This window comes from Neobacillus niacini (assembly GCF_031456445.1).
Lineage (GTDB): Bacteria > Bacillota > Bacilli > Bacillales > Cytobacillaceae > Neobacillus > Neobacillus niacini_I.
Map to the genome: position 1 here is coordinate 1 of NZ_JAVDUQ010000038.1, position 53,476 is coordinate 53,476.

Below are 53,476 nucleotides of genomic sequence, written 5' to 3' on the forward strand. Positions count from 1 at the left end.
ACTCTTGCTTTCCCCAATCCCATTTTTCTTAATTATACAAAAAAGTACCCTATAGAGGACTTTTTTTAAGTGTCTACTCTATAGGGTACATTTTAGCTCGACTGAGGTTCTTTTTTCAATTATTTCAAGATAAAATAAGCAAGGAAGATGACGAAGAAAAGATACATAATTGGATTAATTTCTTTTACACGTCCTTTTACAATCATCGTAATTGGGTAGAAAATAAATCCAATTGCAATACCTGTTGCAATGCTATAAGAAAGCGGCATTGTGATCATTGTTAAGAATGCTGGCACAGCAATCTCGAATTTTTTCCATTCAATATCGCCTAACGAAGAAACCATCAGTACCCCGACAATAATGAGTGCCGGTGCAGTAACAGCAGTGGTTACTACTGATAATAACGGAAAGAAGAATAGCGCCAAAATAAAGAATGTTGCTGTTACTAATGATGCGAATCCTGTTCTAGCACCTGTTGCTACCCCTGCAGTAGATTCAATATAAGAAGTTGTAGTAGACGTCCCTAATACTGCACCAACCATTGTTGCAATCGAATCAGATAATAATGCTCTTCCTGCATTCGGAAGCTTATTGTCTTTCATTAATCCCGCCTGGTTCGCAACCGCTACTAATGTTCCCGCATTATCAAAGAAATCAACAAACAAGAACGTTAAGATAATTCCAACCATACTTGTTGACCAGAAGGAACTATCACTAAAAGATGAAAATACAGCACCGAATGTCGGATCTAAACTTGGTACGTTACCAACAACTTGATGAGGAACATCAATTAAGTTAAAAATCATTCCCACAATAGCCGTGATGATCATTCCAAAGAATACGGCTCCTTTTATTCCTCTAGTCATCATAACAACAGTGATTAAAATCCCAAAAATCGTAAGTAAGGTATTTCCATTGGATAAATCGCCTAATCCAACAAGAGTTGCATCGTTTTTCACAATAATTCCTGATTCCTGAAGTCCAATAAAGGTGATAAACAAACCAATACCGGCTCCAACGGCATGTTTTAAATCTATTGGAATAGCATTAATGATTTTTTCACGAAGACCGGTAAGTGTTAATACGAAGAAAAACACACCTGAAATTAATACCGCACCCAATGCATGCTGCCAAGGAATTTTATCCCCCAATACTACCGTATAGGCAAAAAATGCATTTAATCCCATACCAGGCGCAAGGGCAAGCGGATATTTTCCAAGAAGTCCCATGACGATCGAACCGACGGCAGAAGCAATAGCAGTTGCCACAAAAACGGCTCCATGGTCCATTCTTAAAGCATCCGGAAATCCCTTAATACTTGCTAATGATAATGTTAGTGGATTCACCACTAAAATATAAGCCATCGCTAAAAAGGTAGTCATTCCACCCATAAATTCCTGGCGGTAACTCGTCCCAAACTTTTCAAACTGAAAGTAGTTTTTCAATTTACTTCCCCCTAAAAATAATTCTATATCGTTTAAACTTACCAAAAAACGCTCCGGTATCCACCGAAGCGTTGACATAAGGCTATGTAAATAATAAAAGGACAAAAATCCCCTATTAAAAACTTGCCTCGTAGTCAAGCTATTTACGGTAGCTCGGTAGAAACTTTTGGGCCATATCCCCAAGATTATACGACACAATATGGTAAACCATTTAGTACGTTAGTATCATATCAAGGAGGGGGGGGGCTGTCAATAAAAAATACGAACGTTTTTTATTTAATAAATAAAAACATTCGTATTTTCTACATTTATTTTATTTTATTTTATTTTTTTATTCCCACTCAATCGTAGCCGGCGGCTTGCTGGTAATATCATAGACCACCCGGTTTATATGAGCAACTTCATTGACAATTCGTGTTGAGATTTTTTCAAGTACATCCCAAGGAATCCGTGCCCAGTCGGATGTCATCCCATCGATAGAGGTGACGGCACGAATACCAATCGTGTAATCATATGTTCTGGTATCGCCCATAACCCCAACGCTGCGAATATCAGGAAGAACAGTGAAGTATTGCCAAATATCACGGTCTAAGCCCGCCTTCTTAATTTCCTCACGTAAAATCCAATCAGATTCACGAACAATCTCTAATTTATCCTCAGAAATGGCCCCTAATACACGAATACCTAGGCCCGGACCTGGGAATGGCTGGCGCCAGACAATATCCTCCGGAATTCCAAGCTCGGTTCCAAGGGCACGAACTTCATCCTTAAATAAGGTATTTAATGGTTCAATTAATTTAAACTGCATATCTTCCGGAAGACCGCCGACATTATGATGCGACTTAATCGTTTGAGCCGTTGCTGTACCACTTTCAATAATATCGGTATAAAGCGTACCTTGTGCTAAAAACTCAATTCCTTCAAGCTTCGTTGCTTCATCGTCAAATACATAGATAAATTCGTTACCGATAATTTTGCGTTTTTTCTCAGGATCTGAAACACCTTCCAATTTGGATAAGAAACGCTCTTTTGCATCCACTTTGATGACATTCATATGGAAACCTTCAGAGAAAGTTTTCATGACACTTTCTGCTTCGTTTTTACGGAGCAAACCGTGATCAACAAAAATACATGTCAGCTGATCGCCGATTGCTTTGTGAATTAGGACTGCCACAACTGATGAGTCTACACCGCCGCTAAGGGCACAAAGAACTTTTTTATTACCAACAGTCTGACGGATTTTCTCCATTTCCATTTCGATAAAGTTTTCCATTGACCAATCGCCGCTGCAATCGCAAACGTTGAAAACAAAATTCTTAAGAAGGTCATTCCCATAAACGGAATGACGAACTTCCGGATGGAATTGTACAGCGTAAAGTTTTCTTTCCTCATCACTCATTGCTGCAATCGGACAGTGCGGATTCGTTCCGTCTACCGTGAAGCCTGCAGGTGCTTCCACCACCAAATCACCATGGCTCATCCAAACCACTTGCTCATTCGGAAGGTCCTTAAATAAGGCAGTTGGATTTTGAATCGTCATCGTTGCTTTTCCATATTCACGCTGCTTTGCTTTTTCCACTTTGCCGCCAAAATGAACGGTCATTAATTGCATCCCATAACAGATCCCCATAATTGGCAGACCCATTTCAAAAATCCCTTCATCACAGCGGAAAGAGTTTTCATCATAAACACTATTCGGACCACCGGAGAAAATAATCCCCTTCGGATTCAATTTTTTGATTTCTTCTACAGTAATCGTGTGGGGATGAAGCTCACTGTATACACCAAATTCACGAATTCGGCGAGTGATAAGTTGGTTATACTGGCTTCCAAAATCTAAAACAACAATCATATCTTGTTTACCTGACAACGTGGCCACCTCTTTTTTAATTTCATGCAATTTTAATTAGTTTTTACTACAATTGAAAAAAATAAATAAAAAAAAGAAAACTAGCTTTCTCCAACCAAAAAAATAGGAAGGCAGAATTCTAGTTTTCTCGCAAAATCGCTTGAAAAAACTTTCTGCCTTCATAGTCGGACCATTTACGGCAGCCCGGTAGAGACTCTCGAACCTTATCATCGAGGATATATGAAGGTAACGTAAAACGAACCTTATTGAATTAAAACTTATTGTAACAATAGGTCGTTTTTTTGGTCAAGCAATTGTCTTTTTAATTAAATTTTCCCACAATTCACGCGCCTCTTTCCAGCTTCCCTGTTGCAGATGATTATGATAGAGAAACTGCTCATATTGGGAGGTAAAGCGTGTCATTTCACTTGTTGAAAAGAATGAATCAACATAGCGGGCATAATTCCTTAATGTTTGGTATTCCTTCCGGGTTATTCCGTACCTCTCAAGTTGTTTTAATAAAATTAAATACGCATAACCAATATTTTCATCCTTTTTCCTAAAACGGAATTTTATAAGCAGCAAATATGGATACCATTTCCCGCGAATTCGATAAAGAATCCCCGCAATTCCTAAGGCAACCAACAGAATAAGCACCAGTGGCTTCCAGTGGTTTTTAAAAAACACTTGTATGTTGTTTAGAAAACTCTTTTGGTCTGCGGATTTTCCGGAGTCCTTCACATGGTCCTCTTCCTTAACCGGTTTCTTCACAGGCTTCATGACAGGTGCTGCCGTTGTTGTACTGCTCGAGGTGGTCGAGCTATCCAAATAGCTGATCGAAACATCATTTGAAAAACCCTTCGTCGGTTCAAATGGAACCCAGCCTTGATTCGGAAAATACACCTCTACCCATGAATGAGCATTATTATTGGTAATTTCATAAATTTCTTTGGAAGGGTCCTGCTTGCTATATTGCGAAAATTCTCCTCCCGTATACCCTTTTACCCAGCGTGTTGGAATCCCAATTGTCCGCAGCATAACTGCCATCGAGGTGGAGAAGTTATTACAATACCCTTTTTTTGTCTCAAACAAAAATTGGTCAACATAATCATCATCCATCCCTGGGAAGGCGACATCCTTTTGTTCATAGATGTATTCCATCCGGCTAAAATATTTCTCCACCGCTTTTGCTTTGTCAAACCAATTTGTTTCTTTCGAGGTTATTTTCTTCGCTAATTTTGCAACCCTTTGCGGCAGCTCTTCAGGCAGCTGTGTATACTTTTTATATAAAACAGGATTCATTCCTTTAGCGTCATATTTCTTTGTCTGCCTTAATTCCTTTGCCTGATATTTTGGAAGGTCGAACTCAATTGTGTAAAGATTAGGTACGATCGGTTGGTCATAGATAGTAACCGCAACAATTCGCTCCATTGTTGTATCCACGTTAAACGTAGCCTTTCCTCCAAAATTAGGATAGAAGTCGAAGATTTTCCTAATCCCGGCTGGATAGATAACATGAGGATATCCGTAATCCTGAACTGGAAATACTTTAGCAATTTCCTTATCCGTTTGTACAGTTTTTGAAAAAGGAAAAACAGGCACTAAATCCCCTTCCTTAAATTGAAGGGTTTTAGATTCCGGCGATAACACCCAGCCTTTTCCTGTATAAGTGTCCTTAGTCTCCACTTTCCAATAAATCTTCTCATTCGCTTCAATACGAAAAACAGTTTTATTATCACCCAGAAACGGACCCCCTAATTGGGCATCATTCGTTCCATAGCCAATCCTTTGTATTCCCCCGCTTTTGTCAACACTGTGGTATTTCTTATCTCCTTTTAAATAGGGAACCGGGTCAGGCCAGATCGGAGCTGCCTTTGGTACGGCAATCCCAACGAGGACGCTAAAGGCAACCATCCCGGCAAGTGGGATCATCCATTTTTTCGGCGCAGCATATTGTTTATTGACCTTTTCTTTTGCAATCATCCGGTAAAAGGTCAGCATTCCCATAACAGTAAATCCGGCAACAACGGTTCGGACAATCGCCTCTTTTGCACTGTAGGGTGTAAAAGTATCCAAAACGGTAATGTAGATCAAGGTCATAAAGAAAAAGAGAAAGATTCTTTGGCGTCTTAACAACCAATAATGAAGTAAATACACCATTAACCATAAGAAAATAAAAAACAAAAAGGAACGGAATTCGTTTGATAAATCGATCCAATTTCTTGTCAGAAGCAAGAGAGTATTATTTTTTATATTGGAGAAAAACGCAGCAATCCAACCAAAGTAAAAAAGCCCTTCCTGGTAATAAAGACGATTAATGAAAAATAGGATATAAAATATTTTTATCAAAAAAGTAAAGACCCATTTTATTCGATAAAATGACATCGCTAACGATAATAGTAAAAACGCAATGAAGACCCAAATATGACTCGTATCCGTTAATTGTTCAATCGGCCGAAGCCATTCCCACAAAAGGAGAAACCCCAAGGCATATAACAGAAACGTTGAAATATCCCGATTTTTCAACGGAAATTCACCTCCGAGAATGTCTGGGAAAAGTCCCCTTCATGGACCATGACAATATGCACTCCCCGAGACTTCGCAATCGCGATGAGCGAACGTTCATCTTTAGTTGGCGATTCTTTTTCTGCTTTGATGAGGAAAAGGGTGATTGAGCCCTTTCTTTGACCGAGAAAGCTTGCTTTTTCAATGAGCGGTTTGGTCAGCTGTGCGGTTACCAGCATTGTCGATCGTGTTTGCAGCATAAATAACCCATCGGCTTCCAACACCTTTTCCAAGGAAGAAAAGCTTTTGGCTTCAATTTTAGCGAGGTGATAAAAAAGCTGCTGGAGATGCTGCTCTCCCCCTCGCACTGGAAATGAGGCCCTTTCATGACTGAATGTTAATAAACCCGTTTGTGCTCCTTTTTTCAATACTGCTCTTAAAAGGGAGGCAGTAAAGGAAACTATTGATTCAAAATGTTGATGAGGTACACAGTCCATAACAACAAACACATCATGCGATTGGCGCTGCTCAAATTCCTTTGTCATCATTTCATTCCGCTTGGCAGACGCCTTCCAGTTAATCCAGGAAAACCGATCCCCCGGCTGGTAATCCCTTACCCCAATCGCCAAAGAGGTATCGCGCTGCACTCTCTCCCTCGAAGCCGTCATCCCTTGATCATAGTGGTTTTCAAACGGTCGGTATAGAATTTCTGTATAGGCAGGGTAGACAATAATTCTATTTTCAACCACAAAGGACTTCTCCTTTTCGATTAAACCAAGCGGGTCACCGATTTTTACAGTAATCGATTGAAAAAGATGTTCACCTCTCGGCAATTCATCGATGCTGTATTCATAGGAAAGCTCTTTTTTCATACCTGCAATGAGGAGTGCCTTTTGGTTTGTCTCTAGTGGAAGTGAAGGATCTCTGAGATGGTCGGCTGCCATTAGGTAGAACACCGGAAAAGAAGATCTCCTTCGGACCGTGATTTTTACTTTCATTGGTTCCCCGGCATTGTAATCAGTTTTTGCTATTTCCCTTGTCACTGTAATGTCATTTAAGGAATAAAAGGTCAGGGCCATGCAATAGAGCGCAAATGGTAAAAAACTGTAAAACAAAAACCAACTGACAAATCCTCCTTGAAACATCGCGTAAGAAAAGGTTAAAAGAATCAATAAAAGTAAGACTGTAATCTTCCAAACCTTTTTTAAAAGCTTTGCTGTTTTTTTCATTTATTTCACAAGCCTTTGAACTGGAACTGGGACTCTTCCTACTACCCCGCTAATAACTTCTTCTGCGGAAATCCCTTCGAATTTGGCTTCTGATTTTAAAATAATCCGATGGGATAAGACGAACGGGGCTAGATATTGAATATCATCAGGAAGAACATAATCTCGACCGTACATAAAAGCATACGCCTGGGCTGCTTTCATTAAAGCAATCGATCCCCTTGGACTTGCTCCAAGATAGACATGGCCATGACTTCTTGTTCGGCTGACAATATCGACAATATAGCGCTTAATCGTATTATCGACGAACACCTCTTTGATTTCCTTTTGAAGCAGAAGCAGCCCATCGAGGTCAATCACCGGCTCTAGTTCATGAATGGGCGGAATTTTTTGTGCCCGGTTTAATACCTCTATTTCCTCTCCTAAATCGGGATAACCCATTTTCATTTTTAATAAAAAGCGGTCAAGCTGTGCCTCTGGGAGCGGATAGGTCCCTTCATATTCAATCGGATTTTGGGTGGCCATAACAAAAAACGGCTGCTCGAGTTTATGGGTCACACCATCAATCGTTACGCTTGCTTCCTCCATCCCTTCCAAAAGGGCAGATTGAGTTTTCGGTGAAGTCCGGTTGATTTCATCTGCAAGGATAATGTTTCCCATCAAGGGACCCGGGCGGAACTGAAATTCCATCTCTTTTGGATTGTAAATCGAAATTCCCGTAACATCCGAAGGTAATAAGTCAGGAGTAAATTGTATTCTCCGAAATTTAGCATTTACGGATTTGGCAAGCGCCCGTACCATCATCGTTTTACCGACACCTGGTACATCTTCTAAAAGAACATGTCCCCCCGCCATTAGGGCGACAAGACTAAGTTCAGCGACATTCCGCTTTCCAATCATTACTTTTTCAATATTCACTAGTATTCTTTCCATTGTTGGGTTCATATTTTCAAGGGACACATTACATCCTCCTCTGTTGTTACACCAAATGTTTGCATCATTCTAATTAATTCTATAAATAAAAAATAAATCCTGTAAGAACTTACAAAAAATGCAAAAAACCTACTTCTTCAAAAAGAAGCAGGCTTTTTCTCTTTTCCAGTTTTTATTCCTTGATTAATCCCTCTTTTGTCAGCCACTCTCTTGCTACTTTAGAGACATCCTCATGTTTTACATCAACACGGTAATTGAGTTCTTTCATGGTATCACCATTTAACTTGTCAGCCATTTGATTTAAAAGCTTACCTACCTCTGGATACTGTTTTAATGTTTTTTCACGGATGACTGGCGCACCATTGTATGGCGGGAAGAATTGTTTATTATCTGTTAATTCAACTAGATTAAATCCTTTGATACGTCCATCAGTAGCAAATCCCATAGTGACATCTACTTGTTTCTCATTTAATGCGTTGTATACCAGACCTGAGTCCATCTTTACAATGTTTTTTGCCGGAAAATCAAAGCCATATTTTTTTTCTAGACCTTTGAGTCCATCTGCACGTGCAAAGAATTCTGCATTTGAGGCAAATTTTAGTTTGTTAGGATTATTGTTTATATAGTTAGCAAGATCATCTAGTGAACTAATCCCTAACTCCTTTGCCCTGTCTTCACGCATTAGGATGGCATATGTGTTGTTGAAATCAGATTTATTTAACCAGGCGAGTCCATTTTTCTTGTCTAGTTCTTTTACTTTTTCATATGCTTTATCAGGGTCTGTTACAAGAGGCTGCTTTAAATAAACTAAAAGGGCAGTTCCTGTATATTCCCAATATAAATCAAGCTGGCCGTTTTCAAGCGCGGAGCGTGCAACCGTGCTTCCCATACTGCTTGCTTCATCGACTTTATATCCTTTTTCTTTTAATAGAATAGATGTCATCTTTGTTAATATATGTTGTTCTGTGAAATCCTTCCCGCCCACTGTAATCTTCCCTTTATCCCCAGAGCCTGATGCAGAATCGGAGCTGCATGCTGCAAGAGTTGTTGCAAGAATCATAGACAAAATTAAAAACATAATTTTTTTCATCCTAGTTCCCCCTTTTATTATTAAATAATTTCTAGGTTTCGTTGTAATCCTTTTGGAATAATGACTTTTTCTAATATTCCCAACAAAAAATCGATTAAAATCGCTAGTAAAATTACGGGCAGCGCTCCAGCGAGCATAATACCCGTGTCATAAAGGGAAATGCCCGTAAAGATAAGATCACCTAATCCACCTCCGCCGATTAAGAAGGCAAGAGCTGCTGTACCAACATTGATTACGGTTGAGGTTCGAATTCCAGCTAGAATTGCATAGGATGCATTGGGAAGTTCAAGCTTCCAAAGAATCAACTTTTGTGTCATTCCTATCCCTCTACCTGCATCAATAATAGCTGGGTGAACAGAATTAATACCAGCCATGGTGTTACGTAAGATTGGGAGCAAGGAACTAAACCATAAGGCAAATACTGCTGTTTGCCAGCCTAATCCTAAGTAGGACATGACAAGAGCTAAAATCGCAATACTTGGGACGGTTTGGCCAATATTGGCAAAGTTCATAACAATAAATTCGAATTTTTTAAATTGAGGTCTTGTAATAAATATCCCTAGTGGAATTGCACAACCAATTGCGGCTAACGATGAAATGGCTACGAGTTTTAAATGCTGCCCAATTAGGTAAACTACTTCACTAGTATTCTCAAAAATATACGTAAAGGCTCCTATTTTTAAGGCATACATAAACAATGCCGCTAGGAGTATATACAGCCCGATGCGAATGATTTTTTCAGTTTTGTTTTTCCCTTTCATATATTCACCACCACCTTAATGAACCACAGTTTTTAATTTCGAAGGATGGATACCTGTTAATATTTCAAAATCTGAGAAGGTTAATATTCCAAGTGGATGATTCCCTAAATCAATAATCACAGCTTCTCCTGTTGGAGACGATAATAGTACGCCCATCGCAGTACGCAGGTCCATATCAGGTGTTACAACAGTTTCGTTTATTTCTAATTTGATATTTGTTTTCCTATTGGTCTTTTTCCCTTTACTGAACAGGTCTTTCACTGTTAAGAGGGTCAGCCGCTTAATTTCACGGTCGATACCAATGAAGTCTCTGACAAACTCATTTCTCGGGTTTGATAATATGTCATCTGGTGTGCCAAACTGCATCAATTGCCCTTTATTAAAAATAGCGATCTTATCACCTAAGCGAATGGCTTCATCAATATCATGGCTGACAAAAAGAATGGTTTTCTTTACATCCTTTTGAATCCGTAAAAATTCATTTTGCAGATGTTCCCGAATAATCGGATCCAAAGCGCCAAACGGCTCATCCATTAACATAACTGGAGGGTCTGCAGCCATGGCGCGTGCGACACCAATTCGCTGCTGCTGTCCGCCGGATAACTCCCAAGGAAAGCGCTTACGATATTCATCAGGGCTAAGTCCCATCATTTCCATTAATTCATTATAGCGTTTTTTCATTTTCTCCGCGTCCCAGCCTAGCATTTTGGGAACGACATTAATGTTCTCTTCTATTGTCATATTAGGAAACAATCCGTTTTGTTGAATGACATATCCGATTGAGCGCCGTAACTCAATGGAATCTAAGGAATAAATGTCCTTACCTCCAATTTCAATTTGCCCCTCGGTAATTGGAACAAGCCGGTTAACCATTCGTAAAAGGGTCGTTTTTCCACAGCCTGACGGGCCAAGAAATACACAAATTTCGCCGCTTTCGACTGTCATATTTACATCATCTACAGCTTTTACTTGTTTGTCGCTGCTTTTATAAACCTTCGATACATTTTTGAAAGTGATCATTTGGTTAGCATCCCCTTTCCTATTTTGTATGTGCTGTCTTTGGTGAAACCCGCTTTTGGACTAGACCTAGTAAGTAATCGGCAGCAATGGCTAATACAGAGACTGAAACCGCCCCCACCTGTACCATTGTCGTGTAGCTTGTTGAAATCCCTCTTGCAATGTAATCTCCAAGTCCGCCAGCTCCGATATAAGCAGCGATAGCGCCAATGCCGATGGTTAACACGACAGCAGTCCGGATTCCTGCCATGATAACCGGAAGTGCGATCGGGATTTCCACTTTACGAAGACGCTGCCAGGTAGTCATTCCCATTCCAATCGCCGCATCACGCATATTTGGATCAACATTTTTAACGGCAATAAAGGTATTTCGGATGATCGGCAACTGTGAATACAAAACAAGGGCAATAAAGGCAGGTAAAAATCCAATCCCTTGATTAATAATCGACAAAATTGGAATCATAATTCCAAATAGGGCGATACTTGGAATCGTCATCATCACACCTGCAACGGCTAACACTAAATTAGCCAGTGTTTCATGCTGCGTAATATAGATGCCAAACGGAACGCCTATGAGGATGGCTACGATGACAGCAGAACCAACAAGCTCAATATGCTGCCATGTCATCATAAGGATCTCATCCCAGTTAGATGCGATTAAGTTAAAAAAATCTGCCACCACAGTTCCCTCCTTTTGCTTTAATAAGTTTTCAATAATCTAATAATACTTAATGCAAGTATTGTGCCAAGAAAGAGAATCCCTATTTTGATGTTTTTTACGATTATTCTGAATAGTTGTTAAAATATTTTGAAAACGTGTCAAAATTTTTTGCTCTTTTGCTTTCTACTTGATTCCGCACGCTTCTGCCAGTACCTCTACAATATGCAGCGCTTGGACTTGATTTCCGATTCCGCTTCTTTCGACACCTAGTCTCATTTGTAATAAACAGCCTGGATTCGTCGTCACAATGGTGGTTGCTTTTGTTTTTACCGCGTTCTTCATCTTTTTGTCTAAAATCTCCATCGATTCGTCAAAATGGAGTAAGTTATAAATACCGCCTGATGCACAGCAACGGTCATGACCTTCCATTTCAATAAAACTTGCTCCTGGGATCGATCGGAGAAGTTTTCGCGGTTGGTCAATTACTCCCTGCACATTGCGTAAATGGCAGGAATCTTGATACGTAATAATTCCATTCCATTCCTTCGTAAATGGAAGCGGACCAAGTTCAACAAGCAATTCTGTAACGTCTTTTGATTTTTTGACAAACCATTTTGCGCGATTCTTCCAATCCGGTTCGTCCTTTAGAAGGTGATCATATTCACGCAGCGCGGCGCCGCAACCTCCGGCATTATTAATATAATAATCCGCACCCGAAGCCTCAAAGGCTACGATATTTTCTTTTGCTAGTTTCCTAGCCTCCTCAGTTAAGCCCTGATGTGCATGAAGTGCTCCACAACAGCTCTGCTGTTCAGGAATCACTACTTCACAACCAACAGACCGAAGCAGTTCTATCGTTTGTCGATTCGTTTTATACATGATGGCATCCATAATACAACCAGGGAAAAAGGCTACCCGTGCTTTTTTCTCCCCTATAGGAGCATATTTATCGCCAAACTTATAGCGTTTAAGCGGTGATTCAAGTGGGGGCAGGACTTTTTCAAATTGCCCCATCGGCTTAGAAATCTTGTTGATGATTTTGGTCTTACGAACAAGCTTGTTCAAACCTGTTTTTTGATAGAGCCAAACCATATTCCCCGTTGCCCGAAGCCGTTTATGATACGGAAATAACTGATTCAATGTGAGATCCCGAAAGTTCATTTTTCGTTTCGTAGTTGTTTTTCTCTGCTCATCCCTTTGTTGTTCTGCAATCACTTCTTTTGCTGCTTCGTAAATTTTCCCGTACGGTACGTTAACAGGACATGCCACTTCGCAGGCACGACATCCAAGGCACAGATCGATTGGTTCGGCGAGGTCTTTAAGTATATCCACTTTTCCCTCAGCAGCCATTTTGACAAGATTGATTCTTCCGCGCGGTGACTGTGATTCCCGTCCCATTGATTCGTACGTAGGACATGCCGGCAAACAGTACCCGCACTGGACGCATTGATTTGCTTCATCATAAGAAAGCTGGCGAAGCTTCCTGGCATATTCACTTTCTTGTATTCCATCTTTTTTGGGGGCTGCCACTCCACTCATATTAATACCACCTTTGTCTGACCTGGCTGAGGAAAGATTTTTCCAGGATTTAAAATGTTATTAGGATCCCAGGCTTCTTTGATCTTTTTCATCATGAAAAGTCCATCCCTCCCAAGCTCATTCTCCATATACGGTGCTTTTAATGTCCCTATTCCATGTTCGCCTGAAAGCGTGCCGCCAAGCTCGATTGCCGCTTCAAATATTTCACTGACTGCATATTCGACCCGCTTCATTTCTTCTATATTTCGTTTATCAGTAATAATGTTCGGGTGCAGATTACCGTCTCCCGCATGACCAAACACAACAAGGTTTAATTGATATTTGTCACGTATTTTCTGGAGTTTTTCCACCATGGCCGGAATTTGGCTTCGAGGTACTGTTGCATCTTCTGAAATTTTTGTTGGTCCCATTTGCATAATGGCAGGCGATACCATCTTCCGCGCTTTCCAAATTTCATTTCTCTCCGTTTCCGTGCTCGCGACTTTTACATTTGTCGCCCCTTGCTCCCAACAAATTCCCTCACAATTAACCATTTCTTCTGCAATCGCAGCAGGATGGCCATCCACCTCGATAATGACAATGGCTTCAGCATCAATCGGAAGCCCGCTCGGCTGGTAATTTTCAACGGCACGAATACAGGCATTATCCATTAATTCCATGGCACTTGGTAAAATCCCAGAGGATAAAATTTTTGTAATCGCATGACCAGAGTCATTTATGCTGGTGAAGGAAGCTAAAAGGGTTTTTCTTGCAAGCGGTTTCGGAATAAGTCTTAACGTTGCTTCAGTGACGATGCCAAGTGTACCTTCCGATCCAACAATCAATCTTGTTAAGTCATAGCCGGTCACATTTTTTACCGTACGACCGCCAGTGCGAATAATCTCGCCTGTTGGAGTAACTACTTCTAAGCCAATCACATATTCCTTTGTTGTCCCGTATTTGAGGCCTTTTGGTCCGCTGGAGTTTTCTAGGAGATTGCCACCAATTGTAGATACATGAGAACTGCTAGGATCAGGTGGGTAAAATAAACCAGCCTCCTCTGCTTTTTTATGGATATCTCCCGTAATAACACTTGGTGTTGTGATAGCCAGCAGGTTTTCTCGATCAATTGTCAACTTCTTTTCAAACTGTGACATGTCCAGTGTCATACCACCTTCAACCGCCAGCGAACCACCGCTTAAGGATGTCGCTGCCCCTCTAGGGTAAACAGGAATATGATGCTCATTTGCAAGTCTAACAAGGGCTGCAACCTCATGCGTATTTTTCGGTTGAATTACAATATCTGGTAAACACTCCCCGAAGGAAGCATCATAGCTATATGAATATCTTTCTGCTAACTCCGTTAAGATGCGTTCGGGTGAGACAATTGTTTGAATTTGCTTTACTAGCTGTTCATCGATCATTTTTTACACCCCTTTTTTAAATACCAAGAAGTTTCCTTGGATTTTGGACAATCATTGTTTGGATCTCTTCGTTTGAGATCCCTTCTTCAACCATCTCGTGGACAAATTTGCTTAGCGCAGCAATCGGAGGAATATTATGATCCTGTCCGTAGTCCGTTACCAAGACACATGAATCGGCCCCAATTTCTTTTATACTTTCAGCCATTTGAACAGCCGTCAGGTCCTGAAAATCTTCACTACAAGCTAAATAGCACTTCTCTAAGATCGCCCCTTTTCTAGCAAACTCCTTCTGCATATCAAGAGGAACAGGTGCAATCCCCAGATCGGCATGTTGAATGAGGATCTTCTCAATTTTATGCTCTTTGGCTGAATCTATTAAAATTGCAACCTCTTCCGCAGATAAATGGCCGGTTGCGAGGGCTATGTCCGCTTCACCGATTAGAGTTAAAATTTCGTGGACCTCTGGTTTGAGCTGATTGTTATCATCTAGAATGGTTAGCCCGACTTCCGCATTTTCCAAGGGCCGTTCACTATTAAAAAAGCGCGTTTTCTTTTTACCGATATGACAGCAGTGCTGGTTTGCCGAAATAGTCGGCATCCAAATGATTTTAGCCCCTTGCCTAATGGCAGCATCTACTGTTTTTGGTGAAAGTCCACCTGTAAATTCGTTCAATACAATACCGCCATATACATGAAGTTCAGGCTCCTTCAGCCGTATTAATGTTGCACGGTCCACTGTGTTTGCCTCATGCGCTTTTAACACAACCCCCGCCATTTTGGCCACTTTTACATCTTCTATAAGTTCCCAATCAGTTTGCTTTCTTGGAAAAATGCTCGGATAACTATGGCAATGTAGTTCAATTGCACCTTCTAATAATGGATGATAGCTCATCTCTCCATCTCCTCTTCTAATTGTTCTTTGATAGGTTAACTTGCAAGAACTATGCCAACTGACAAGACGCGTTATTCTCCACCCTTTTCCTGTTATGTGTAAAAATTTTTTTCGCGACTTCATTAAAAAAATGCCATTCTGCAAATCGAATGGCATTTATTGTTCAAGATATTTATTCATTTTATAAAAGAGCCGCTGCCGCGAGATTCCAAGCTCTCTTGCAGCCGAAGCAATCTGCCCATGATGTTCCTCAATCGCATTTAAAATAATTTGCCGTTCGATGTCTTCCAGTTGTTCGGGAAGTGTTTTCGAGTTATCAAATGAAAATTTGCCTGATGGTAATAGGTTTGTTGGGCTATATCCTTGGATTTCATGAGGAAAATCCTGAATCGATAGATCATCACCATTACATAACACTGCTGCACGCTCTACCGCGTTTTGCAACTCCCGGACATTCCCTGGCCATTCATAGCCAGCTAAAATAGTCAACAGTTGTGAGGATACACGAAAGTTTTTCTTCATTTTACTGCGGTGCTTTTCTAAAAATTCTTCCACAAGAAGCGGGATATCATCCTTACGTTCCCTTAGCGGTGGAATATGCATATCGACTATATTTAAACGGTAATACAAGTCTTCGCGGAAGCTTCCTTCCTGAACCATTTGTTTTAAATTACGATTGGTTGCCGAAATAATCCGAACATCTACTTGCTTTACCTGGTTGCTTCCAAGACGAATAAACGACTTATCCTGTACTGCTTGAAGAAGCTTCGCCTGAAGTGACAGCGGTACTTCGCCAATTTCATCCAAAAAAATCGTACCGTTCCCCGCCGCTTCAAATTTTCCGGCCCTGCTTGCTGCAGCTCCCGTAAATGCCCCCTTTTCATAACCGAAAAGCTCACTTTCAAGTAACTGCTCAGGAATAGCAGCACAGTTGACAGCAATGAAAGGCCCTTGGCTGCGCCCACTCAAATTATGAATCATTCGGGCAATCAAGCTTTTCCCTGTTCCACTCTCCCCATGAAGCAAAATGGTCGCATCCGTCGATGAAACCCGTTCAATTAATTCATAAATCCTCTTCATCTTTAAGCTTGTACTAATAAAACCATTGGTTACTTCAAGTTGCTTCAGCTGTTCTTTTAAATGAAGATTTTCCTGCTTCATATTAATCCAGTTGAAAGCTTTATTAATAATTAGTTCGATCTCATCCAATTTTGCCGGCTTTACTATATAGTCAAATGCACCTGCTTTCATTGCTGAAACAGCACTTTCAACCTCGCCATAGGCTGTCATAATGACAAATACCTTTTGTGGATAAAGAGTACTAAATTCCCCTAAAAGCTCCAAACCGTTCGCATCTGGAAGATTTAAATCAAGAAAAACCAAATCTACTTCATTTTCTTGTATTTTTCTCCTAGCCTCCTGCCCATTTGCTGCGAGGATGATATCGTACCCTTTTTTTCGAAATGATAATGAAAGCGCTCGCAAAAGTCTGATTTCATCATCTACAAACAAGATGCTCTTTTTCATATTCATTCTCCCTTCGGTAATTGAAAGTGAATGGTTGTCCCTAGATGGATCACACTTTCTGCCCAAATTTTTCCCCCATGTTGAATTACAATTTCACGTACGATGGATAATCCTAGACCTGTCCCCTCCGGCTTTGTAGAATAAAATGGGTTGAAAATCCACTTTAATGTTTCTTCTGGTATCCCTTCCCCTGTATCGGACACCGATAGCTGCCAGAAATCTAAATCGTCTTTTAAATTAATTGAAATGGTTCCCCCACTTTTCATTGCATGAAGACTGTTTAGCAGAACATTTAACAGCATCTGCGTCAGCCTGTGCTTATCTCCCAGTACAAGTGAGGGATTGGCTGGGTAATCCCTCGTCACTTTAACATTTTGGTCATTAAACTTTTTCCGAAGCAAATTCAGTAATTCATCTACAATCGAGATTAAGTCTATAAGAACTGCTTCATTGTCCTTTTCTTTATCTTTACCTTTTGTAAGTTTCAAGAAATCTGTAAGCAATTTATTCATCCGCTCAGAAGAGATTAAAATATCATCCGTTAATTCTTCAATAATCTCTCTTTCTTCCGAACTATCATCTAATTGAAGGCGAATGGTCTCAGCCGCAACTTGTATGATACTTAACGGATTTTTAATTTCATGGGCAATCCCTGCAGTCAGCTGCCCAAGCGAGGCAAGGCGATCACTTTGTCTTAAATATTCTTCCAATTTTTTCAGATCACTGACATCTCGAATAACAAGCAGAGATCCAATGTGGTCATCTTGTTCACCTTTAAATAGGGAAGCATAAATACGGACATCATGGACCTGTTTTTGTTCGTCCACAATCTGTGTTTCTACTTCTTCGAACGCCTTCCCTTCCCTTAAGGTTTTCAAAAGAACCGACTCCTGAACATCATGTTTGATTGGAAGTTTAAGGATATTCCTTCCCAACACTTCACTACGGTTTATTAACATCAGCTCTTCTGCCCCTTTATTAAAGGTCCTAATTTTTCCGTCCTGATCTGTGGTAATTACACAGTATGGAATAGATTCTAAAATATAAAACATGCTTCTTTCCTTTTCACGAAGCTCTGTGGCCATTTCTGATAAAACAAGCGAGAGATCCTCAATCTCATCCCTTGTTTGGAGGGGCTTAAATCTTTCCCGTCTGCCCTCTCTATATTCCTGAACCTGCTTAATAAGTGACATTACGGGGCGGACAACTCTTGATGCACTAAACACCGCAAGGACTAGTGCAATCACAAACACTGAAACAAAGCCCTGAATAAGTAATTTTGTAACTGAACTAGCTGGAGTAAGAGCCTGCTTAATTGGTTCACCCACTATCAAACTGATATTGCCTAAAAGCAGGGGTCTATAGGAAACGACCATTTTCTCATTAAAGATCTGCCCATTCCATATGCCATATCGTTCTTTTGCTAAATTTCTCCCCACCTCGTTATTTTCAATCGATGAACCAATAAACTGATTACTTGTGTGAGCTATAATGGTTCCATTTCGGTCAATAATGGCGTTCATCCCTTTACTGCCGATTGAGAACTTTTGAAGTTGGTCAGAAAGAACATTTAGATTTAAATACGTAATGATGGCACCTGTGAAGTCTCCCTGCTCATTCAATGTGGGATAGGCAATTGCAATCGTTTTACGTCCATCTGGGAGTTCAATCAAATTAGATATATAGCTTGTCTTACTCCATGACAATCGCTTTAAGATAGCATCCACTTGATCAGGATCGGAAAGTTGTACATCAGGGATCCTGAGAAGCTGATTTTTTCTTTTATAAACTTCAAAAAACAAATAAAGGGAGTCCCGTGAAATAATTGTTTCAATCTCATGCTGATAGGTACTCCTGTTTCCATTATCTACAATCGGTGAAATTTGTCTCGTATTATCAATGATATTTTGAAATAGGCTTTCTATTTGGTTTCCCAACGATTTTGCCAGCAACTCGTCACGGTATTCCATTTGTGAACGGACAGAGGTATTCATGACATTTACTGTAACCAAATAAATCAATGTCAAAATAAAAACGATAACAACTAATACAGTGATGACATATCTTTTCGTAAGTTTGGAATGAAATAAGTTCATAGCAGTACCTCGTGATGGATAATGATGTTGGCACCATAAAATATCGAATCAAAATGTTTTGAAAAAATAATATATTGTAGATATTCGCCAAAATGTCTCAAATTCCTTTAAATAACGACACTTCCGAGTTGAATAGGTCGATGGCATTTTGATTAAATGGTTGTTTTTTTATAAGATCCCGGTAGTAATGAGTTCTCCGGGTCAATAAAAGCTTTCGCTGGTCAAACCACCAATCATCAGTGTTTTGACTAAGAGGAACGATAAGAACTTCCTCCCTATCCGGCGAGGCGACCTTCGGAAGGTCACCACCGTAAATTGGATCAAGCGTATATAAAGCACTTCCTCCCTTACAACCAAGACTGGTTCCAGTGAAATTTGCTATTAAAGTCTTGGCCTGCGAAAATCTGGCGATTGCATCCCATGTTGTCATTGAGTTAGCTGGGTATTTGTTTTCCATCATTTTTTCATGCAGTGACAGTGTCTGGCCAAATTCCCCATACCAGCTGGACGGAATAAAAATAAAATCAACCTCATGAACCGCCATCACTCCTGCTATCTCAGGATACGCTGCATCAGATCCGACCATAAGCCCAGCCCGACCTATACCCTTCAAATCCGTCACAACAATCTCTTCCCCTGGGACTGCCCAGCATTCATCTACATCTGTTAAATGAATTTTACGAGCCTTAGCCGCTATTTCACCATTAGGAGCCATTACATATGTCGAGTTATAAAAATGCTGCTTTTCTTTTTCAACCATACCGAACACAAGGTGCAGATTAAATATTCTTGCAAGCCCTTGCATTTCACAGAATGTCTCATCACCTTCCATTTCTCCAAGTTGCTGAATGGTCCCTATGTCGAGTGAATGAACAGGACCAGTTAAGGAGAGCTCAGGGCATACGACTACCGCCAGTGAACAGCCCTTATCTAGTGCCTTCATTGCCGCTTCTGAGATCATTCTTTTTATTTTCTTGAGATTTTCTTTTTTCTCCCCAATCACCGGAGTATATTGTAAAAGTGCTGAACATTTTTTTTTATTCAAAATTTGTTTAGGCCTTGTTTCGTTCCAAGGTCCAGAATATAACATTAGATCACCATAAAGATTTGGTCTTCGTTTGGCCATCCGATCTTTCGCAGGATTATGATACGCACTTGGATCAATGTCTGCGTAAAAAATGCTTCGTTCATCCTTCGCATTTTCCACCTCAACATATGCAGCTTCTGCAAGCTTTTCCCCCATCGGCGACCAAATTGCACTTGTTCCAATCATATGATAGCCGTTTTCAGTATTCGAACGGTTTGCTCCCAATACATATAAACCATTCATCTCCGCCCAGGCCTGGAGCATGGATAGCGTCCCTCCAGTAGAGTTTGTTGGAAAGCAAAGGATATCCGCTCCATTAATAGCTGCAAGTCTTGCTGTTTCAAAATAACTAGCATCCATACAGATAATCATAGAAATATTGCCGATTTCCGTCTCATATACAGGGACCCCCATATCCCCCCAGCTCGCCCATGTTTCCTCCGCTGCCCAAAGATGAATTTTACGATATTTACCAATATAGCCTGCAGGTCCAATAAGCGCAGCAGAATTATAAAGTATTCCGTCTTCATCAACCTCTGCCATGCCAATTACAATATGGGTATGATACTCTCTCGCAACCTTTTCAAAAACCTCCGTTGTTTTTCCAGGAAGGGTATCAACAAATGCTTGAATCGCTTGGCGGTTTTCATAGTGATACCCTGTTGTCGCCATTTCGGGCGTAACAATTAATTTTGCTCCATTTTCTGCAGCTTCTGTTACCGCATGAAGTAAGTTATGTATATTATCATCTAAATTATTTAGGCATGGATTAAATTCAATGACTGCAGCTTTAAAAGGCTTCCTGATTCCCATGTTCACTTCCCCTTTGAAAAAACAGATGGCAAAAAATTTGCCATCTGTTTTGTTTAAGTTTTAAGGCTGTAATTGTACTAGTTTGGAAGTTTCTACTTTTCCAGCAACATTAAGATTAAAAAAGTTCTTTACTTTAGTGATTAAATCTTGGAAAACGGCATCTTCATGATACATAAAATCATTGTGTTTACCATTTATAATAAACAATTGTTTTGGTTCATTTGCTGCATCATATAAGCCGTAAGCTTCGTCAACCGGATGCAATAAATTGTCTTTACCATGTGCGACAAAGAGCGGTACCGAGACATTTTTTGCCGCCTCCTCAGCATTCATACCAATAATGGAATCGGTAAACTGAAGAACAGTTTGCTGTCCGAATGGTGCAAGAATCGCCAGCTCTTTATCAACATAATCAGCTGTTGCCGGATCAAGCGGGTAATGAATAAACGGATGATCCAGTTGTGATTTACCAGTTAATACACGCTGCTTGCGGTCTTCCTCAATAACTTTCAAGATATCATTCCATTCAACATAAGAATGAATTGAGCGTAACCATCTTTCACCGTTATAGAACCCATTTAATGCAGCTACTGCCTTAACACGTTTGTCTTTCGCAGCAACACGAACAACATTGGAAGCCCCCATTCCCCAGCCAAGGATTCCGATTCTGTCTGGATCCACTTCCTCTTGAAGGGAAAGGAATGTAATAGCATTTTGAATGTCTTCTACCTGTTCATCTAGGATTACACGACCTTCTTCCCCTTCACTTTTTGCAAAGCTACGGTAATCGAAGCCTAAGCATACATAACCAGCCTCTGTTAAATTTTTTGCAAATAATTTTGGATAAAATTCATTAAATCCGTTATAACCAGAGTTTGGAATAATTGCCGGACGTTTTTCTCCCTGCTTGTAATTATCCGGAAGGTACACTGTTCCATCTAACTTATATCCTTCACTATAAAAATATATTTTACGTTCTATCATGCTTTTCCCTCCAATAATTTAATTAAGTTACTCAATAAAGGTTAATGCAAGATATGTGCCAATTAAAAAAATATTTAATACTGCTAGTTTGAAGATATAAAAGCATAAAAAAAGGCATTTTAAAACACAGATATCAGAAAATTCGTAAAAAAATTTTAACAGCATATATAATTTTATTGACAACATATTATTGAAGGTTGTAATTAACTCTCAAAGGATTGGACTACGTTTTTGTAGTAATAGAACAGTATGCATAGCCTATTAAAAAAACGGTGGCCTTTTTTAAAAAAGGAGTTTATTTGTCTTTAGTTGATGCTAAAACTTCCGTTAGTTCACGAATTCTTTTTAACGATTCAACATTGTGGATCAAATCAAATAACTGAGAGGCTACTCTTTCACCAATAAGTGGGGTTGTAAGCCAGAAAAACTTTTCTTTCTTTTCTTCAGGTGTAAGTGGAAAATCATAATCTCCTTTTGCCTGCATGACTGGTGATTGATATACGCTACCATCAATTGTGATTATTTTAACCCTACTTAATGCTTTTTTCGGAAACTCTTCATTAAATTCTGAATCAATAATTACTTCGATTTTATCCATTATATTTAAAATTAAAGGATCGTCGAGCTGGTCTAATACTTCCTTTGGTCCTACTTCACCATATACAAGATAAGCTGCAGCAGGGAAGCATAAGTTATATTGAGCTTCCTCAGTTGTTTTCGGATATTTTTTTGAAAGTGTGGCTGATTCTGTGAAAGTATGAATTATGATTTTTTTAATATTGGCAGCTGAAAGTGAACACTCACCTTTAATCACTTTAATACCTTCAATTGCCGGCTGTGCCCAACGGCAGCAGGCATGTGGTTTGATATAAAGCTCTCTAATACGGTAATATGTGCATAGCTCTTTCGTTAGCTCTACAGCTTCTTCCATTGTAAATAATGATGGAATCCCAGTATATCCTCCCTTTGCCAAGTATGATGCACTAATCCCTGTCATACACCCCCAGTTGATACCGTCTTTTAACATTGAAGGAAATTCAATACAACGCATCCTCGGTGAATATGTACCGAAATATTCAGCAATACCAAGTGCATGTTCCAATTTATCACTTGAAAGCCCAATCATTCGTGATACACCTGCAGCAGCACCAATTGAACCCCAAGAACCAGTACAGTGGTATTCAGGTCGAAGTTTATGTGCTAGGATACCAGCACGGATGCCAACTTCATAGCCTACAAGAAGTGCTGTTAAAAAATTTTCCCCGCTTACATTGTAGTCTTCTGCTGCAGCAAGGACGGCTGGAAAAATAATAGCACCTGGATGACCTTTTGTAAGACGGTGACCGTCATCTAAATCAAGCTCATTCGCCATCGTTGAGTTCACAAACGCGGCACCTGCGGCTGTTAACTTTTCAGGAAACAAGAAAAGTGAGCTCCTTCCTGTTCCCCATTGCGACATTGCAAATTCTTTCGCAATTTGGGTCGCTTTTGTATTACTTCCGGCAATTGAACAAGCGATAATGTCCGCAAGCGCTTCTTTTAATAGTTTAAAGGTGCTGTTATCAAGCTGGTCTAGTGATTCCGATTTAATATAGGCAGTAAGGGTTTCATTTATCACAAAATTTCACCATTCCTTCTTTAAGTTATTCACACTCTTCACAACTGCTATCCTTCACTATAAAAATGAATTTGACGTTCTATCATGTTTTTTCCCTCCATTAATTTAATAAAGTAACTCGATAAAAGTTAACGCAAGATATGTGCCAATAGAAACTATTTAAAACTATTAATTTGAAGGGTTTAAAAACATAAAGAAGCATTTCCAAACATATGTGTCAGAAGATTCGTAAAAAAATTTAATAATATTAATCATTTTATTGACAAAATACAATTTCTAACTCTAAAGAAACACAAACCATCAGGTTTTACATCTTTTTAATTTTGGTGCCGTAAAACAAAAAAAGCCCTCCGTTTTCAGAGAACTTCCTTCACTCGCTATTCTATTATCGCAAAACAACTTCCTTACCGGACATTCCAAATGAGAGCGGGGAACAAACAGCAATGATTTTCTCCTTTTCAAGTAATGAAAAGTAAGTTCTTTTCCATGTCCTGCACCTCATCCCATTTTTATAAACCTTATAAAGTGACCCCTGTTTTAAAAATAGCACTCTCTCTAAAATCATTTTTTTCGTTATTGACAAGCTCCCCACTTGCAACCTTGATACAATAGTTAATGAAATCTCTTAATACCACATCTGCTGATTGCTCAAGCAATATGCCTGCATTATAGTCAATCCAATGAGGTTTATTTTCAAAAAGTGGTGTATTCGTTGAGCAAAAGGTATTTGCCTCGTGAACCCACTGAATAAATTCCTCACCCAGCCCTCAAAGCTCTGCATACTGAAAGGACGATTTCTTTTAGTTTTTCACCGCTTCGGTCAATAAGTTCACAAGGGATGATAATAAACCCTTTATCCGTACCGCCATTAAACCAGCTCGATTGGGTAATGAAACTGACTTTCTATTCCCTTCTTCCTTAAAACCTTCTCAAATTTTAACCACTTAACCTAAAAATCAGCTCTATATAAAAATGTTCGATTATTTGTAACACCATTTGTAGATGAGAGATGGCATAATCAAATACAGATAAGACTAAAAGGCAAGATTAGGAGGCGGTTGTATTGTTAAAATTCATCGTTTTTGTGGTATTAATTCCTGTCACAATCTTTCTGTTGAGCGCTTTTATTAACGGGTTGTTTGAGTTAAATCAGGAAGAAAAGGAAAACAGAAAAAGAATCATCAGGGAAGGAATTGAAGGGTATCTTGATCGGACATTTGGGTATGGGACAGCAAAAATCTTTAAATCGATACTCGATGCTGATGGTCTATTAAGCTATGTTATTTATTTGCCGCATTACGAATGGTTTAAATCCACAAGATACCAGTGGTTTGAAGTTTACCTAACGGATAAGGGCTATATTCATAGCGAAATTAAAGGATAATTTAATGATTTATTTTCACACCCCTAAATGGGGTTTTTTTTATTTAAGACCGAACAAAAAGTGAGGTAGAATAAGGTGAGCATGTTTTTGGGATTCTATACCAAATTACTATTCGTATGATGGAATTCGGGTGGGGGGCCAGACACTCCCCCTTTTCTTTCAACTGGAGGTCTTTTTACCGATGCTTTACCTTTTAGCCGAACAAGTGGAGCGTGTAGGTTTCCTGATCGCGATGGCCTTTTTGCTTTCGAGGCAGCAAAGGCTCCGCCATTTTATGAATTATCAAGGAGAAAAGCAAAATATATGGTATTTTATTTTATTATTTAGCTTTTTTGCCATATTAGGCACCTATTCGGGTCTACCGGTAACGGAGCTTGGCTTTCATGAAACACCCTGGATCCATAATATCTCAGGCTGGGAGGCCATTGCTACCGCAAGAACCATCGGCGTCGTGATTGCCGGATTATTTGGCGGGGTGCGAGCCGGAGTTTGTGTCGGTTTGATTGCTGGCATCCATCGCTATTTTTTAGGAGGCTTTGTTGCTGTACCCTGCATGATTGCTCCTATCCTTCAGGGGCTTTTTTCCGGACTCTTGAAAAATTCATTTAAAAAAAGATATCGGCATATTTCTTCGATACAAATGTCGTTTTTGGTTGGCCTTCTTGCTGAAACATTACAAATGTTGTTGATTTTACTTCTTGCCCATCCTTTTGATAAAGCACTTTCTCTTGTTCTGTTAATTGGGATCCCCCAAATTCTTTCCAACAGTCTTGGGGTTGCTGCGTTCTTTGTAATTTTGATTCAAGTGGCCCTTGAAGAAGAAAGAATTGGCGCTCAGTATGCACAAAAGGCACTGCAAATTGCCGAAATGACATTATCCTATTGGCGGAAACCTCTTCAAGAAGCAGTACGGGAAATTGGCCAAGCTCTTATTCGGGAGACAGCAGCAATTGGTGTTTCCTTTCATCAGAAAGAAAAAATAATATTTCAGCAAGGGGTGATTACCCCATTTGAAGTCGATTTGCCTATAAAATATAGTACAAAAAAAATTGGTTCCTTCCGCATGTTTTATGAGAGGGAGCAAGATCATAGATTTGCTGAGGGGACTGCCATTCTAACAGGGTTAAGTCAATTGTTCAGCCAGCAGTATGCCTTGGCGGAAGCAGAAAGGCAGGCGCATTTAGTGACCAATGCTGAAATTAAAGCACTTCAGGCGCAAATGGATCCACATTTTTTATTTAATGTATTAAACACGATTAAATCCCTGATTCGAACTTCGCCTGATGAATCTAGAAAATTAATCACACAACTGGCAAAATACTTACGAAAGAATATGCAAAATAGGAATCAAGATTTGATTTCTATAAAAGAGGAATTAGATCATGTCGAAATTTACCTAAGTTTAGTAAAGGCGAGATTTGGGGAAAGGTTAGAGGTTGTGTGGGAGCTAGATCAAACGGGTCTAGACTACACGATTCCCCCTTTAACGATTCAACCATTAGTAGAAAATGCGGTCATACATGGAATTAGTGAAATGAGCAGCAATGGTTTAATCAAAATTTGCGTTACAAAAATGACGAATGGGGTTCAGATTCGTGTGATGGATAACGGAAAAGGAATAACTTCTCCTCATGAAAAGGGAGAACAAGAAGAACATATGGGCGTTGCTTTAGCCAATATCCAGCAGCGTCTGCTCTATCATTTCGGGGAGAATTCCAATTTTTCGATAGAGTCACATACAGGGAAAGGAACCATAGTATCCTTTATTCGACCCATTGATGAAACAAAATAAAAGCTAGAGGTGGTTTAGGATGAAAGCACGTGTATTAATTGTCGATGATGAGCAGCCTGCTCGGGAAGAGTTGGTCTATATGCTTGGAGAAATATCGGGGGTAGAACTAGTTGCTGAGGCATCCACTGGAATAGAGGCGGTCAAAAAGGTAAAAGAGCTAAAACCGGATCTTATGTTTTTGGATATTAAACTCCCCGATTTAACCGGTTTGCAAGTGGCAGAACTGATCAACGAATTAGACGTCACTGTACAAATTGTCTTTTTAACCGCCTATGACCATTTTGCGATTGAAGCCTTTAAATTGCGTGCCTTTCATTATCTTTTAAAGCCTTATGATTTAGAGGATCTTTTAAAAGTATTTGACACCTATTCCGATGCGTTAAAGGAATCCCAGCTTAATACTACTCATTCTAAAAATAAATTGGCCATCGAAACAGAAAATGGAATTACTTATTTAGTACCACAGGAAATTTATTTTATTGAGAAACAAGGGCGTGAAGTGATCATTCATACAAAAACCAAAACCATGAAGGCACTCTTTACACTTAATGAATTGTTTGAAAAACTTGAACGTTTTTCCTTTTTCCGTACTCACAAAAGCTATTTGGTCAACCTAGAACATATTAAAGAACTAAGAACTTGGTTTAGCGGATCCTATAATCTCATTATGAACGACCAGTTACAATCGGAAGTGCCTGTCAGCCGTAATTATGTGAAGGAATTACGTGAAAAAGTGGAATTATAACATCTTACAAACGTTTTTCAACATGATAAGAACAAAAGGAATTGCCTCCTAAACTGCCTTGATATAATTAATCCAGAAAATGAAAACGCATTCAAAGGAGGCAGTACACTTGAAAGCAGTCATATTTGTATTAGTCCTAATCCCTTTTCTCGCACAATTGGTAGCGTTGCCATTAGTGAATAAGATTCACCCTATGATTCTAGGTTTTCCATTATTTCATTTTTGGCTTCTCATCTGGATGATTCTTACTCCAGTATTTACATGGGTAGTTTATAAAATTCAGAAGTCTAGGGGGGAAGTTGGAGAATGAAAGGGAATTTAACCGCTCTTATTGTCACTTCTATCATTGTCTTGATTGTGATCGGTATTGGTTTTTATGCAGGCCGAAGTAAAGAATCACGCAGTTCTGTTGAAGAATGGTCTGTCGGAGGGCGTCGATTAGGCAGCTTGTTCGTATGGTTTCTGATTGGAGCAGACGTTTATACAGCGTATACCTTTTTAGGATTGACCAGCTCCGCTTATTCTGGTGGAAGTATCGCATTTTTTGCGACGCCCTATGTCGTTTTAGCCTATCCACTTGCCTACTTCTTTTTGCCAAAAATTTGGAAGGTCGGTAAGGAACATAATTTTACTACACTTGCCGATTATATTAAAGGTCGATTTGATAGTAAATTATTTTCGGTCTTAATTGCGATTAACGGTGTATTAATGTTGATTCCGTATATTGATTTACAATTAAGCGGGATCCAAGATACATTAAGAATTGCAGGTACAGGCTATATTAATATTACATTTGTTGTAGTTGTATCCTTCTTACTTGTTGCATTCTATACATTCTTTGCCGGGATTAAAGCACCAACCTATACGGCGATTATTAAAGATATTTTAGTTTGGGTAATTATGTTGTACATGGTCGTTTCCATTCCAACCATTCACTTTGGAAGCTGGGGCCATATGATGCAAACAGCAGCTGTTAAATCACCACATATGCTTACTTTACCAACATCAGGTCCGAAAGGGATGCTTTGGTTCTCCACCGCAGCACTGATTTCGGCAATGGCGTTGTTTATGTGGCCTCATACTGCTACGGGTGTATTCAGTTCAAAAAGCGGTGAATCATTAAGAAAAAATGCAATTGTTTTGCCTTTCTATAACATTGTTTTAATGCTCGTTACATTTTTAGGGATTGCAGCCTTTTTGGTTCTTCCCAAAGGAGCAGATCCGCGTTTCGCCTTCCTAGAACTCATTCATCAATCCTATGGCGGAACCATGCAGGGATTGGCTTATTCTACGATTGCATTGGCATCCTTAGTCCCTTGTTCAATTATGGCCATTGGGGCATCAAGTTTATTTGCTAACAACATCTACCGGGATGTCATTAATCCAAAAGCGTCATCATCCAGGATGACAATGGTTACTCGTTACATGGTATTTGTTGTTATTGGACTTGCTTTATTATTTGGTCTATTATTCCCAAATGCCCTAATTTCCTTACAATTAATGGGTGTTTCGGGTATTGTTCAAATTTTCCCTGCTGTCGTTTTCAGTTTATACTGGAGAAAGCTTTCAAAAGAAGCAGCCCTTACCGGGTTTATCGCAGGGATGGTCGTGATCGCTGTTCTTTATGCCACCCACCAATCATTCGGAGTCTATGAAGGATTTTGGGGGCTTATCGTTAATATTCTGTTCATCCTGATCTTAAATCCAATTTTTGCAAAACGGGCACAGGAAAGAAACAACCCTGTTATGGAGACATTGTTTGGCAAAAAAGCAAAATCAGTAATGGACCGTAAAATTGGATAATTCGTTATGAATAGAAAGATGTGAAATCACTTTGATTTCACATCTTTTTAATTTGTTTATTTTTTTCACCCAGAAGTAGCATGAGATTTCATCCGAATTTCGTAGGCGTTGAAGATTTTTCCATATAAATAAGCAAAACTCAATTGTAAACCGGAAGCTATGTAAAAAGGCAGGGACAGTGAACCCAGTCCAAAAAGATAGCCTGTGAAATACGGTCCAATCGATATGGGCAGCCTGATTGAAAAGATATTGATGCTTGATGCAAAACCGCGGCGCATGTCCCGTGTCAAACTGACACTTAGCGCTTGCTGTGCCCCTTGTGTGCCTCGGTTTAAAGCCGTTCGAATGATATATAAGACAGAAACGAGGAGATAAGAAGATAGTAAGGGCATGAGAATTAACAACAGACTGGCTATGAAACGAACCAACACAATGGAACGGATTGTCCCATGTTTTTGGGATAATCTTGCCTGCAACATGGAGGTAACACCTGTCGCGATAAATGTAACCGCTAATGTGCTCCCAATTTGTGTATTGCTTGCCCCAAATTTCGCCGAAAACCAATAAGACATCATCGGCCCCGTCAATCCGATGGCAATCCCATTCAGAATATTAATTCCGGCCAGCTTCAAGACCGCTGCATTTTCTTCCTGTAAAATTTTCTTTTCTTGATTTCCGGAATTCTCTTTTATGTATCCTTGTTGTCTACCCAATTTCTTTTCCTGAATAGTTAAAATAATAGATGTAGTAACAAGTGATAAAACGAAAATAAAGCAGAATACGAGTCGATAACCAGATAATTCTTGAAGTTTATTTTCCCATAAAGGCATAGTCCCCGCCAACACCGCGCCCGTAGCCATTCCGAAAAAGCTGAGGGCATTATTTAGACTGTAGATTTTTCCACGCTCTGTTGTTGGGATATAGCTCGCCAGCCAGGCCTGCTCCGCCGGGGCGCATGGACTTGCTGAACCAGCGTCCGCCTTCCCAAAGCCAGAAAGGGCAATTGCGATAAATAACCAAATAGCGTCTGTTGATAATACTCCTATCAATGCACATCCGGCGGTTAATAGTTCAGAAAAAAGGATAAACGGTTTTCTCCCAAAGCGATCACTATAAATACCGATGAATGGTGCTAGTCCAACGCCAAGTAAACCCCCGGCTGCAAGTACACTACCAATCTCCGCCGTACTCCACCCTAAGGCATCAAGGTATAGCGCCAAATCCACAACCAGCATGCCTTGTCCGATACTTCTTATTGCATTGACCAGCATGAGTTTTCTGGCCGCCGGATGAGTTTGCCCTGCTGCATGATCAACCTTCTTACCAAGCTTAAACTTCATTTGTACCACTTCTTCTCTATTCTTCCTGAATACAATTTAGTAAATATAATATCTGGGATGTTCTGGTTTCACTTACTTAATAGAGTTCCAAGCGGCACTGTCATTTATACAAAATTGAAAATGAATTGTTATCCCTAAATTATGCTCTCATTTAAATAATAAATCCGAGCCTTTTCGCTTCATATGCCAATTCCTCACGAAACTTTGGATGAGCAATTTTGATTAATTCCTTTGATCGTTGTGAAATACTTTTTCCTCGTAACTCTGCAATACCATATTCAGTTACGACACGATCGACATCATTTTTGGAAGTCGTTACTACTGATCCGGGAGTCAGACAAGGGTGAATTCTTGAGATAGAACCATCTTTTGTAGTTGAATGCAGACAAATAAAACCTTTTCCCTTTTTAGCAAGGCGAGCTCCTAATGCAAAATCCACTTGTCCTCCACTCGAACTATAATATTTACCACCAATTGTCTCCGACGCACATTGACCGAAGAAATCGACCTCTGTTGTTGCATTAATGGAAATCATTTTGTCTTCTTTTGCTATTTCCCTTGGATCATTAACCACTTCAACAGGGAGAAATTCAACCCCAGTATTTTCGTGAATAAACTCATATAACTTTTTGGTTCCTAATGCAAAAGTTGCGACAATTTTCCCAGGATATGTTTTTTTCTCGAGTCCATTTACAATTCCCGCTTCTACTAAATCAACCACTCCGTCAGACAATAACTCTGTGTGTATCCCCAAGTTTTTATGATTATTTAACAAACTTATGACTGCATTTGGAATTGCCCCAATGCCGGATTGAATGGTAGATCCATCCTCGATTTGCTCTGTAATAAAGGATGCTATGCGTTGATCTATTTCCGTGATAGAAGGGGAAGAAACTTCATGTAAAGGATAATTAACAGGAATATACCCTTCTATTTGACTAATATGGATCTGATTGGATCCAAAGGTTCTCGGCATCTGTTCATTGACCTCTAAGAAAAAAGGAACTTTCCCTATAAAAGAAGCGACATAATCCGCTTGTGTACCTAAGGAGAAGAAACCATGCTCATCCATTGGAGATGCACAGGATAAAACCAGAGAAGTCTTCGTCGATTCACGCAATAGACGTGGGACTTCATGAAAGTGATTGGGAACAAGCTCACACTGCCCTTGTAAAAAAGCCATCCGAGAAGCTTCACTTAAAAAATAGGCAACATACGACAGAGATGGTTTCATTCTTCCATGGATATACGATCGTTCCTTTAATGCATGCATTTGATGAATTCTAACATTCTGAAAGTGATCAGCATGCTCCTCTATCATATCCATTAATACTTTAGGTTCTCCATTGGCAATAGGAAGAATGAGATCATCTCCATCCCGAATGAAGGATAACACATCTTCCGGCTCTTTCTTTTTTATCTTCAACCATTGATTAAATGATTTCTCCATCCCAATCCCCTTTCTGTTTTCTTAATATTTCTTCATTACCAGAGCTTCACCATCTACAACCAATTCCTCGCGTTGATTCCATATCTGCGTTTTTAGTTTAATTAATTTCTTGTCATCCCGTTTTTCCACTACTTCTACGATTGCTTTAATGGTATCACCCATTTTGACAGGAGCTGTAAATGTAAAGTTTTGAGACAGATAGATCGAGTTAGGTCCAGGAAGCTTCATGCCAAGAACAGTGGAAATAAAACTTCCCGTTAATAGTCCATGGGCAATTCGTTCCTTAAAAAAAGTATTTTTAGCAAATTCCTCGTCAATGTGCATGGGGTTAAAGTCACCTGTAAGACCTGCAAATTGATAAATATCAAATTCAGAAATGGTTTTGGAAAAAGCAGCGCTATCCCCTATTTGAATATCCTCATAGGTCAACTCTTTTTGCATTTATGTACACTCCTTTCAGAATCCTATTTTCACCTTAAATATACACCTGTTAGTGTTTAATATCTGTGTAAATATTGTGAATTTTAAATTTACACCAAGACGTGTAAATAAAAAAAGCGCTAAAGGTTATGTATAGGGCACTTCTAGCGCAAAATTGACATTTATTTATTTTTTTATCCGACTTTTCGATGCGTTTTTTTCCACTAGATGTCTCCGATAAATAATGGATGATGATTGTTTCATAGGCTGGTGATTGGCACCCTGTATAGCCGTATCAATCAAATGATGGTTTGGCGACCATTGGCAGACGGGATCTGTCGCAAAGGCATCCCCGGTTAAGGCAAACGCCTGACAACGGCATCCACCTCCGTCTTGGTGCCGCTTTTCACATGAACGACAAGGTTCGGGCATCCATGCTTCACCACGGAAACGATTAAAAGACTCTGATTCATACCAAATATGCCCTAGCGATGCCTCACGGGCATTTTCAAAGGATAAACCGTCAATCATCCCGGCGGTTGGACATGGCAGGACAATCCCATTCGGTGCTACCGTAAGGCCGATTGTTCCCCAGCCTCCCATACAAGGCTTGGGTACCGATTCGTAATAATCCGGAATAACCCAAATGATTTCCATTTTTTTCGCAAGACGTGATTTAGCATTTTCATAGATTTCACGTGCACGTTCAATCTGCTCCCAACTTGGCAGCAGTTGTTCCCGGTTGAGCAAGGCCCAATTATAATACTGTGTGTTCGCCAGCTCCAGACGTTCAGCTTCCATATCTTCAGCGAGCTTAATGATTTCATTTAAATAATCAAGATTCATCCGATGTAATACAACATTTAACGACAAATGCAATTCAGCTTTTTTCACTGCAATAGCAGCTTCGCGTTTTTTCCCAAAGGCCTTATATCCTCCAATGAGATCCGAAAGTTTCGCTTCACCCGCCTGGAAGCTCACCTGCACATTAGCGATGCCGGCCTCTTTGAGCTGAACGGCCTTTTCCGTTGTTAATCCTATACCGCTTGTAATGAGATTGATGTACATTTCTAATGAATGAGCATGGCGAATCAGGAGATCCAAGTCGTCGCGTAAAAGTGGTTCCCCTCCAGAGAAATGGACTTCCACGACTCCCAAATCGGCAGCCTCAGACAAGACCCGGAACCAGTCTTCAGTTGATAGTTCCATAGCCTTATTTGTCATATTTATAGGGTTTGAACAATATGGACAATGTAAAGGACAGCGATGGGTCAACTCTGCAAGCAGCGAGTATGGAGGTTGAATCCTATTGCTGTTCTGCTTTATCGGCTGTTCCATGTTTATTGATCACCACCCATCCGTGATCCTCCATCTCCCGAAGAAACTCGGAAATGTCTGCCTCCATCATTTTCAAATCTGGCAATTCACTTGTATCCATTTCTTCTTTACCAGTTAGCAGCGAAGTCCGCATTTTTTCGGTGATGGCGGATACCGTTTGGCTTCCGTCACATAGAGTAAGGATCGATGCGGCGGACTGGTTCAATTCCACAACCCTCTCTGGCAATAAAAGAAGATACTTTTCTCTTACCTTATCAAATTTCAGCCGTGCCTTTGCTGCAAGTTTTGGAAAGCTGGCAGTTAAAATTGGCTCCACCACCAATCATGGATTTTCCTTGTCTTTATAACCTCTCTTTCACTCTTTAGCGGGATAAGCCTTTTCGATTGCATCAAGCTGTGCCCACAACACATCACATTTGAAACGTAAAGCATTAACAGCCCGCCATTGTTCTTCCGGCCTTTCGCAATAAGTCAATACAAGCCTGAGGGCGCAATCCGAATCACGCGGGGCTTGCGTCAAGCGATTTTGAAAATAGTCAAAGCCTCTACTATCAATCCATGGATACAATCGTTCCAGCACCTTCATTCGCTTTGAAATAAGATCCGGTGAAAATAATTCAGTTAACGAGGAAGCAACCGCTTCAATCCACGGTTTTGTTCGTGCAAAATTAACATAGGCGTCAACAGAAAAACGAACGCCTGGTACAACATGGTTCTCCCGAAGTACTTCTTCCCGGGATAATCCTACAGCCTCGCCTAATCGCAGCCATGCTTCAATGCCGCCATCTTCCCCATGCATGCCGTCATGATCAATAATTCGCCCAATCCATTCACGTCTTAACTCCCTTGACGGCAGATTTGACAAGATGGCTGCATCTTTAATCGGAACCGACTTCTGATAGTAGTACCGGTTAGCCACCCAGCCGCGAATTTGTTCCTTGCTTAATTTTCCTTGATGCATTGCGATATGAAAAGGATGTTTGTCATGATAAAACGAACGGCCGACATCCTTTAGTCGCTCTGTGAATTCGTTTTTTGTCCAAGGCTTTTCACTTTTTTGGAAAGATACTTTTTCCCGGCTGACAATTCCACCTTGTTCCAGCATCCATCACACCTCCATTTCCATTCCGTCACAGGCAATCTCAAATCCAAGTTGTTCCAATTTATACCTTTCGCTGGAGCCCTGCCTTAAAATAGGATTGCTGTTATTAATGTGGATCAGGATTTTTCGCTCAGCTGGATAGGAAGCTAACTTCTCTGCGATACCCGCCGGACCGCTTATGGGTAAATGTCCCATGCTACCTGCATCCCGTTCCGTTGCCCCTATCTTGACCAATTCATCTTCTGACCAAAAAGTTCCTTCGACCATTAAGATATCCGCTTTCCGCAAGCAAGCTTCTATTGCTGGGGTAATCCTTAATAATGTAGGAAAGTAAGCAAGACATTTCCCTGAACGCTCATTATGGAGAACCAACCCGACCTCCCATAAATCTTCCGGAGATTTCCCTTCCTTGTCTGACTGGGCATAAAGCGGTGGTTTTTTTGAAACGGGGATTGTTTGAACGGTTATGGTTCCATCCCCAAGTGGACCAAGCTTTTGCTCGAAATCGGGGTGAAGAGACTGCCATTCCCATGAGCAATAGTTTTTTAACATTTGGAACACGGGAAAGGCGGACTGCAAACACCTTCTTACAGTGTCGGTTCCGTAGATGGTCAAACAAGAACCTTCCCGCAGTGACAATAGTCCAATTGTATGGTCAAGTTCAGCATCTGTTAAAATAACACCAGCCAGCGGGGTCTCCCGTATTCCAGGTCCCGGATGCAACTTGGCAAATGATTCAATTTGCCTGTGTACATCCGGTCCAGCATTGATGAGGTACCAATCCGTTTCATTGTCACTTACTGCAAGAGAAGATTGTAATAACGGTTTAAGTGCATCGTTTCCTTCGCGAACACCACGACAATTAGAGCAGGCGCAATTCCACTGCGGAAAACCTCCTCCCGCCGCTGTTCCTAAGACTCTAATTCGAATTTGCCTTCAGTCCTTTCACTTGTGAGTTGTGCATCGTTATTACCCATTTCCTTCCGTTTCCCCAATAACCTTCCAACTTGCCATCCAATCACAATATTGGTTAGACCCATAAGAGGAAATAATATATAGTCACCGATCGGATCAGGAAGTAGGAGATCGACAACCAGCCACCCTCCAGCGGTTACACATCCAATAATCGCGCCTATCAGTGATTTTAGGTAACGGTTCCATCTCATTCGCACAACCTCCGTTGTTTTGTTAAACCGTTTTAAAAGATTTAAAAGAGGCAAGCCGTGTTCATGCTACTTGCCAATGTAGATATACATTGTCACCTCTGAAGCTGTATTAATCACCTTATACTCAGGTTTTATCCACATGTTTATCCCTCCTTTATTGGCTTTTGCGATTATTATCTTCTTTCAAAAGAGTGTCTGATTTTCCCTTTCACCTCATCTTATGACGGCAAATATCCCAAAATAACTAGAATTTCGACCTTGAGTTGTCCTAAAGTGCTCCGGTAGTTTGCAATTTACAGCAAAAAAGGACAAGAGTGTGGAGCAAGGCTTACCATCATACAAAAAGACCTGAGTCCGGTTAATCATCGAACTCAGGTCTTGCCTTTTTATTCTTTATATCCTTTAAGTACTAACACATGTTACATTACTTCAATAAAAATATAGAAAAACAGAGTTATAAGATTTTTAGTTCTATTCTTCCATTAACGGTGTTTTTTCGTTACTAATTAAAGTTCCTATTAGTTCCCCTGAGAATAGTCTCCCCATTACTCCTACCTCATCAGGGCTCGCCGGCGGTCGTGCAGTACCAGCAGGATGATCATCCCCATCATCATTCCCAGTACAATGCCGGCCTCTGTGGATAGCACCCGTGCCAGCGGGTACTCCGGGGTGGACTGGAAATCGGGGCGAATGACGGAAAAGAGGTTATAAGAGAACAGCATTCCCGACGAGATCCATGCCGCCACCATGGGGGGCAGGAACCTCCTCGACCCGCGGCGGGTGGTCAGCACTAGCAGGCCCCACGCCCCCGCGAAGGCCCACCCGCCGGTACTCAACGTCAGCAGGTGCCACCACAGATCACGGTCATCCAGCATGCCCGGGTCGATGCCGAGGGTGCCGCCCATCGCCCAGAACACCTTGATGACGCCGAGCAGAATGCAGCCGGCTGCGACAATCCTGCCCAGGGTGATCTGCAGCTGCCGGGTGTGTCCCGTCAGCTCCCCGCAGTCGATCGGACCGCCCAGCGCCTCCGGCCACCGCGCCTTGGCGTACCCTGCCAAAGCTAGCGGCAGGCAAATACCGACCCCGACCAGAGAGACCATAACGAAGACCTGCTCGTAGACCCAGAAGTCGGTGGCGCCTGCTTCCTTATCTCGGGTCATGGCGGCCGGGCCAAGGACCGGTACTAGCAACAGCATGGGCACGAGAAGACCGGTACCCAACCACACGGGCAGAGCCACCAGCCACGCGGGCAGCCGTTCACCCCACGGCCTACAGAACGCCATCGCCAGCAGGATGCCGACCGCGGCGACAACCACGGTAGCTGCGTTAATCGCTCGCCAACTGGCATCGCCCATTTGCTCTGTCGGAAGAAAGAGCCCGAAAGTCCAGGCGATTTTGATCAGCAGATACGGAGTCACCGCTATGGCAGCGCCATAACCGCAGATTCTACGCATTTTCATCAATCGTGGGGTTGCCCGCTCTGCCGTTACTGCCATGTCGTCACCTCGGCCGCCGGAAGGGCGGTACCCTCAATAAGTGTTCCCTGTTCTCGGGAGTAGGTGATGATCGTCATTTCTGATCCCCTTCTTTTTCCTTTAGACCTTTAGATAAAAGAACCTTATCCAAATTTATCCCCCCTGTTTATTCCCTTAGTTAATATACAAAATATTTAGAAATCATGTTTCAATTTCAATACTTCTTCTTCAACTCCCCCTTTAAGTGAGTACTAATCTCCATTTGAACACAATCCTTTCTATTTGTACTTATAAAAAGGATAGACTGCAAAGGTGTTCATTAAGATGACTTCAAGTTAAAGATTTGTTTAAGTTTTCATCCCCAAATAAATGCTGGTTCCCTCTGAAGAAGTGGAAATTTCCCAATCTAAATTCATTTCCTTCATCATGAGCGAAACGATTGAAAGTCCAATTCCAGCACCTTTATCTTCAGATTCTTGGCCAAAGCCATCTCCCTTGTCCTTAATAACAATGAAGGTTGATCCATGTCGTTCCACGGTTTGAATTCCAATATATCGTCCTGAGCGAGCATGTCGAGTGACATTTTGAATTAGGTTGTCCAAAATACTTTTAAACCAAATAGAGTCTACCTTCCATATCAGCGATTTTTCTGGTAAATCAATATCTATTTCAAACCTATACTCTTCGAATATAGGATACCATTCCGCTATAACTTTCCGAACTTCATCCAATATATCCGTGTCTCGCATATCGATTGGATGTTTACCAGCTGAAAGCAGTGTGTAAGAAAGAAGATTGTTGATCATTTTGTCCATATCATCTAGTTTGTTTTCAACAATTTGAAGTGATTCTATTTCTGCAGAGGATGTTGGGTATTTCTTTGCGGAATATACGTGCTGCCTCATGACTGTTAAAGGTGTTCGTAAGTCATGAGATATATTGGCGATTAGCTGTTTTCTAAGATTTTCTTCCTTTTTCCCCCTCTCCCTGCTGCACTTCAACTGGTTGATCATCTCGTTAAAAGCACCTTCCAGCCTTCCAATCTCGTCCATTTTTCTAATCACGACTTCATCAGGGATCCCTTCATCTCCCGTCACAGACATCGCAAATTGAAGCCTAACAAGCCGTTTGCGTATATTAAAGAAGAAAAACCAGGAGATTAATAGAAAAGCTCCACTAATAGAGATAAAAAATATCACGAATGGAAAGTCTTCGTATAGAGAAATACTGCCAAGATTTGTGTCAGTGATCGGAACTTGAAGAACCATTACCCCTTGCCTAGGATCGTTTCCTATTAATTCCGTAATGGTATATATATTTTGAGGGTCTTTATTTTGTAAAAACGTATCCACATGAAATTTGCTTTCTTCCATAAATACAAGGGAATCGGTAAATGTCCAATTTTCAGGAATATCGGCAGACCGATTTCCGATGAATTTAGACTCGCCACTTCCATTTATCCAGAAAACCTCAGCCTTTGGATACTTATTTTTTATAGACTGAAGACGGTGATGAATTACCTCCCCTTCCTGACCAGCTAATTGAGCTGCCTCCCGTTTCCATATATCTTCTATTTCCTCTGGATCGTACAATACTTTATTGAATAGAAGAGGAGAATAATAAATGGCTGGAATAAGAGGAAAAAGGACTAAAGCAAATAAAATAAGAAACAAATATCTAGTCATTAAAGATTGTATGATATTCATGATCTCATCCTATATCCAATCCCCCTGATTGTTTCAATAATTTGCGGATTACTTGTGTCCAACTCTATTTTTTCACGCAAGTGGCGTATGTGAACCATTAATGTTTTATCCCCTTCAATGTATGGATCTCCCCACACTGCTTCGTAGATTTGTTTTTTCGTCAATATTTGATTCAAGTGGTCTAATAAATACATAAATATATGAAATTGTTTCCCGGTCAAAACGATGTCTGTTTTCGAAATTGTATTCAAAATACGGTTTGCCTTCTGATCAATTCGCAAGTGCATGACCTGAATAATTTCCGGTGAAACAATTCCTAATCGCCTTACTAATACTTGAATACGTGCAGCTAACTCATCAGGATGGTAAGGCTTTGTCATATAATCATCCGCGAAAGTGAGTCCCTGTAACTTATCTTCCATTGAAGTTCTTGCCGATAGCATCATGATTGGCGTATTCGGGTACTTCTGCTTCAGACGCTGACCGATTGTATATCCATCTAAACCCGGCAGCATAATATCCAAAATAACAAGATCAGCCCGCTCGATATGCTTCATTGCCTCATGACCAGATGTAATCCAAATGACTTCATATCCACAATCTGTTAAAAATTTGCTTACCCATGAGCCAATTTCTTGATCATCTTCTATATGCAAAATGGTTAGCTTCATATACTAGGTGCCTCCCCTCATTAATAAAACTGGAAAATTCCACCCAATTTTACCATACCAGCCTAATAATTTATCTAATTATTTTAAATTAAATGACATTTAAAAATCTAAAATATTTCAATATTTTCACTTTCAAAAATCTTTTCTTTGATTTTTTATCATTCCAATCCTGGAAAAGGGAAACGAAAAACAAGAAAACTCCATTCCAACAAAATAAAGAAGTAGATTTTTCACGATTTGTATAATTTAGGGATTTCGTGGGGCACCATATCTTTGTTCTTATCAAAATTGGATCCTCTAAAGGAGGTAACAAACTGGAACATTTCATGATCAGTGATTCACTACATATTAAGATTTCACAATGTGAGGAGGTAGTTTCGTGAGGCGTTATTTAAGAGCAACAGGTTCGGTTTTGTTGGCCAGTATGGTCCTTGTTGGCTGTCAATCGAATAATAAGCAGAACAATTCGAATAACGGGACCAAGAAATCATCCGACAACAACCAGGCAAATCAGATAAAGGAGACAGGATTCCCAAATTGGGGTTATGACCTTCAACATACCCGACATGTCCCCTATCAAAAAATTACAAAAGACAATGTAAAAAAATTGGGGATTGTCTGGCAACAGGATATCCTGGACTGGAATCAGGACGTTCCTAATTTACAAGAGGATTTCCCTGTCGTACAAAACGGGGTCTTGTATGTAACGAGTGCAAAAAATCATGTATTTGCAATCGATGCCGCAAGCGGAAAGAAACTTTGGGCATGGACACCTCCTAAGAAGGTACTTGACCATCTTGATAGTTTGCCATGGCAATCCAATGTGGCAAGTAGAGGTGTCGCTGTGGCCAACGGAAATGTATATGTCTTGATGATCGACAATCGACTGGCCAAACTTGATGCGAAAACCGGAAAACTGATAAAAATGGTCAACTTTTGGGATCATGTTCCCTCCATTAAATTAGAAAACCGATATTATGAATCTTCGGCTCCAATGTATTATGATGGCAACATTTACGTTGGAAGCAGTGGTGGTGATAATGGTACACGAGGCTTTGTTATGGCGTTTAAAGCAGATAGCCTCGAACCACTCTGGAAAGAACCGTTTTGGACCATTCCTGAAAGAGGAAAGGGCTGGGTGAAGGGTAAATATACGGGCGGAGGCTCCGTATGGACACCGATGTCGTTCGATCCAGATACCGATATGATGTATTTTGCAGTAGGGAATCCAGCCCCTGACTTTTACGATGAAGATCGAAAAGGAAAAAATCCATATACGGATTCCATCGTTGCTTTGGACAGTAAGACCGGGAAATTTAAGTGGGCCTCCTCCGAAGTTGATCACGATTTATGGGATTATGACGCTGCCGCGACACCGATGGTTCTCAATACCAAGGTCGGCGGGAAAAAGCAGAAGATTGTGGTGGAAGGCGGAAAGAATGGAAAATGGTATGCATGGGATGCCAAAACTGGAAAAACCATTTATGATGGTGTACCGTTTGTCAAAATTCAACATTCCAAACCACCAAGCGATCAGAGCAAAGTGAAACTTCAATGGCCGGGTACGCCAGGTGGCGAAAGCTATGCTCCAGAGACGTATGATCCCGAAACCAACTATGTGCTGATTCCAGGTATTAATTACCCGAATTTAATGTTAGCACCAAAAGATCGGAAAGAGATTGCGAAAGATAACAATACCTTCCCTGGTACGAAGATACTTCCATTACCAGCAGATGTTGATCCAACTGGTAACATTACTGCTATTGACGTGAATACAGGGAAAAAAGTTTATCAACTCAATACCGATGATCCGATGTATGGAGGATTCACAAGTACTGCTACTGGTCTTGCTTTTTACGGGGAATTGGACGGAACGGTGAATGCTCTCGATATTAAAAAAGGAAAAGTATTATGGAGCATGAAAAGTGGAGGAAAACAAATTAAAATGGCCCCTTCCATTTATATGGTTGATGGCAAACAATATATTGCGGTAATTACTGGTGGAACGAGGGTTGTGGTTTATGGACTCGGCGGTAAGGAAAAGATCGCAGCCCCTAATAAAAATGCTAAATTACAGGGGCAAGCCGACGTCGTGATCGATCCGGAAAAGGTTTACAAAAGAAGTTGTGTTTCTTGTCACGGAGATAATCTTCAGGGCGCAACTGCTCCAAATCTTCAACACATCGGTAAATCGATGTCCAAAGAAGACATATTGAATCAAATCTTAAACGGCGGTGACCGCATGCCGGCAGGCTTAGCTAAGGGCGCAGAAGCTGAAGCATTAGCGGAATGGCTTTCCAAAAAGAAATAATAGATACGTTGAGGATGCGGTTTTTCCACAATAGAATCCGTTCTCTCGAAGCAGTCCGAGTCCGATCACTTCATTCGGACTCAGATTGTTTCAAGAATAAAAGAAAAATAAGGATGGTGGTAAAATGAGGAACCTAACGAAATATACCGTACGATTCAAGGGTGTCACCTTCTTCCTTTGCTTGCTCTTTGGCTTTGCCTCCCCTGCTTTGACCAGTGCTGAATCTCTAAATCAGGGCTTAGGTTCAGCTGAAGATAACGGAATCACGCTAACACTCAATGGCTATTCCATCGTAAACCATGGTCACACCATTAGGCTGAATTATACGATACATTCCAATTCAAATATTCAAGTAAATCCGCAAGTCAAAAGCCTGATGGCAAGTCCGCATATTTGGATTGAACACACGTTAGTTCGTGAAAACTCCGATACGTTTAAAAAAGTAGGAAACAACGAATATAAAGGAACGATAGAAGCCCAACTACATCAATACAGACCTGAAAATCCTCATATGACATTTACAACACATGGGATATTGAATCAAAAGGGCCAATGGACCATTCGATTTATCCTTAATAACGCTGATTTCTAAATTGTTGAAACCCTAAAGCATCCCGTATCATTTTTTAAAATGGTACGGGATTTGATTTTTTGACATGATTTTTTATTGAGAACAAAACAACATTGATCAAACTGATCAAAAACTTTGATTCATGTGGAAAGCGACAAACATTGAGATGCTCGGAAGGCCTTAATTAAGGAGAAAAAAATCAACTTAGTTTATGTTGAATATCTGAGGGCTTCTAAGGCCCTCTTTCAGCATTTAGTATGTTTTAATCCTCGGCAGTCCTTTTTTTTATCGTTATTTAACTAAAACAGGTTAATAAAGTAACGTTGTCCGAATAGTATTATTTTAGTAAGAAGGTAATTTCTTTGGAGGTTTATACGTTTTATGGGGGATTTTAGGTTTTATTATATTATGTGGCTGGTATTAAATTAATTAATAACGATTGGGAGGAACATTTATAGAAGAAAAACATTCAAAAGGAAATTTTTCAACCCTTAATATGTATGGGCTTCCACTATGGGCATGGCTTGCCGGTTTGGCAATTCATGCGTTTGGGACAATGACGAAATCCTTCTCTGTAAATTTTGTCGATAGTATTTTACTTTTATTTGTTGTTGGATTTTTCTTTGGAAAGGTTGGGGACTCACTTCCGATTTGGAAAGACTATCTTGGCGGCGGTTCTCTGCTTGCTTTCTTGGGTGCTTCTTTTTTAGTAAGCCAAGGCATTATTTCTAAATCTGCATCCTCAGGCGTAAGGACACTTTTCGATACGAACGGAATGCTTCACTTTTTTATTGCCGTTACTATAACCAGTTCCATTTTGTCTATTAATAAAAAGTTTTTAGCCAAGGCAATTGGCGGGTTTATTCCTTTGGTTCTGGTTGGTACCCTTTGTGCATTTATCTTGGCAATCATAGGTGGATTAATTGTAGGTGTTCCATATAAACAAGTCATCATGAATTATGCTCTTCCAATCATGGGCGGAGGTAATGGTGCCGGTGCCATCCCAATGAGCCAAATTTGGGGACAGGTTACTCACAAAGACCCAAAAATCTGGTATTCTTCTGCTATTACCATCTTAACAATTGGTAACGTTTTTGCCATTCTGATTGGTGCACTTTTAAATGGTATCGGAAAGAAAATGCCAAAATGGACCGGCAATGGGGAATTAATTAAAGGCCAAGTAACTCAAAAAACAGCTGAAGCCAAAAAGGTAAATACTGCTACAATGGAGGACGCAGCTTTTGGATTATTTACAGCCATTGCCTTCTATGGATTAGGAAATCTCGTTGGAATCGGAATACTGCCAAAAATCGGTTCTTTCTCCATTCACCCATATGCTTATATGGTCATTCTACTAATCATAGCAAACTCGCTTGACATCATTCCTGAACGTGCAAAAGCAGGGGTGAAAAGAGTTAACGAATTTATGTTGGGGAAACTATTATATGTATTTTTAGCAGGAGTGGGCATAACTTATACAGATTTTAATGAACTTGTCCATGCACTAACCCTTCAAACCGTTGTCATTTCTTTATTTACGGTTATCGGTGCTGTTATAGGATGTTGGTTTTTTGCTAAAGTAGTTAACTTTTATGAAATTGAAGCAGCAATTGCCGGCGGTCTTTGCCATGTTAACCGCGGGGGCTCGGGTGACCTTGAAGTCTTAGGTGCTTCAAATAGACTCATTTTAATGTCTTATGCACAGCTGGCTACCCGTCTTGGCGGAGCATTTATCCTGGTGTGTGCAAGCTTTATCTTCGAAATGTGGGCTAGGTAGATACGTAAATAAAGCAAACAAGGCAGGGGTTTTACCTTTTACATTCTTGTTTTTTATGAAGGGTCTTATGGCAAAAATGGACCAATGGACTCGAAGACGCATGCGCATGGTGATACGGGGAAACCCGGTTTTTTATTTTATTTCGAACATTGCTTTTTGCTACATGCACTTTGTGAAAGGAAACGTCAAGTTTTTTAAAGTCGATTCTGAAACTTGGAAATCGACTTTTTTAATTTCGTTAAAACATACAGTTTCATAACTTTTAAGTTTTGATACCATACATATATTTTACTGTGTTTCTTATAGAATCCTTTTAATCTAAAAAATTTAGATATATAAAAAACTCAGTCTAATTGACTGAATTTCCAAAAAATAATCTATCTAGATTTCCAGTAGTTCGGGACTTCATACCAGCGACTAAAGATCTCTATGCCAAATATCACTCCATCAAACAAGGCCCCATATGCAATAGATCTATAATTCTATAGTGTTTTCTATTATTGGTAACATTGTTGTCTACTTTTTTGCCATTCCTATGGTTTAACAATGATAAGTTCATTTGGATTTAAACCTTCCTTAAAATATAACTCAAGAGTACTTTCCTCTGGTATACCTTCAAGCATTAAAGCAGTTTTTCCTTGATCGAACGCCTTTTGGATTGAAAGACCAAATCCAATTGCTGAGTAAAATTGTGCGGCAAATACTCTTGCAGTATCGTCTCCTATTGACGTAGTCATTCCTATCGCTGCATCTACATGTTCTGTAACGGCTTGTGCTTGACCAAAGGAAAAACAGGTATTAAAAAATACTAACCTTATGCTATCAGATGTACTCATCATTGTTTGGACTATCGCCTCTTTAGATACTAACTTAGCATTCCCTTGATTATCTTGAAACACAATTTCATCTTTGTCAGAACCATGACCGCTAAAATGAATTACTGTAGGTTTTTCCTCATTAATAGCTTGCAAGACATCTAGCGGCCTTGTAGCCCATCTTGTTACAAATGAGACCGAATCTCTATATTCAGTTTTTCTAATCATTTCTTGGATTTCGCGTGCTTCTTCATCCAGTCTTAATGGGGCTACATTAATGGGATTTGAAGCAATGAAGAGAACAGTAATTTTTTCGGGGATGTTCTTCAATTCTTCTAATGATCTATTTGTTTCGGAATGCAATTTACTGTGTTTATCCAAAATATTATTCACTTCTTTCATACGTTTCTCAGTTTCTACAATCCTTTTCTTTTCAGCAGTATCTCTTTTCTTTTGCTCACTCTCATTTTCTCTACTCAGCTTCTTTTCCTCAACAAAGATTTCCGTTTCCTTCCTAGCTATCTTCCGATCAATATCAGCTAATTTCTTATTAATAGTAGCCAACTCTTTTTCAGCACGTTCAATCTCCCTATATTTTGTTTGGATTGTTGACATCGATTTAGTTCGAGCTATGGCTTTTTTAGCAGATAAAATTTTGTTTGTCTGGGTAGGGATTTTCTTTGTCTCATTGGCTCTGTCAGACTGTAATTTGGCTAATTCATTCTTTTTTCTCAGTATATTACTTCTGTATGAATCTATTAGTGCCAATTTTTCATACCCCCTCAAAGATTTAAATTATTATTTAAATATTTTCTTCTTTTAAATAATTAATTGAAATATAAAAACCCTGTGAATAGTGCATTCATTGTTTAAAATATGAAGGTATTTTTTGAAGATTTCATCCCTAGCTGTAGGGATATACTTTTCCATTTCTGAGCATCGACCAACTTTCTTTTATCCCCATCTTCATAATTTTTCCAATCATTCAAAAGATACTAAGTTCTGTCAACCTAACTTCTATCAACTCTAAATCCGTAATACTCCATCTATGTATCTAAAAGTTGTAAGTTTTGAACACTGCAAAAATATCGGTTTTTTCTTTCTTTTCTTTCTTTTCTTTCTTTTCTTTCTTGGTTTCCATCTAAAAGTTAGTCTGTAATAAATGTACAGGAAGTTATATATCTTTTAGATGGGATTTATCAAAGATGGGTGAACTTGTTGGATCCCGCTTATTTAGGCACATTGTTATTTCTTTCTTCGGATTCGTAAACAAGACATGCCAAAAACACAGTAAAAGCACTATGAAAGTCTTTTATTTGAGAAAATACCCATTCTTAATATGAATGATCCGAAAACCTAAAAGACAAAAAGATTAAAAGACTAAAGGAATGCACCTTAAGGCTGCATCAGCTTAACGAAAAAAACTCAATTTTCATCGGAATACATTTCAATATCGGCTTGAAAATTTACAAAAAACAGGTATGTAATTTACATCTATATGTAATACTTAGCAGATAGTTAATATAAATCCAATTTAACAAAACAAATTGGGCACTACATAAAAAGGCACACACCATTTTAATAGGATTATATTTTCCTTAGTAGGAAGGGCAAGTTCTTTATAAAGGGTTAAATTTGAACTGTTATACAATAAAATTTTGGAGGTATGTAAAATGGCTGCAGTAAAAAATGAGGTAAAAGTGGTCGAGGAAAAAGTGACGAATGTAATTGATGTATTTTGGGGCGGTTTTTTAAATAGCATCAAAATTTTCCAATCTCTTCAAAACAGAGTGGAAGAAAAATCTTTAGAAGCTTTTGAAGGCCAATTAGAGTTGATCGAAACAACTCTTGAACAACTTATTAAATTTGAAGAGGAATCTAAAAAGCTAACAGCTGAATGGAAAGCGAATTTACAAGAAGTACTAACTGGTTATGGTAATCTTACAGAATGGACAGATAAATTCGAAGAAGCTTTAGCCTTCAGTCCAAGCAAAAAAACATTCGAAGCACTTTCTGAATCACATGCACAATTAGAATCAGCTTTAAAAGAAGCAATCGGGCAAAGACAAAAAAATCGTGCTGAAGTTCTTGATGCAATCGGCGAAAATGTTGATCAACTAAAACAAATTCAAAATAACGTATTGAAAACTCTTAAACTGAACAACCCTTTACTTGTAAAATAAGCTAAATAATTTTACTTCCTACAAAAAAGGTTTTCCTAAAATTAGAAACGGGTGTTACTTTCAGGTAATTTGCGCTTATCTTAAGTGCTATTTTGCACATCCAACTATAAAACCCAGCTACCTTCACTGAAGCTGGGTTTTCTTCATTAGAATAAGCTGTTAATGGAGGATGTTCATTCTGCATAGACATCAACCCTTCCGATTTACTATCTTTCTAAATAGCGATAAATCGTCGTGCGAGACACACCCCACTTTTCTGCAACATCTTTAATCGGTGTACCACTTTCAATTAAAGCTTTCATCATTTCAATATCTTTTGGTCCATACTTCTCCGGGCGTCCACCTAGAAGCCCACGCGCTTTTGCAGCTGCTCGTCCTGCTGCCGAGCGTTCCTCTATCAGATTACGTTCAAATTCAGCAAACGCAGCGAATAAGTGAAACATCAATTGGCCGGTTGCATTGCTTTTGTCCATTGTAAGGTTTTCTTGCAGACTACGAAAGCCAATACCTCTTTCATTTAAGTTGTTCACAATGTAAATCAAATCTTGCATGTTGCGTCCTAGTCGGTCCAATCGCCAATAGCCCCTTTAAGTGAAAATGAAATAATTAGTGTTTCAACAAAGTTAAACTGTTTTCAAGAGACTTAGATGGCACCATCGTGCTTCTCAAGAGATAATTTTTTTCTTCTTTTTGTAAGACGCACATCCATCACAAGTATGACACTGCTTAAAATGATCAAAAGTCCAATTACAAGGTGTAATGAAACTTGTTCACGAAGAAAAATAACTCCCCACATAATCCCGAAAATAGGGATTAAGAAATTGACAGTCATGGCCTTTAACGCTCCGGCACTTTGAATAAGCGCAAAATAGATTAAGTAAGCGCCCGCTGTACATAAAAAAGAAAGTCCCAGTACTGACAAGTTAACTGCCGATGAAGGAATGGCAGGCGAAAAGGTAGAACCAGCCAGGGGTAAAAGAACAATGCTTGCACCCGCCTGTTGGCCAATGGCAATATCCATTGGTTTTTCTCCTTTAAAATGGGGTAGTCCCAGCGTAGCTGCCATCAGGGGTAAAGTAGATGGAAAATATTGTGGTTTGCAAAGCCTTCCGGTTTCTGACCAGTTTCACCGCATGAATGCATCGAAGGCCCGACAATAAAGATGCCGGGCCTTCGATGCATTCATGCTATGTTTCGTCAAAACAATTTCGCGAGATCAGACGGAACCGCCGTTGGCACGGATCGTCTGCCCGTTAATCCACTGAGATTCGTCGCTCGCCAAGAAAAGCACGATTTTGGCGATATCCTCCGTTTCCCCTAATCTTCCGAAGGCGTTCAAACTGGCGTTCATCCTAATCTGCTCTTCCGATTTCCCGGCGGTAAACAGTTCCGTGTTTACCGGTCCCGGCGCGATCGCGTTGATCGTAATTTTCTTCGGTCCAAGCTCCTTGGCCAGATGACGCGTAAATTGCTCGACGGCACCTTTCGTCCCCCCGTATAGGCTGTACGTGGGAAGCATCATTCCTACAATTGAAGTAGAGAAGTTTATAATACGACCGTTCTCGCTCATGACCTGCGCCGCTTGCTGAATTGCGAAGAAAGTTCCCTTCACGTTAATTGTGAAATGCTTATCGAAGTCCTCTTCTGTAATGGCATTAAGCGGCTTCGTCGTCATGACGCCAGCGTTGTTCACGAGAATGTCTAATCGCCCATAGACCCGCAGTGTTTCGTCGAACAGCCGTGCAACTTCAGAAACTTTCCCAATATCGGCTTGAACGGCAGTCGCTTCGCCGCCTCTTTGTCTAATACCGTTCACGACTTCTTCCGCTTTCCCTGGATTGCTTGCGAAATTCACAACGACCTTCGCACCTGCCAAGGCTAACGCTTCAGCAATATTTTGGCCGATTCCTCTAGACGCCCCGGTTACCAATGCTACTTTCCCTTCCAACGTTTGAACCATTTGTATCCCATCCTTTTTATAATTTGATATGATTCCGTCTTACATTGCCGCAGATGCAGTGAGCAAATCATCTTAACCTATTCGGCGAATGAATCCAATCCGAACTTTCTCGGAAAGCTCCGTCACCTCTTCGGCACCGTCATTGACGAAATCGATGACGGCGCGAACGGGGCGGCTGCCAACCGTATTTCTCCTTTGTTATTAAATAATCAAGTTACATTTTTCGTTATTTGTAACCTTTCCACAACATCATTATACACCGCTTAGTTACAAAGTCAACAATTTGTAACTAAGCGGTGTATCCAGTATAATAAAACTTAGAAAAAAACTAGGGGGATCCACAATGGCAATACTTACAAAAGAGAAAATATTTTCTGTTACAGAAGAAATCATAATGAGAAAGGGAGTACAAAAAACCACTCTTTCTGATATTGCAAAAGAACTTGGAGTTACTCATGCCGCATTTTATAAACATTACAAAAATAAAGAGGACCTATTGCAACAACTTGCACTCAGGTGGTTAGAAACTACTTCCAAGGAATTATTAGAATGGGAAGCCCCAAAAGGTGTAAGTTCTGCTGTTGCACTTCACGATTGGCTCTGGCTTCTAACTACTACAAAGAAAAAACTTTATCATGATGATAAACGTATGTTTCGGTTATATACTGATTATTTAGAGCGTACTCAAATCCTCGTTAAAGATCACTTAAAACAATTAGCGGAAAAAGCGGAATCCATTAATGGATTAAAAAAATCAGGCCCTGCTATTATTACAGCTTTTGTATATTTCCATAATCCATATTTTGCAGACCGTTGGGATAATGAGTTTTATAAGGAGACTTTTGAAGATGTATGGAAGCTAATTGCTAACAAACTGCCATAAGTTAAGATTAAGAAGGAGTTTGGATAGATTCAAAAATTAGTTGGAATTAAATCTTTTAGGAGCACCCTTCTTTAGGCATCCCTCCTTTTTAAATGGCCACTCTATTATGTATTTAAATATTTAAAAATAAACGCATCTAAAATATATAGGCCTTAACTTAACTCCAATTACAAAAAATTTTAAAAATAGCTCATTATTATAATTGAGATATTTTTTCTTAAATATGAAAAAGACACACTCCTTTAGGGAATTGTGTTTTACAACAATTCCCTCCATCCAACGTTTAAGGCTAACCAAATAATGGTTACTTACAATAATGTTTAAGTTACCAACATTATTGTTGTAGAACAATCAAGTGTATTGGGAAAAAAATACCTTGTGTTATTCAATTATCTGGCCCAATTGTAGAGAAAAAATGACATCGAATATCCATTTCCTTTATCATCATCAATCTTACTTTTCATTTTCCTTTTACAACAAACTTCTTCAACAGATTGGAAAATCCTTGTTCAACTGCCCTTTTAGTTTAAGTGAAATTTTTCACAATCTATTCACCATTACCTTGCAACATCGGTAAGAACAAAAAAAAACCCTGTTTAAATTAATACAGGATTTTAATCAAACTTTATTTTATATATCCAATCGTTTTTTACATTTACGCGCCTTAGAGGATTCGAACCTCTGACCGTACGCTTAGAAGGCGTATGCTCTATCCAGCTGAGCTAAAGGCGCATTATAGGAATGGCGGAGAAGGAGGGATTTGAACCCTCGCGCCGGTTACCCGACCTACACCCTTAGCAGGGGCGCCTCTTCAGCCACTTGAGTACTTCCCCATAAAATAAAATGGCTCCGCAGGTAGGATTCGAACCTACGACCGATCGGTTAACAGCCGATTGCTCTACCACTGAGCTACTGCGGAACAATTAGAATATTTATGATAATGGGCCTAAATGGACTCGAACCATCGACCTCACGCTTATCAGGCGTGCGCTCTAACCAGCTGAGCTATAGGCCCAAAATATGGAGCGGGTGATGAGAATCGAACTCACAACATCAGCTTGGAAGGCTGAGGTTTTACCACTAAACTACACCCGCACTATAAAAGTAAGATTGGCTGGGCTAGCTGGATTCGAACCCACGAATGACGGGGTCAAAGTCCGTTGCCTTACCGCTTGGCTATAGCCCAAAATCATTTAATGAAATGGGGCGGCTGATGGGAATCGAACCCACGAATGTCGGAACCACAATCCGATGCGTTAACCACTTCGCCACAACCGCCATAATAATATGGCAGGGGTAGTAGGAATCGAACCCACACTGAAGGTTTTGGAGACCTTAGTTCTACCTTTAAACTATACCCCTAAAATGGTGGAGGGGGACGGATTCGAACCGCCGAACCCCGAGGGAGCGGATTTACAGTCCGCCGCGTTTAGCCACTTCGCTACCCCTCCATATAAAAAAAGATGGCTCAGGACGGAATCGAACCGCCGACACAAGGATTTTCAGTCCTTTGCTCTACCGACTGAGCTACTGAGCCATACAAAATCTATATCAACAGTAGTTATCCTACTGGGATAAAAGTACGGTCCGGACGGGACTCGAACCCGCGACCTCCTGCGTGACAGGCAGGCATTCTAACCAACTGAACTACCGGACCATATATTGCGGAGGCAGGATTTGAACCTGCGACCTTCGGGTTATGAGCCCGACGAGCTACCAGACTGCTCCACCCCGCGATAATAATAAAACTTTATGGAGGAGGAAGAGGGATTCGAACCCCCGCGCGGTTTGACCCGCCTGTCGGTTTTCAAGACCGATCCCTTCAGCCAGACTTGGGTATTCCTCCATATAAATGGACCCTGTAGGACTCGAACCTACGACCGGACGGTTATGAGCCGTCTGCTCTAACCAGCTGAGCTAAGGGGCCATTAGTATTTTTAATAGCGGCGGAGGGGATCGAACCCCCGACCTTACGGGTATGAACCGTACGCTCTAGCCAGCTGAGCTACACCGCCATTTATAATAAAAATGAATGGAGCCTAGCGGGATCGAACCGCTGACCTCCTGCGTGCAAAGCAGGCGCTCTCCCAGCTGAGCTAAGGCCCCATGATGTTAATGTAGATTCTGAATGGTCGGGAAGACAGGATTCGAACCTGCGACCCCTTGGTCCCAAACCAAGTGCTCTACCAAGCTGAGCTACTTCCCGTTCATATGGCGCGCCCGAAAGGAGTCGAACCCATAACCTTCTGATCCGTAGTCAGACGCTCTATCCAATTGAGCTACGGGCGCATTTTAAAATCAAATGGTGCCGAGGACCGGAATCGAACCGGTACGGTAGTCACCTACCGCAGGATTTTAAGTCCTGTGCGTCTGCCAGTTCCGCCACCCCGGCATCTATGGAGCGGAAGACGGGATTCGAACCCGCGACCCCCACCTTGGCAAGGTGGTGTTCTACCACTGAACTACTTCCGCATGTATGGTAAGTTATTTCGCTTTCGCAAAAAACTTTGGTGCGGGTGAAGGGAGTCGAACCCCCACGCCTTGCGGCGCCAGATCCTAAGTCTGGTGCGTCTGCCAATTCCGCCACACCCGCATATCCAATTTTAAAATGGTGAGCCATGAAGGACTCGAACCTTCGACCCTCTGATTAAAAGTCAGATGCTCTACCGACTGAGCTAATGGCTCAAAAAAACAAAAAAAATAAATGGTGCCGGCTAGAGGACTTGAACCCCCAACCTACTGATTACAAGTCAGTTGCTCTACCAATTGAGCTAAACCGGCACAATTTAAATACATTAATAATGGAGGATGACGGGATCGAACCGCCGACCCTCTGCTTGTAAGGCAGATGCTCTCCCAGCTGAGCTAATCCTCCATATGGTGAAAGTTATTTTCGCTTGTGCGCAAAAACTTTGGTGACCCCTACGGGATTCGAACCCGTGTTACCGCCGTGAAAGGGCGGTGTCTTAACCGCTTGACCAAGGGGCCAACTATAAAATTCGGCAAAATAATAGCCCCTATAGGGGCTTAGCCTGGCAATGTCCTACTCTCACAGGGGGACAGCCCCCAACTACCATCGGCGCTGAGAAGCTTAACTTCCGTGTTCGGTATGGGAACGGGTGTGACCTTCTCGCC

42 protein-coding genes, 25 tRNA genes, 1 rRNA gene, 2 pseudogenes and 2 riboswitches are annotated in these 53,476 nt (G+C 40.4%); of the genes and pseudogenes, 10 read left to right on the plus strand and 60 right to left on the minus strand.

All coding sequences use genetic code 11. The features are described from left to right. Positions 1–119 precede the first annotated feature (119 nt). The 18 genes and pseudogenes from J2Y67_RS23020 to J2Y67_RS23105 all read right to left on the minus strand — a co-directional run. Complete coding sequence (locus J2Y67_RS23020; protein ID WP_310177764.1) at positions 120–1,445, minus strand: NCS2 family permease; 1,326 nt, start codon at positions 1,443–1,445, stop codon at positions 120–122. 111 nt (positions 1,446–1,556) lie between these two features. After that, a riboswitch (purine riboswitch) is annotated at positions 1,557–1,658 on the minus strand. A 118-nt stretch (positions 1,659–1,776) separates the two neighbouring features. Then, a complete protein-coding gene (gene guaA, locus J2Y67_RS23025) occupies positions 1,777–3,297 on the minus strand; it encodes a glutamine-hydrolyzing GMP synthase (protein ID WP_310177807.1) in 1,521 nt (506 codons plus the stop codon). Positions 3,298–3,456: 159 nt separating this feature from the next. Continuing rightward, a riboswitch (purine riboswitch) is annotated at positions 3,457–3,558 on the minus strand. Positions 3,559–3,600: 42 nt separating this feature from the next. Further along, a complete protein-coding gene (locus J2Y67_RS23030; protein WP_310177766.1) occupies positions 3,601–5,820 on the minus strand; it encodes a transglutaminase TgpA family protein in 2,220 nt (739 codons plus the stop codon). Further along, on the minus strand, positions 5,817–7,028 hold the full coding sequence (locus J2Y67_RS23035; protein WP_310177767.1) for a DUF58 domain-containing protein: 1,212 nt from the start codon (positions 7,026–7,028) through the stop codon (positions 5,817–5,819). Before J2Y67_RS23035 ends, J2Y67_RS23030 begins: the two co-directional genes overlap by 4 nt. Then, the gene (locus J2Y67_RS23040) at positions 7,029–7,970 is read right to left on the minus strand and encodes an AAA family ATPase (protein WP_396954129.1); all 942 of its coding nucleotides are present in this window, start codon (positions 7,968–7,970) and stop codon (positions 7,029–7,031) included. It abuts the gene before it with no gap. A 160-nt stretch (positions 7,971–8,130) separates the two neighbouring features. Further along, on the minus strand, positions 8,131–9,048 hold the full coding sequence (locus J2Y67_RS23045) for a glycine betaine ABC transporter substrate-binding protein (protein ID WP_310177770.1): 918 nt from the start codon (positions 9,046–9,048) through the stop codon (positions 8,131–8,133). Between the two features lie 20 nt (positions 9,049–9,068). Continuing rightward, positions 9,069–9,809: an ABC transporter permease gene (locus J2Y67_RS23050; RefSeq protein WP_310177771.1), complete on the minus strand. Its 741-nt coding sequence runs from the start codon at positions 9,807–9,809 to the stop codon at positions 9,069–9,071. A 15-nt stretch (positions 9,810–9,824) separates the two neighbouring features. Then, positions 9,825–10,829 (minus strand): ABC transporter ATP-binding protein, encoded by a 1,005-nt coding sequence (locus tag J2Y67_RS23055; protein ID WP_310177772.1) that lies wholly within the window; start codon positions 10,827–10,829, stop codon positions 9,825–9,827. Positions 10,830–10,848: 19 nt separating this feature from the next. After that, positions 10,849–11,505 carry an ABC transporter permease gene (locus J2Y67_RS23060; protein WP_310177773.1) on the minus strand — a complete coding sequence of 219 codons (657 nt, stop codon included), beginning with the start codon at positions 11,503–11,505 and terminating at the stop codon, positions 10,849–10,851. Between the two features lie 165 nt (positions 11,506–11,670). Next, entirely contained in the window at positions 11,671–13,026 is a 1,356-nt protein-coding gene (locus tag J2Y67_RS23065) for a (Fe-S)-binding protein (RefSeq protein WP_310177775.1), read from the minus strand. After that, the gene (locus J2Y67_RS23070; RefSeq protein ID WP_310177776.1) at positions 13,023–14,429 is read right to left on the minus strand and encodes an FAD-binding oxidoreductase; all 1,407 of its coding nucleotides are present in this window, start codon (positions 14,427–14,429) and stop codon (positions 13,023–13,025) included. The genes J2Y67_RS23065 and J2Y67_RS23070 overlap by 4 nt, the downstream gene beginning before the upstream one ends. A 16-nt stretch (positions 14,430–14,445) precedes the next feature. Further along, positions 14,446–15,321, minus strand: coding sequence for a DUF6282 family protein (locus J2Y67_RS23075; RefSeq protein ID WP_310177777.1), 876 nt, complete (start codon positions 15,319–15,321; stop codon positions 14,446–14,448). 156 nt (positions 15,322–15,477) lie between these two features. Beyond that, a complete protein-coding gene (locus tag J2Y67_RS23080; RefSeq protein WP_310177778.1) occupies positions 15,478–16,848 on the minus strand; it encodes a sigma-54-dependent transcriptional regulator in 1,371 nt (456 codons plus the stop codon). A 2-nt stretch (positions 16,849–16,850) separates the two neighbouring features. After that, complete coding sequence (locus J2Y67_RS23085) at positions 16,851–18,944, minus strand: ATP-binding protein (protein WP_310177780.1); 2,094 nt, start codon at positions 18,942–18,944, stop codon at positions 16,851–16,853. Positions 18,945–19,041: 97 nt separating this feature from the next. Continuing rightward, positions 19,042–20,844: a nitrilase-related carbon-nitrogen hydrolase gene (locus J2Y67_RS23090; RefSeq protein WP_310177781.1), complete on the minus strand. Its 1,803-nt coding sequence runs from the start codon at positions 20,842–20,844 to the stop codon at positions 19,042–19,044. A 60-nt stretch (positions 20,845–20,904) separates the two neighbouring features. Beyond that, entirely contained in the window at positions 20,905–21,828 is a 924-nt protein-coding gene (locus tag J2Y67_RS23095; protein ID WP_310177782.1) for an alpha/beta hydrolase, read from the minus strand. A 295-nt stretch (positions 21,829–22,123) separates the two neighbouring features. Beyond that, entirely contained in the window at positions 22,124–23,446 is a 1,323-nt protein-coding gene (locus J2Y67_RS23100) for an MmgE/PrpD family protein (RefSeq protein WP_310177783.1), read from the minus strand. Positions 23,447–23,964: 518 nt separating this feature from the next. Next, a pseudogene (locus tag J2Y67_RS23105) lies at positions 23,965–24,162 on the minus strand (altronate dehydratase); the annotation flags it as partial. A gap of 347 nt (positions 24,163–24,509) precedes the next feature. On the opposite strand from J2Y67_RS23105, the gene J2Y67_RS23110 reads away from it, so the two are divergent. From J2Y67_RS23110 to J2Y67_RS23130, 5 genes are all read left to right on the plus strand, one after another. Beyond that, entirely contained in the window at positions 24,510–24,830 is a 321-nt protein-coding gene (locus J2Y67_RS23110) for a hypothetical protein (protein ID WP_310177784.1), read from the plus strand. A gap of 181 nt (positions 24,831–25,011) precedes the next feature. Then, a complete protein-coding gene (locus J2Y67_RS23115) occupies positions 25,012–26,622 on the plus strand; it encodes a LytS/YhcK type 5TM receptor domain-containing protein (RefSeq protein ID WP_310177785.1) in 1,611 nt (536 codons plus the stop codon). A gap of 19 nt (positions 26,623–26,641) precedes the next feature. Next, a complete protein-coding gene (locus J2Y67_RS23120) occupies positions 26,642–27,367 on the plus strand; it encodes a LytR/AlgR family response regulator transcription factor (protein WP_310177786.1) in 726 nt (241 codons plus the stop codon). Between the two features lie 109 nt (positions 27,368–27,476). Then, complete coding sequence (locus J2Y67_RS23125) at positions 27,477–27,677, plus strand: DUF3311 domain-containing protein (protein WP_396954128.1); 201 nt, start codon at positions 27,477–27,479, stop codon at positions 27,675–27,677. Next, positions 27,674–29,170 (plus strand): sodium:solute symporter family protein, encoded by a 1,497-nt coding sequence (locus J2Y67_RS23130; protein ID WP_310177789.1) that lies wholly within the window; start codon positions 27,674–27,676, stop codon positions 29,168–29,170. The genes J2Y67_RS23125 and J2Y67_RS23130 overlap by 4 nt, the downstream gene beginning before the upstream one ends. 65 nt (positions 29,171–29,235) lie before the next feature. Here the strand turns inward: J2Y67_RS23130 and J2Y67_RS23135 are convergent, their stop codons facing one another. The 12 genes from J2Y67_RS23135 to J2Y67_RS23185 all read right to left on the minus strand — a co-directional run bounded on the left by J2Y67_RS23135 (position 29,236) and on the right by J2Y67_RS23185 (position 39,841). Further along, the gene (locus J2Y67_RS23135) at positions 29,236–30,510 is read right to left on the minus strand and encodes an MFS transporter (RefSeq protein WP_310177790.1); all 1,275 of its coding nucleotides are present in this window, start codon (positions 30,508–30,510) and stop codon (positions 29,236–29,238) included. 151 nt (positions 30,511–30,661) lie between these two features. After that, on the minus strand, positions 30,662–31,960 hold the full coding sequence (locus J2Y67_RS23140) for an acetyl-CoA hydrolase/transferase family protein (RefSeq protein ID WP_310177791.1): 1,299 nt from the start codon (positions 31,958–31,960) through the stop codon (positions 30,662–30,664). Between the two features lie 21 nt (positions 31,961–31,981). Continuing rightward, positions 31,982–32,401: a MaoC family dehydratase gene (locus J2Y67_RS23145; protein WP_310177792.1), complete on the minus strand. Its 420-nt coding sequence runs from the start codon at positions 32,399–32,401 to the stop codon at positions 31,982–31,984. Positions 32,402–32,566: 165 nt separating this feature from the next. Continuing rightward, complete coding sequence (gene pqqE, locus J2Y67_RS23150; protein WP_310177793.1) at positions 32,567–33,718, minus strand: pyrroloquinoline quinone biosynthesis protein PqqE; 1,152 nt, start codon at positions 33,716–33,718, stop codon at positions 32,567–32,569. Beyond that, positions 33,687–34,037: a pyrroloquinoline quinone biosynthesis peptide chaperone PqqD gene (gene pqqD / locus J2Y67_RS23155; RefSeq protein WP_310177808.1), complete on the minus strand. Its 351-nt coding sequence runs from the start codon at positions 34,035–34,037 to the stop codon at positions 33,687–33,689. Before pqqD ends, pqqE begins: the two co-directional genes overlap by 32 nt. 36 nt (positions 34,038–34,073) lie before the next feature. Beyond that, positions 34,074–34,823 (minus strand): pyrroloquinoline-quinone synthase PqqC, encoded by a 750-nt coding sequence (gene pqqC / locus J2Y67_RS23160; protein ID WP_310177794.1) that lies wholly within the window; start codon positions 34,821–34,823, stop codon positions 34,074–34,076. 3 nt (positions 34,824–34,826) lie between these two features. Beyond that, positions 34,827–35,750 carry a pyrroloquinoline quinone biosynthesis protein PqqB gene (gene pqqB / locus J2Y67_RS23165; protein ID WP_310177809.1) on the minus strand — a complete coding sequence of 308 codons (924 nt, stop codon included), beginning with the start codon at positions 35,748–35,750 and terminating at the stop codon, positions 34,827–34,829. Beyond that, positions 35,732–35,986 carry a hypothetical protein gene (locus tag J2Y67_RS23170; RefSeq protein WP_310177795.1) on the minus strand — a complete coding sequence of 85 codons (255 nt, stop codon included), beginning with the start codon at positions 35,984–35,986 and terminating at the stop codon, positions 35,732–35,734. Before J2Y67_RS23170 ends, pqqB begins: the two co-directional genes overlap by 19 nt. Positions 35,987–36,052: 66 nt before the next feature. Then, positions 36,053–36,127, minus strand: coding sequence for a pyrroloquinoline quinone precursor peptide PqqA (gene pqqA / locus J2Y67_RS28115; RefSeq protein ID WP_396954131.1), 75 nt, complete (start codon positions 36,125–36,127; stop codon positions 36,053–36,055). 410 nt (positions 36,128–36,537) lie between these two features. Next, positions 36,538–37,485 (minus strand): hypothetical protein, encoded by a 948-nt coding sequence (locus tag J2Y67_RS23175; protein ID WP_310177796.1) that lies wholly within the window; start codon positions 37,483–37,485, stop codon positions 36,538–36,540. A gap of 326 nt (positions 37,486–37,811) precedes the next feature. Next, positions 37,812–39,170 (minus strand): sensor histidine kinase, encoded by a 1,359-nt coding sequence (locus tag J2Y67_RS23180; RefSeq protein WP_310177797.1) that lies wholly within the window; start codon positions 39,168–39,170, stop codon positions 37,812–37,814. Beyond that, positions 39,167–39,841, minus strand: coding sequence for a response regulator transcription factor (locus tag J2Y67_RS23185; RefSeq protein ID WP_310177798.1), 675 nt, complete (start codon positions 39,839–39,841; stop codon positions 39,167–39,169). The genes J2Y67_RS23180 and J2Y67_RS23185 overlap by 4 nt, the downstream gene beginning before the upstream one ends. A gap of 379 nt (positions 39,842–40,220) precedes the next feature. Here J2Y67_RS23185 and J2Y67_RS23190 point away from each other — a divergent pair, with 379 nt between their 5' ends. The 3 genes from J2Y67_RS23190 to J2Y67_RS23200 all read left to right on the plus strand — a co-directional run bounded on the left by J2Y67_RS23190 (position 40,221) and on the right by J2Y67_RS23200 (position 44,500). Continuing rightward, entirely contained in the window at positions 40,221–42,152 is a 1,932-nt protein-coding gene (locus J2Y67_RS23190) for an outer membrane protein assembly factor BamB family protein (RefSeq protein ID WP_310177799.1), read from the plus strand. Positions 42,153–42,276: 124 nt separating this feature from the next. Next, positions 42,277–42,744, plus strand: coding sequence for a hypothetical protein (locus J2Y67_RS23195; RefSeq protein ID WP_310177800.1), 468 nt, complete (start codon positions 42,277–42,279; stop codon positions 42,742–42,744). Between the two features lie 475 nt (positions 42,745–43,219). Further along, positions 43,220–44,500, plus strand: a complete 1,281-nt coding sequence (locus J2Y67_RS23200; protein ID WP_310177801.1) for a 2-hydroxycarboxylate transporter family protein — start codon at positions 43,220–43,222, stop codon at positions 44,498–44,500. A 533-nt stretch (positions 44,501–45,033) separates the two neighbouring features. On the opposite strand, the gene J2Y67_RS23205 is transcribed toward J2Y67_RS23200, so the two are convergent. Further along, positions 45,034–46,083 carry a CHAT domain-containing protein gene (locus J2Y67_RS23205; RefSeq protein WP_310177802.1) on the minus strand — a complete coding sequence of 350 codons (1,050 nt, stop codon included), beginning with the start codon at positions 46,081–46,083 and terminating at the stop codon, positions 45,034–45,036. Between the two features lie 905 nt (positions 46,084–46,988). On the opposite strand from J2Y67_RS23205, the gene J2Y67_RS23210 reads away from it, so the two are divergent. Beyond that, positions 46,989–47,498 carry a hypothetical protein gene (locus J2Y67_RS23210; RefSeq protein WP_310177803.1) on the plus strand — a complete coding sequence of 170 codons (510 nt, stop codon included), beginning with the start codon at positions 46,989–46,991 and terminating at the stop codon, positions 47,496–47,498. Positions 47,499–47,704: 206 nt separating this feature from the next. Here the strand turns inward: J2Y67_RS23210 and J2Y67_RS23215 are convergent. From J2Y67_RS23215 to J2Y67_RS23225, 3 genes and pseudogenes are all read right to left on the minus strand, one after another. Next, positions 47,705–48,076, minus strand: a pseudogene (locus tag J2Y67_RS23215) (recombinase family protein); the annotation flags it as partial. A 65-nt stretch (positions 48,077–48,141) separates the two neighbouring features. Beyond that, positions 48,142–48,564, minus strand: coding sequence for a DMT family transporter (locus tag J2Y67_RS23220; RefSeq protein WP_310177804.1), 423 nt, complete (start codon positions 48,562–48,564; stop codon positions 48,142–48,144). A 150-nt stretch (positions 48,565–48,714) separates the two neighbouring features. Further along, positions 48,715–49,458, minus strand: coding sequence for an SDR family oxidoreductase (locus tag J2Y67_RS23225; protein ID WP_310177805.1), 744 nt, complete (start codon positions 49,456–49,458; stop codon positions 48,715–48,717). A gap of 343 nt (positions 49,459–49,801) precedes the next feature. Between J2Y67_RS23225 and J2Y67_RS23230 the strand changes: the two genes are divergently transcribed. Continuing rightward, on the plus strand, positions 49,802–50,341 hold the full coding sequence (locus J2Y67_RS23230; RefSeq protein ID WP_310177806.1) for a TetR/AcrR family transcriptional regulator: 540 nt from the start codon (positions 49,802–49,804) through the stop codon (positions 50,339–50,341). Positions 50,342–50,999: 658 nt separating this feature from the next. On the opposite strand, the gene J2Y67_RS23235 is transcribed toward J2Y67_RS23230, so the two are convergent. The 26 genes from J2Y67_RS23235 to rrf form a co-directional block, all read right to left on the minus strand. After that, a tRNA-Arg gene (locus tag J2Y67_RS23235) sits at positions 51,000–51,073 on the minus strand. A gap of 10 nt (positions 51,074–51,083) precedes the next feature. Next, positions 51,084–51,174 (minus strand) — tRNA-Ser (locus J2Y67_RS23240). An 11-nt stretch (positions 51,175–51,185) separates the two neighbouring features. After that, positions 51,186–51,260 (minus strand) — tRNA-Asn (locus J2Y67_RS23245). A gap of 22 nt (positions 51,261–51,282) precedes the next feature. Next, positions 51,283–51,356, minus strand: a tRNA-Ile gene (locus J2Y67_RS23250). Between the two features lie 6 nt (positions 51,357–51,362). After that, positions 51,363–51,436: transfer RNA gene (locus J2Y67_RS23255), tRNA-Gly, on the minus strand. A gap of 16 nt (positions 51,437–51,452) precedes the next feature. After that, a tRNA-Gln gene (locus J2Y67_RS23260) sits at positions 51,453–51,527 on the minus strand. Positions 51,528–51,543: 16 nt separating this feature from the next. Then, positions 51,544–51,619, minus strand: a tRNA-His gene (locus tag J2Y67_RS23265). 10 nt (positions 51,620–51,629) lie between these two features. Beyond that, positions 51,630–51,703 (minus strand) — tRNA-Trp (locus J2Y67_RS23270). A gap of 4 nt (positions 51,704–51,707) precedes the next feature. After that, positions 51,708–51,792, minus strand: a tRNA-Tyr gene (locus tag J2Y67_RS23275). Between the two features lie 13 nt (positions 51,793–51,805). Further along, a tRNA-Phe gene (locus tag J2Y67_RS23280) sits at positions 51,806–51,878 on the minus strand. A gap of 46 nt (positions 51,879–51,924) precedes the next feature. Further along, positions 51,925–51,998: transfer RNA gene (locus J2Y67_RS23285), tRNA-Asp, on the minus strand. 5 nt (positions 51,999–52,003) lie between these two features. Further along, positions 52,004–52,077, minus strand: a tRNA-Met gene (locus J2Y67_RS23290). Between the two features lie 17 nt (positions 52,078–52,094). Beyond that, positions 52,095–52,187: transfer RNA gene (locus tag J2Y67_RS23295), tRNA-Ser, on the minus strand. Positions 52,188–52,194: 7 nt separating this feature from the next. Further along, positions 52,195–52,268 (minus strand) — tRNA-Ile (locus J2Y67_RS23300). 14 nt (positions 52,269–52,282) lie between these two features. Next, a tRNA-Met gene (locus J2Y67_RS23305) sits at positions 52,283–52,356 on the minus strand. Positions 52,357–52,374: 18 nt separating this feature from the next. Further along, positions 52,375–52,447 (minus strand) — tRNA-Ala (locus tag J2Y67_RS23310). 23 nt (positions 52,448–52,470) lie between these two features. Next, a tRNA-Pro gene (locus tag J2Y67_RS23315) sits at positions 52,471–52,547 on the minus strand. Between the two features lie 6 nt (positions 52,548–52,553). Beyond that, positions 52,554–52,630 (minus strand) — tRNA-Arg (locus J2Y67_RS23320). A 14-nt stretch (positions 52,631–52,644) separates the two neighbouring features. Then, positions 52,645–52,733, minus strand: a tRNA-Leu gene (locus tag J2Y67_RS23325). Between the two features lie 5 nt (positions 52,734–52,738). Next, positions 52,739–52,813, minus strand: a tRNA-Gly gene (locus J2Y67_RS23330). A gap of 36 nt (positions 52,814–52,849) precedes the next feature. Next, positions 52,850–52,934, minus strand: a tRNA-Leu gene (locus J2Y67_RS23335). Between the two features lie 16 nt (positions 52,935–52,950). Next, positions 52,951–53,026, minus strand: a tRNA-Lys gene (locus tag J2Y67_RS23340). 20 nt (positions 53,027–53,046) lie between these two features. Beyond that, positions 53,047–53,122: transfer RNA gene (locus tag J2Y67_RS23345), tRNA-Thr, on the minus strand. 21 nt (positions 53,123–53,143) lie between these two features. Continuing rightward, positions 53,144–53,216 (minus strand) — tRNA-Val (locus J2Y67_RS23350). Positions 53,217–53,254: 38 nt separating this feature from the next. After that, positions 53,255–53,329, minus strand: a tRNA-Glu gene (locus J2Y67_RS23355). A gap of 42 nt (positions 53,330–53,371) precedes the next feature. Continuing rightward, positions 53,372–53,476: ribosomal RNA gene (gene rrf / locus J2Y67_RS23360) — 5S ribosomal RNA — on the minus strand; the annotation flags it as partial.

Bases quoted from the DNA above. Each gene is read 5' to 3' on its own strand.
- guaA (WP_310177807.1), bottom strand. From the start codon at position 3,297: ATGATTGTTGTTTTAGATTTTGGAAGCCAGTATAACCAACTTATCACT.
- J2Y67_RS23035 (WP_310177767.1), bottom strand. From the start codon at position 7,028: ATGAAAAAAACAGCAAAGCTTTTAAAAAAGGTTTGGAAGATTACAGTC.
- J2Y67_RS23040 (WP_396954129.1), bottom strand. From the start codon at position 7,970: ATGAACCCAACAATGGAAAGAATACTAGTGAATATTGAAAAAGTAATG.
- J2Y67_RS23045 (WP_310177770.1), bottom strand. From the start codon at position 9,048: ATGAAAAAAATTATGTTTTTAATTTTGTCTATGATTCTTGCAACAACT.
- J2Y67_RS23050 (WP_310177771.1), bottom strand. From the start codon at position 9,809: ATGAAAGGGAAAAACAAAACTGAAAAAATCATTCGCATCGGGCTGTAT.
- J2Y67_RS23055 (WP_310177772.1), bottom strand. From the start codon at position 10,829: ATGATCACTTTCAAAAATGTATCGAAGGTTTATAAAAGCAGCGACAAA.
- J2Y67_RS23065 (WP_310177775.1), bottom strand. From the start codon at position 13,026: ATGAGTGGAGTGGCAGCCCCCAAAAAAGATGGAATACAAGAAAGTGAA.
- J2Y67_RS23070 (WP_310177776.1), bottom strand. From the start codon at position 14,429: ATGATCGATGAACAGCTAGTAAAGCAAATTCAAACAATTGTCTCACCC.
- J2Y67_RS23075 (WP_310177777.1), bottom strand. From the start codon at position 15,321: ATGAGCTATCATCCATTATTAGAAGGTGCAATTGAACTACATTGCCAT.
- J2Y67_RS23080 (WP_310177778.1), bottom strand. From the start codon at position 16,848: ATGAAAAAGAGCATCTTGTTTGTAGATGATGAAATCAGACTTTTGCGA.
- J2Y67_RS23085 (WP_310177780.1), bottom strand. From the start codon at position 18,944: ATGAACTTATTTCATTCCAAACTTACGAAAAGATATGTCATCACTGTA.
- J2Y67_RS23090 (WP_310177781.1), bottom strand. From the start codon at position 20,844: ATGGGAATCAGGAAGCCTTTTAAAGCTGCAGTCATTGAATTTAATCCA.
- J2Y67_RS23095 (WP_310177782.1), bottom strand. From the start codon at position 21,828: ATGATAGAACGTAAAATATATTTTTATAGTGAAGGATATAAGTTAGAT.
- J2Y67_RS23115 (WP_310177785.1), top strand. From the start codon at position 25,012: ATGCTTTACCTTTTAGCCGAACAAGTGGAGCGTGTAGGTTTCCTGATC.
- J2Y67_RS23120 (WP_310177786.1), top strand. From the start codon at position 26,642: ATGAAAGCACGTGTATTAATTGTCGATGATGAGCAGCCTGCTCGGGAA.
- J2Y67_RS23130 (WP_310177789.1), top strand. From the start codon at position 27,674: ATGAAAGGGAATTTAACCGCTCTTATTGTCACTTCTATCATTGTCTTG.
- J2Y67_RS23135 (WP_310177790.1), bottom strand. From the start codon at position 30,510: ATGAAGTTTAAGCTTGGTAAGAAGGTTGATCATGCAGCAGGGCAAACT.
- J2Y67_RS23140 (WP_310177791.1), bottom strand. From the start codon at position 31,960: ATGGAGAAATCATTTAATCAATGGTTGAAGATAAAAAAGAAAGAGCCG.
- J2Y67_RS23145 (WP_310177792.1), bottom strand. From the start codon at position 32,401: ATGCAAAAAGAGTTGACCTATGAGGATATTCAAATAGGGGATAGCGCT.
- pqqE (WP_310177793.1), bottom strand. From the start codon at position 33,718: ATGGAACAGCCGATAAAGCAGAACAGCAATAGGATTCAACCTCCATAC.
- pqqC (WP_310177794.1), bottom strand. From the start codon at position 34,823: ATGCTGGAACAAGGTGGAATTGTCAGCCGGGAAAAAGTATCTTTCCAA.
- J2Y67_RS23170 (WP_310177795.1), bottom strand. From the start codon at position 35,986: ATGAGATGGAACCGTTACCTAAAATCACTGATAGGCGCGATTATTGGA.
- J2Y67_RS23175 (WP_310177796.1), bottom strand. From the start codon at position 37,485: ATGGCAGTAACGGCAGAGCGGGCAACCCCACGATTGATGAAAATGCGT.
- J2Y67_RS23180 (WP_310177797.1), bottom strand. From the start codon at position 39,170: ATGAATATCATACAATCTTTAATGACTAGATATTTGTTTCTTATTTTA.
- J2Y67_RS23185 (WP_310177798.1), bottom strand. From the start codon at position 39,841: ATGAAGCTAACCATTTTGCATATAGAAGATGATCAAGAAATTGGCTCA.
- J2Y67_RS23195 (WP_310177800.1), top strand. From the start codon at position 42,277: ATGAGGAACCTAACGAAATATACCGTACGATTCAAGGGTGTCACCTTC.
- J2Y67_RS23200 (WP_310177801.1), top strand. From the start codon at position 43,220: ATGTATGGGCTTCCACTATGGGCATGGCTTGCCGGTTTGGCAATTCAT.
- J2Y67_RS23210 (WP_310177803.1), top strand. From the start codon at position 46,989: ATGGCTGCAGTAAAAAATGAGGTAAAAGTGGTCGAGGAAAAAGTGACG.
- J2Y67_RS23220 (WP_310177804.1), bottom strand. From the start codon at position 48,564: ATGGCAGCTACGCTGGGACTACCCCATTTTAAAGGAGAAAAACCAATG.
- J2Y67_RS23225 (WP_310177805.1), bottom strand. From the start codon at position 49,458: ATGGTTCAAACGTTGGAAGGGAAAGTAGCATTGGTAACCGGGGCGTCT.
- J2Y67_RS23230 (WP_310177806.1), top strand. From the start codon at position 49,802: ATGGCAATACTTACAAAAGAGAAAATATTTTCTGTTACAGAAGAAATC.